Below are 57,671 nucleotides of genomic sequence, written 5' to 3'. Positions count from 1 at the left end.
ACGTCCAGCCGCAAACCATTTGATTGCCGTACATAAGCGTTGCATAAGCTGATTTTCTAATTGAATTCGGAACAGCGGTCATATTTTTATCATCGTGTGGGTGATAGTTGGCGCCAACATACAATGTCTGGGCTTTCAAAGAAACGATCAACAGGCATTGACAAAAAAACAGGAAGAAAATTTTTCTGCTCATCTATAAATCTTTAAATATAAAAACCAAAGGAAAACGATCTTAAACATTTTACCTGATAAAATTTGCATCCGGTTTAACGCACTATTGTAAAACTTTTAGCACCTGTGAATTGCCTGTTTTGAACCTGATAAAAAACAATTTAAAAGGACCCCTGTTAACTTTACAACAGAGGTCCAATTAATTTACATTTACAATTTAAATTCTATAACATGATGAAGGCTCATTGGCTGATGTTGCCTGTAGGCCATAACATTTATTTTAACTTCACTACCTTAAATGTTCCTGTAGTGTTTTTACCATCTATCTGAACTACATAAATGCCGGGTTTCAGGGACGCCCCTATTGACAACCGGTTTGACCCTGCCGGAGCCAGTATTGTTTCAACCTGTTTACCTGCGACATCGAAAATTTGAATGCGCGATACCTCGCCGGGTCTGAAACCCTGAAGATTTAAACTTGTAGTGAATGGGTTTGGATATAACAGCAGTTGGTCGGTACCGGTAGCCGGCACTGTTGCCTGCCGTGCATTACCCACTACGCCCCTCGTCCATTGCTGGTTAAAATGATTGCTTAATCTCCATTGACCTAAATCCGACGGATTGTTTGTTCGGCCCATACCATCTACATACAATCCTGTAACCCGGTTTTTGATCATAACATAATTTCCGTTGTTTATCAATTGCCATTGCTGGGTTAAACTATTGCTGCCGGTCTTTTGGCTTACCACAGCCCCATCATTTGTTCTGCCCATACCATCGAGGTATAAGCCTGTAGCACGGTTCTTTATTTTCACATAGTCCGCTGCCGGTTCAATGATCCATTGCTGTGCCAGACCGCCGTTATAACTCCATTGCCCGGCATTGGCTTCGTCATTATAGGCCCAAAGACCATCCATTCCCATGCCCGTAGCCCGGTTAGTAAATGTAACATAGGTAACAGGCGCCGCGGCTTTAACCAGCAGAATGGCCGTTGTAGAAAGCGCCGGTACCGTTATGGTCATTGAATTTGAATTTACCGCCACCGTATTTTCTTTCAGCGCATTTTGCGTATGCGATACAAAGGTCTCTGTTGAAGGCAAAGACGACAATTGTAAGGTTTTGTAATTTCCGTTGGCAACAGTAAAATTGCTTAAATTGATTGTAACCGTGCGGGAAGCAACCATATCGCGGTTTACAAGCATAACTGTCAACGAGTCGGCATTTTCGTTTACCGAAGAATAAGCCGAAACCGTATTCTCAAGGGAAGAAGTACTGGAAACACTGTATTTTTTTGAATTCCTGCTAAAGAGGTGCAGTGTTTCCCACATGCCAACAGACCAGTTCCATGGTGAAAACAATTCAACGCCATTGTTTGCAAAAGTGCCAAGATGTGAAGCATAGATAACAGATTCAAGGTTTGGGTTGCTGCCCGACATGGTACCCCATTCGCTTACACCACATGTTATGCCATGGTTGGCGCCGAAATGCTCGTTTAACCAGCCCTCAATGCGCTTGAAAATATATTGTTTCGACAATGAGGCATCCCATCCGCCGGTAATTGATTTAACGCCGTTCGAACCGGGATAACTATATGTTGTATCATAATAGATCCGGTGCCCCTGCAGTGCCGCAGCATCATCGCCATTATACCATGGATAGTTGTGAATGTCAACTACATCTACCAGTTTGGTACCGGTTGCTTTATACTCATCGCCAAGGCGTTTTATGAAATACTCAAGCCAGGGATAATACCTGCCATTGATGTATATACTTTCATTTGACCATTTGTACCAAAACCATTCAGAGGTGTTAACAGGTCCGCAAAGCCTGATACCCGGATATAAAGCTTTCGCTTTCCTTGCCAATTCTATATAACGATCAATAAATGCAGCCGCAGAAATTAACGTTGGCATAGCATAATCATGCGTGCCATTCCATATATCTACCTCGTTGTCCATACTCCAGTATAAAAACTGGTTTCTGTTCAGCCTTAAACCATTGGCACCAAACCAATGATTAAGAATTGCCACCGAAGAGTCGGCCGGCCAGGGCTGGGTGAACAAATTAATGTTTCCGTCAACCAGGGCCTTACTTCCGCCATTTGCATCGGGTGTTCCTCCACCGGCTAAATTCTGAGCAACACCAGACCAATACTGCGATTGATTATATGCCCAATCGTTGAAGTTATTATTGGTATTGGATGCTACTCTGCCCAATAATTGAAAAGCAAACATGCCCTGCATGTCAGGGTAATTGGCAGCAATGTTTTGTGCATACGCATCCCAGTCAGTGCCATACACATTATTGTACCAGTCGGGGTGAACCGTGATTTTTTTTCGCCAGTTATAACCCGTTGCATTATTACCGCCGTTCATACGCGAGAAGCGCAAACCTGCATCTTTATAAAATTGCGCAGGCTTTTCAAAAGTTTGATTTCGGCCATATATGTATGGTGAAATCAGGCGTTTGTTCTGCGTTGCATTAATTGAAACAGTTACGTTCTGCGAAAACGCTGCAAACAGTGCCATATGGCACTGCAACAGTAAAATGATCTTTTTTCTCCACCGTTTTCTTTTCATAAACGCCAATACGCGTTTTTTCCGGTTTTCATTTGGCATAAGCAGAAATTTAAAGTTTGATTAAATTAAGAAAGTAAACATCGTTTTCGCGGAGTTCGAGTTCCTTTGAAAAAGATGTTTGGTTTTTCACAGAAATAATCTCTTTGTAAACCGGCGAACCATCATTCTGCCTTTTGATCTGCTCAACCTGTTGTTTTGTAAGCTGCTGAGGTTTCCCCATCGATAAATAGGTTGTATACGCATCATTATTGCGATAACCTACTTTGTACACTTCCAATGCATACATACCATCAGGCACATTTGAAATATTGACCTTTAGTTTTCCCTTTGACTTTGACGGCAGATCCTGGATGTAATATTTCTGGTTGTGAACAGAATCACCCGGATGGGTATTGGTAAAATCCCACACCATTGCCTGGATATTGCCGGATGAATCTTTGCTTATCCATGACGCCGTATCTTTGTTTACCAGCTCAATATTTCCCAGCCGGTTCAGGAATTGGTACGCATAAAAAACGGGCTTATTAATGCCCTGCGTGCTCAACATGCCAAAACCTCCATGAAAAGGTTCGAAACGAGGGCCCGGTTCTTCAAAAATATCGGTAAACACCCAATACGACATGGAGTTGGCCGCATTACCAACCTGCTTCAATTTTTGTAAAACATATGCGGCTTCATGATAACTGTCATGTATGGGGTCAGAAGGCGTATAAGATGCACTCCACTCTGTGTAATGCAATTCTAAATCTGGCATTGGAGAGCTTGCAATCTCTTTTCTTGACTGAAGCACATCGCCGCTAAGGCTCATGGGGTTTTTATCGAGCACGGTGCCCCCCTGTCCATATTCATCGAGGAAACCCTGCTTAACACCGTAAGCATGTGTGCTGATAAAATCTATGGGAACATTATTCTTCTGGCAAAACTCAATCATTTCAGGCTCCCAGGCTGCTCCCGCAGTGCCGGGACCGCCAACCCGGTATTCCGGGTTCACACTTTTTACTGCCTGTGCCGTGTATTTATATAATTTGAAATAGTCCTGTTGTGTTCCTGTCCAAAAACCAGGAGAAAGATTAGGTTCGTTCCAGACTTCAAAATACCAGGTCTTTACTTCTTCGGCTCCATAGCGTTGTGTAAAATGCTCAGTGAGATTTTTGATGAGTGCCGCCCACTTGTCATAATCTCTTGGCGGGGTAACATTGCCCCGCCACCAAAAAATGGTCTCTTTACCACTGGCAAGCCTCCCGGGCATGAACCCCAGCTCAACAAAAGGTTTCATGCCGATGCTTTGCAAAAAATCAAACAACACATCAACATACATGTAATTGTACACAGGATTTCCCCTGCTGTCTTCTGTGTAAACAGCCATATCATCTGTTAGCAACCCATGCATGCGAATGTATTTGAAGCCGCATTCTTTTCTTACATAAGCCAATTGTTGCTGCCAATCGGCTCTTAATCCTTCATTCGCTCTTCCGGCGCCCACGCATTCTTTGAAAAAAGTATTCAGAGGCCCGGCTGGCTTGTTATAATCGACATTTATGACCCGTTCCTGAACGGAAGGCTTACTCTGTTTTAAAGCCTGTCTCTTTCCTGAAGCCTGAGCAATCAATTTCCCTGACATTAAGGGCAATGAGATCACTAATAACAAAAATCCTTTTCTCATCCGTAATTATTTTTTATTTTATTTTCCACCTGCAGTAAGCGCATCGATCGTACGTTGATCCTTTACTGTATTATTCTTTCTATCCAGAGCACCGCCGGTATCCCAGAAAAATGGTTTAACGCCATGAGCTAATGCCTCTTTGGTTACATACGTTAACCAATAATCCACCGCATCGTTGTGTGTAGCGAGATCTTTAGGAATGTTTGAAGAACCACCGCGTCTGTATGCGCCGTACTCACCCATTAAAACCGGAATGCCTTTATCTACAAACTCTTCCTTCATACGCTTAAACCATTTAAGCTGTTCAGCTTCTTCTCCCCAGTTAGGGTTACGGTCAGGCTCAATGGCAGAATGACGCGCGGCGCCCCAGTAATAAAACATTTTACCCCATGATTGATCGCCGTCCATGAGAGTAAATTGAAACGGCGTATAGTTATGTTCTTCATACATCAGCCTTTTTGAAGCCGGGTCAGTTGGAAAAGCGCTCAAGCTTATCCATTCGCTTGACCCCTGAATAACCAAACTTCTGTAGGAATTTTTGCCCCCCGTGGAGCGAACGGCATTTATGAAAGTTTGATGGTACGAAAGCAACACATTCATTTGTTCAGCATTGCTCGTGTTTGGCTCGTTTGCACTGGCAAACATCAAATGCTCATCAAAGTCACGCATTGCGGTAGCTATTTGTTCCCATAAAGCTCTCTGTTTTGCGTTGACAGAATCTTTTTTAAGCGGCGTACAATTCTGCTCGAGCCAGCCACCGTCCCAGTGAATATTGAGTAAAACATATATATCATTCCTTACACAATATCCCACAACCTCCTTAACCCTGTTGAGCCAATTGGGATCTATTTTCGCGGTTTTTGCATCTGCCAGGTGAGTCAGATTCCACGCACAGGGTAAGCGAATAGCATTAAATCCCTGCTGTTTTACAAACTTTATATAATCTTCAGTAATGACAGGGCTACCCCAACCCGTTTCACCACCCGGCGCTTCAAAGGTGTTGCCGATATTCCAACCCAACCTGAATTTTGCCGCCAGTTGCACAGCAGTGCTCATTCCTGTTGAATCAGGCGCTTTTGGTGAAATATTATAAGAGGGGTAAATAGTGGCCGGCTGAGAAACCTCCTTCTCTTTACAGCCCGTAAAGAACAGTGCTGCTGCTAAAAATCCAATCATTGTATATGCCTTTTTTAATTTCAAATTTTTTGTATCAATAGAGAACAAATTTGTTTCGTGGTAAATAGGGGCCTGCTGTGAACAGCAGGCCCGAAAATAGACCTCTGAGATGATGCAATTTTCGTTGACCACCTCCAGGTTATTGTTTGCTTATAAGAAACTCTTTAATATCCTGCTCCGCTTCGTAAAGAATCTAACTGCTGTTTATTTGCTATTGTTTCGGTTTGCCTGTTAATTACACCAGCCCACAAAAACGCCGAGAGGCCATTGGCACGGGCAGTTCTTACCATATGCCCAAAGAAATGTGCGGTGGAGGTTAATGATAAAATTGAATCTGCAGGTTGCCCTAAAAGTTGAGGATGATAAACCCCATTATCATAATAAGGAACAGCATGGTTTTCTGCACCATACTCGCCAATTAATACCGGAATGTTTTTATCTACATAATTCTTCTTTGCCCATTGCATGTTGCGTTCCATAAAGGCTTCTTCATAATCCGGATTTGAGTTATGTTCGGGATCGGTAGTTGATTTTAAGTTCGCACCCCAATAACGCCACTGTTTTCCCCAGCTTACATCACTGCGTAACAGACAAAAATTAGGTGGAGAGTACCAGTGAAATTCAAGTATCAATTTATTAGGAACGCGGTCTTTAGGTAAACCCGGTATTCCGTCCGGAGCATAATAGTTCATCAAATCAAGCGATGTGCTTGGCGCCTGGAGAATTAAAGTACGATACGCATTTTTCCCGCCGGTAGAACGAACTGCATCAATGAATACCTGGTGTAAATCGTGTAAAACAGTAGCTGATGGCAGATCTGTGGCATTTGGCTCGTTGTAACTTGCAAACATTACATGCTCATCAAAATCACGCAGCTTGGTAGCTACCTGCTCCCATATAGCTTTATGGATAGCTTTTGCAGTATCTAATTTGGCACCAGACAACCTGGGGTCATCAATACCATTACCAGAATTATCTCTGTAACCGGCAAAATCATGGTGGCGATTTATAAACACATACATACCATTATTCACACAAAATTGAATCACTTCTTTGATCCTGTTTAACCAGGCGTCATCAATTTTACCTGTTGTTCTGTTCATATGTCCCTGGTTCAAATAACCACAAGGAATTCTTATGGCATTAAAGCCTGCTTTCTTAAGTGTATCAATCAGCGATTGAGTAATAACGGGATTGCCCCACCCGGTTTCTCCACCAGGGGCTTCCATGGTATTCCAGATATTCATCCCCATTTTAATCTTTGCATTTATTTGCATAGCCGTACTGCCCATGCCGGTTGCATCGGGTGCTTCAGGCGATGTATTATACGATTGATAAATTACAGGCGCCTGAAGTACTGTAATTCGCCTGACCTGGCCGTTGGCAGCATTCAATTTTAGAAGTACTGTACGGCTGATGCCGGTGGTATTAGCCGGTGCTGTAAAAGTAATGGTTGCTTCGCCACTGCTGCCGGCTATGGGGCTGATTTGTACCCAGCCAAAACCAGTTGTATCAATACGCCAGTCACTATTACTGGTAAATGACAGCGATTTGGTTCCTCCACCTTCAGGTAGGGTGTCCGTAATATTTGAAATAGAAAGTTGTTCCGGCGAAACTTTTGTTTTTTTACAGGAAATGGTAGAAAGAAGGGTAATTAAACCTCCTGCCATCACATATATAATTTTCTTTTTCATTTATATATTTTCATGTTTTTAAAAATCTTAAATAGCAGCGGGCAAACCCACTGTTTTCAACTGCCTGCTATTTAATTTTTACAATTCTGCAATTATCAAATGCACCATAAAAACCCGTTGCTGAAGTTTTTGTACCAAAATTCTTACAGTAAATACGTAACCCTGTGTTACCGGTGCCCAATAAAGCAGCTATACTTGTAACCGGGGTACCCATTCCTTCACCCAGGGTTGTACTTTTTGCACGGAATGCAGATAAAGGAATGGTTACTGTTACCCAACCTTTGGTGGTGAAAGGCGTTGTAGACGAAACAGCCGTTTGCCATGGCTCAAAACGATATTTATAGCTACCGTCGAAGTATGTTTCAAAACAAAGGGAAATACCATTCCAGGGATTAGGAACGCTCATTTCAAATTTAATTGCCCAATTATCAACAGGATCCGAAAGATTTGACGCCGGCATCCATTGATTTGGTTTTAGATTAGTACCAGTTCCTCCCCAATTATTCCCATCACCAGCTGCCATAACACCCATATTTAAAAAGGGAAACAAGGTATTGTTCGTGCCATATACTCCATCAAATGCAGTTGTTTTTGTAAGCCAGCCGAAAGGATCATTTGCTGAATTATTAACAGCACCACCAGCTGATCCCCACCAGCCTTCCATACCATTAAAGCTCCAGCCACCTTCAAAATTCATTATAACACCATCTTGCAGATATGTTTGGGTATTGACATTGTAAGGAGTAGTAGCTGTTCCAAACGCCGTTGTAATAGATACCGGTCCGCTTTGTGTTGTTAATGCAGGTGATTTAAAACCTACAAATTTTCCATCAGCTGATGAGGCAAAAGAAGTAACGCTCGCACCGGCGTATATAAATGTTTGAATACTTTTAAGGTAAGTACCATAAACATAAACAGAATCACCAACAGCAGGATTTTCATTGGAAACGCCTGTAATAGTTGGCGTTGCTACTATTTTAAAAACAACTGTACCGCTCCTGGTAGTTGCTACTACGTCTCCGCTTGTAGGAGCCGGGTTTGGCATAACAAAACCAAGGGAGGTTCCATAGTAATCTGATCTAAAGGAAGCAATGTTAGTTCCTCCGTAAGAAAAACTTTGAACTAAAACGAGGTTTTCTCCATAAATAAAAACTGAGTCGCCCGGGTTGGCAAACACATCGGAAATTGCTGTAATTGTTGGTACAGCCGGTGTTAATTTGAAAGAGAACGTTGTGGTGCCTCCGGGTGTTGTGTACTCGATGGTATTCAGCTTATTCGTATCTATTGTTGAGAACACAATAGAAGGAATTTGCACTACAACACTGTTCGAAGAAAATAATGCATTATTATAGGACGCCGGCACACCGTTAAACGTTATTTGAAGTGCATTCTGTAAATTCTGACCGGTAATAACCACCCATTGTCCGTCGGGCACAACGCCGCTTAAAACAGAATCGCCCGGAGATGCAATATAATTACGAACCTCGGTAATTACAGGACTTCCTTCTACTGACTTTTTGCATGCAGGCATTAATAGTATCAATGCCATTGACACACAGAAAAACAGCAGTCCATAATATATTTTATATATTCTATTCATAATAGTATATTATAATGTTAATGCTTAATAATAAGGTACAGGTGGTTCTGCCAATTTGGGATTTGCTGTTAATTCGGATGCGGGTATCTGCAACGTAAATGAGCTGGCTGTTGCGGGAAGCACCTTTACAACAGGACTGTCATCAGGTGTAGCAACTCCGGCAGTAACATTGAAGAAAGCCCGGTTTTGGGCATTAACAATAGCCAACGCTTTAGCTGGTTGCCAATAGGAAAGTCTTACCAGATCTCCCCAATATTGTCCTTCAAAGGCCAACTCAATTCTTCTTTCGCTGATAAGCGTATCAAGCGTTATGGTTGAAAGAGGGTCAACACCTGCCCTGGCTCGCACTTTGTTATAATACAACAAGGCTTCCGGATCTGTTGTGGCAGTATTGTTTCCCATAATAGCTTCGGCATATATCAGATACACATCAGCTAACCTTAGCACAGCGTCATGTTCAGGTGATGACCATAAATCCATAAGAGGCGAACTGTTATCTATATCGTTACCGATAATATGTTTTTTCATACTCGAACCAGTAGCCTTGTAACCACCCTCTGCTGCATTCAATTCCGGATAGTAATCGCCGTTAATCATAAAGGTGGCTTTTCGTCTTACGGTATCTTTATTGGAATACAACACATACAAATCGTATGTAGGTTTCATAGAGGCCCATGCCCCACCTTTTTTTGGCATAATCGTATTGCTTGGAGCATAGTTATTGAGCATATTACCATTGCCATACCCAACACCAGCAGCCCATTGAAAAGCAAATAAGACTTCCGGAACATCGTTATTTTGTACTTTGAACAGGTCATAATAACTCGGAAATAATGTCTTGCCGCTACTTTTGCACACATTACCTGCATATTTTTTAGCACTGTCTAAATAAGCCTGGTTGCGTGTGCCGCCACCACCTAAACCCGCCAGGGTTAAATACACTTTGCTCAACATACCCTGTGCCGACCATGTAGTTACTCTTCCGGCAACATCAGTAACAGGTAGGTTTTGTGCTGCATAATTGAGGTCGTTAATCACAAACTTGTATACATCAGAAACGATAATGCGGTTAAGCAGGGGATTTTCTATCAACTTGCTATTATCCTCTACGATAGGCACCGCACCCCAATGTAAAGCCAAATTAAAATAAGCATATGCCCGTATAAACTTTGCTTCCGCTATTCCCGCATTTATATCTGCAGGGGATATAGTAGCGGGAGCATATTGTTGTATGCCGAGGATCGTATTGTTGCATTGGCCAATAAGATTGTATAATCCTGTCCATGCACTCTGCACATAGCCGTTAGAAGCCGAAAGGTTTACTGCAAAAAGTTCATTATTATCAGTGCCCTGATATTGACCCGTAGTTCCATTTCCACTTAAAACATCGCCAAATTGTAAAAAACCATTACTATGCCATTGCCAAACGGGCGCTCCGCCGTAAAGGTTTGCCGTAGCCAGTCTTATTTCTTTAGTGGATTGATAAAAGTTATTGGAAGCAATCTGAGATTGCGAAGGCCGGTCTAGAAAACTTTTTTTACATCCGGCTACTGCTACAAGCAATAGCAAAGGGATGAATAGTTTATTTATTGACTTCATAAAAATTAGTCGCTTTTTACTTTGTTAATTTCACATTTACACCAAAGGTGAATACCCTTGATTGAGGATAATAGCCGCCATCATAACCAGCCTGAAGTGGATTCCAGGAACCAACTTCAGGATCCATACCAGTATATTTTGTAATTACAAATGCATTCGACACATTAGCATATAACCGAAGTGAATGAATATGCGCTTTTGCCAGTATATTTTTAGGTAAAGTATATCCTACGGTAATATTTTTACAACGAATAAATGAAGCATCTTCTAAATACAAATTTGAAAAACGCCCATTCTCATTGGTATTATCATTTCTCAGGCTTACAATTGTGGTATTTGGGTTGGTAACATAAACATTGTTTACATTATTAGGGTCTCCATCAGGGTTAATTAAAGCAGTTTTAGCATAGTTTAATACCCCAACAAAATAGTTCCTGTTTTCCAAAGGGTTGGTTTGGTTAACCGGCAATTGATTAAACACTTTGTTGCCAACGTTTCCACTAAAGAATATGTTTAAATCGAAGTTTTTATAATTAAATGAATTATTGAACCCAAATTGGAATTTTGGCAGTGGTGACCCTAAGAAAGTTTGGTCTTTTGTATCAATAATACCATCGCCATTTAAGTCTTTATACATGCGGTCACCATACCATATACCGCCACCTGCATTCGCAATTGGGCGAGGTGTTCCTGATTGGTCGGCCGGCAAAGCATGGGTTTTAAAATCTTCGGCAGTAGCAAATATGCCATCATAGATATAGCCATAAAATGAGCCAATAGGTTGGCCGACTACAGTTTTTGAGTTTCCGGAAACAAGGCTGGCGTCATCGCCACCAGAACCTAAGTTCAATACTTTATTAATATTACGCGATACCGTAGCATCGGTTTTCCATGTGAAATTTTTGGTTCTGATGTTGGTAATTCCTATTCTGATATCAATTCCTTTATTGCTGATAGAGCCAACATTTACATAAGGCGCCTGCATGGCGCCTGGTGAATAACCTGTTGTTGTACCGGAATACGCAGGAAGTGGTATTTTTAATAAAAGGCCATCGGTATTACGATCATAAACATCTATTGAAAAATTTAATCTCCAGTTAAAGAAGGTTCCTTCTAATCCAATATTGGCATTTTTTGTTTTTTCCCACGTTACATAAGGATTTGCCAAATTGGATTGAAACTGTGCAGTACCGGATAAACCATTAGCAGAAGTAGAAAGCTGGGTTACATAAGTATTGCTGGGGATCCCCTGGTTATTGGTTAAGCCGTAGCCAAGGCGCAATTTTAATTCATTTACGGCTGTTACATTTACCAAAAATTGCTCGTTGCTTATTTTCCAGGCAAATGCACCAGAAGAGGTAGTAGCCCAACGGCCACTCACCGGAAATTTATCGGAACCATCCCGCCGTACATTTGCTGTAAATAAGTATTTGTCTAACCAACTGAAGTTAATACGGCTGAAATAAGATTCTGAGGAACCATCACCATAGCCACCGTTATTTTTTGCAGTAGAAGGATCGCCGCTGGAAATAGATTGCACATTATTAGAAGGAAAATCTGAACGGCTGGCGAAAACACTTGCAGATTTACTTAAATTACTCTCGTGTCCTAATAATACATTCAAATTGTTCTTACCAAAAGAATGATTATAGGTAAGATAATTTCGTACAACGGAATAAATATTTCTCCCCGAGCTATACGAAGAGGAAGTTGGGTCAGGGGTGGTGTATTTACCATAGGTAGTTTGAGGCCGGAAGCCTTCATTTGAAGAAAAATCAAAATTTCCGGAGACCTCATTTCTCAACGAAAAATCTTTGGTAAATCTTATTTCGGCATATGCGTTACCAAATAGCTGGTACCTGTAATTCATATTTTTATTAATAAGAGCCGATGCAACAGGGTTAGCCACCGGCTGAACCCATCCTGAAGTATTGGTAACGCCCCCCCAGGAACCATCATTATTTTTTACAGGAATATCAGCGGTCAAACGCAAAGCATCTGAGATCACACCCGAAGAAGAAGTACCACCTGAAACTACATTTTCAACAACATTCGCTAATTGCAGGCTTGTACCTATAGCCAACCAATCAGTTGTTTTATTATCCAAATTCAACCGCACAGAATATCGCTGAAATTTAGAGCCAAGCGCAATACCTTCCTGGTCAAAATATCCTAAGGAAAACAAGTATTTAGTTCTAACATCACCGCCGCTTATTGTAAGCGAATGATTTTGCTGGGGCGCATTGCGAAATAATTCATCCTGCCAGTTGGTACCTGTACCCAAATATTTTGGGTTGGCATACTCGGGCCTGGCATCAAAACCCCACACAGCAGCCCTTTCGTTAAGAAATGTTGCCAATTGCTGTAAATTAACAGTGGGAAGTCTTTTAGGTATCTGCTGATATCCATAATATCCCTCATACGATATTTGAGGAGGGGATACGCTGCCTCTTTTGGTAGTTATAACAATAACGCCGTTTGTGGCCTGAGAACCATAAATGGCAGTAGCAGAAGCGTCTTTTAATACATCAATTGATTCAATTTCTGAAGGGTTGATGGTATTTAAGGGATTAGAACCATTTCCGGGATCGTTTGTGGGTGGAATGATAACGCCATCTATAACAAATAATGGCGAATTAGAGCTACTTATAGAAGATATACCATGTATCTGTATAGATACGCCGCCGCCGGGTTGCCCGGAGATCTGTTGGATCGCCACTCCCGGAACCTTCCCCTGCAGGGCCTGGTCGAAAGTTGTGGGTGATGTTCTGCGAAGTTCGTCGCCGCTGATAGAAGAAATGGCGCCCGTAACGTCTTTACGCTTTGTTTTACCATAACCAATTACTACCACGTCGTCTAATTGTAAGGAAACTTCACTGAGTTTCACCTCAATGGTAGTACGTTTTCCAACGACTATTTCCTTTTTTGTATAGCCTATCATCGTAACTACCAGCACATCACCGTCTGATGCATCGATAGTAAACTTTCCGGCATCATCGGCTACAGCGATATGGTTGGCGCCTTTCAGGGAGATGGTGGCTCCCGGAACCGGGGCCGAGGTTCGTTGATTGATGATCGTACCGCTCACTTTTTGTGTTTGTGAAAAAGCAGTTTTGCTCAACAAGAGCAGGGGGAATACACCCCATAGCAGCAATAGTCGCAAGCGAATCGTTTTGGTTGAATGCATGTGTTAATATTTAATTTGACTATAATTTCACTTCTGTTTTTTTACCATCATACAATAGCTCTTTGTCATAAGTATTCATATCCAATCGCTTTGTTCTATCCTGTGTGATGAGATTAATTCGAAATGTTCTTTTTTGCAGCATGCCGTTAAACGTGCCTTTCCGGTCGCCAACAGTAACTTTTTTTGTTGCCTCGTTGTATAGTATGGGAATGATGGAAAAGGCGCCTTTTTCGTAATTGTAGTTGATGCCCTCATCTTCATACAGGTTGAATGAAGCATTTGCACCTGCATATATGTTAATAGTGATCGTATCTGCCGGTTTTTCTCCAGTGTATTGCAATTCAGGACCGAAAGGAATGATAGAACCTGCTTTTACAAATACAGGCATTCTTTCATAAGAAGCATCCGCAATAATTTTTTGGCCGCCTGCATACCATTTTCCTGAATAGAGATCATACCATCCGGCACATTCAGGTAAATACAGCGAACGGCTGCGTTGTTTGTATTCATACACAGGATTTATCAGCAGGGATGAACCGAACATATACTGATCACCGATATTCAGCACGGCTGTATCTGCAGAAAAATCCATCACTAAACCCCGCATGATCGTATAATCATTATGATAAGCTGCGCCGGCCAGCGAATAGATATAAGGTAATAACCGGTAACGCAGTTTGTCGTAATAGAGAAAACTTTGATAAGCAGGATGTGCTTCCGTTGCTATATTAAAGATCTCACGGTAAGGGAACTGTCCATGCGAGCGGAACAACGGAACAAATGCGCCAAACTGATACCAGCGGGTATTCAACTCCCGCCACTCGGCTAAACTTTCAGCATCGGGCTTTTCAAATTTTTCAGGCACAACAAATCCGCCAATATCCATCGTCCAGTAAGGCAGTCCCGACAGGGAAAAATTAATACCTGCAGTGATCTGCGTCTTCATATCCCGCCATGTAGAGCCGATATCCCCGCTCCAAATCGCTGCGGCATAGCGCTGCGAGCCGGCAAAACCGGAGCGGGTAAGCAAAAACACCCTTTTATCAGGATCGGTTGAACGTTGCCCTTCATAAATCCCTTTTGCATTTTGCAGGGGATAAGCATTGAGAAACGCTGCTGCGCTTCCCAATGCTGTAGGTGTCATCTGCAACTTTCTCTTTTGGGGATCAACATTGGAAAGAATATCCGGTTCGCTTGCGTCCATCCACCAGGCATCTATTCCTTTGTTGTATATTCTTTTGTTGATAAGATCCCAGAATCCTTTTCGTGCTTTTTCGTTGAAAGCATCATAAAAAGTAGACACATATCCTTCCCCTATCCAATCCCGCTGCCGGTCGGCTATATTTCTTTTATAAAGCCATCCGTTTTTATTGAACTCATTATAAGCTGGTATGCCTTCATAAAATTTCGGCCATACAGAGATCATGATCTGTGTGTTGTATTTTTTATGCAATACATCGATCATGCTGTCGGGAGAAGGAAAACGCGTTTCGTCGAACTCCTGGCTGCCCCATTCCGCCTGCCGCCAGTAGCTCCAGTCTAAAACAATATTATCGATGGGAATTTTCCTGGTGCGGAATTCATTGGCGGTAGCGAGGATCTCATCCTGTGTTTTGTATCGCTCACGGCTTTGCCAGAAACCCAGCGCCCATTTGGGTACAATAGGCGCCTTTCCGGTAAGTTGCCGGTAACCGGAGATCACATCATCTGTATTATTGCCATAGATGAAATAATAATCAATTTGCTGACCCGCTTCGGAAGAAAAACTAAAACAGTTCTGCTCATCATTGCTTAACGGCTGCTGCCATTTTAATGATAGATAGGACTCGCCTCCCTCGGGTGTCCATTCAATTTTGACAGGGACCTTCTCCCCTTTTTTGAAATGGAAAGGAATCAATGCAGGCGCAGGATTCCATGATTTTCTCCAGTGATCGAGCACCAGCTTTCCATTAAGCCATACTTTCAGTGAACCGCCAAAAATGAATCGGAACCGATGAAGCCCGGAAAAATAACTGGCAAGGTTTCCTTCCCAGGTAACCACCCCGGTAGCGGGCATAAACGCTGCGGGAAGTTGAATCTTTGAGTTCCCCCAAAATTCCATATTGATTGTTTCTTCAGCTCTTTCAGTGATTATTTCCTGCGGCTTTTGCTTATCATTGGCATAAGAGGCCGTAAGCCATCCCGGCTCCCCGCTTTTTGAAAAAAGCTGCAATGAAGAAAGCGAATGAAGCGGCCGAACATCACCTGCTTTTGTAAGTGAATAATTATCCCATAGTATTCCGTAATTTTTTCCTGACACGAGGAATGGGATCGCCACCTCTGTATTGTTCTGAAAGAAAGTAACCTGCTGTTCCCTGTAGTTTATGATTCCGTCCTGGTGTTGTCCCAGGCCATACCATGTATCACCAGCTGTTGACTGGAATGTTTGGGTAAGTGCGTAATAGGGTTTGCCTTCAAATACTACCGGTTGAAAAGCTCGTCCAAATGGCTTCTTTTCAGTCAATATTTTTTTACCGTTATAATCCTGAAAAGTAACGGCGCCTGTTTTCAGGTCAACAACTGCGGTTAGCTTTTTTGTTTTAAGTGTGAGGTTATCTTTAGCAGGAATAACATTCCATGAAAGATCAGCACTTTTGGTATAAACTGTAATGAGGCTTTGAGCAGGTGCTATTTCCTTTCCCGGGACCGCAATTACTCTTATTATATTATCTGATATTACTTCGAGCTTAACAGCATTGGAGGTGCCTGTGAAAGCCGGATCGGTGAAAACAACAACTCCGTCTTTGGTTTTAATATACGATGGAGGCGCTGCCAATAAGTCATTAATAGCAAAACCACATAAGTAGCTAACAAATAGCAGGAATCTTTTCATATACAGCAATCTTTGGTCTGACTGATTGCTGTAAAACTATTGCAGGAGGCATGAAAACAGGGGACCCCGATGGTGCAGATTAGGGACCAAAATGGTGCAGCGTATTGATTTGCATTAATTAAGAATTCTGGCTTTAGGGAAATCTTAATTGATATTCTACAGAAGGAGACGCACCATTCAAGGAAACAGTTACTCAGGCCAACGAGGCATGGAAAACAAGGAAATGCTACTGCCACTGACGCAATGACTGCCGAAAGCTTTGTGCTGCCGGCCATTCTCCATAGCGCTCTTAGCTTTAACCATCCTGCCCGTTCTTATTGGCAACATACTGCGAAGGGGTGACCTGAAATTCTTCTTTAAAAGCTTTGGTGAATTTCTTTGGATTAGCGTACCCCACTTCATAGGCTACTTCAGCAACTGACATTCCGCTTTTCACCAATAGCTGGGCAGCCCTTTTTAACCGGATCGAACGAACAAAATCTATTGGCGATTTGCCCGTTAAAGACACAACCTTTCTATACAGGGTAGAACGGTCCATATGCATACCACTACTTAGATCCTCTACTGAAAAACCGGGGTTATCCATGTTTTTTTCTATTACTTCCAATGCCTGTTTCAGGAATTTTTCGTCAACGGAGGTTACCGTTATCTCTGCCGGATTGACCTCTATCTGTTTCTGAAACTTTTTCTGTAACAGTTTTTGCTGCGTTAACAGGTTCCGTATCCGGGAAGCCAGAATATCAAAAGTGAAGGGTTTGGTAATATAGTCATTCACGCCTGCTTTCAATCCCTCCAGCTGTTTTTCTTCACTACCCATGGCAGTAAGCAGAATGACAGGAATATGGGCAGTCACCGTTTCGGTCTTAATTTTCCTGGCCAGCTCAACTCCATCCATTACAGGCATCATGATGTCGCTCACTACCAGATCGGGACTAAGGTGTTTTATTTTTTCCCAACCTTCTTTTCCATTAGTGGCTTCCTCAATATGATATTGCCTTTTCAGATTATCTTTTAAGTAAAAGCGCAGGTCTTCATTATCTTCTACTATTAATATCGTCTTCATCTTACCGGTCCTGGGGCTTTCTTCCAATGTTATTTGTTCCCCGCTTTCTAACTCGGTTGGGTAAGTAGTCGTTTTAGTCAAAGATTCGTAGATCTTTTTTGCAGGAAGCAATACGGTAAAACACGTACCCTTATCCGGTTCGCTTTTTACGGTTATAATGCCGTCATGTAATTTTACAAACTCTTTTGTAATGGCCAGTCCAATGCCCGTGCCCTGGTTCACCATACTTTCCGGTACGTTAGTTTGAAAGAACCGTTCAAAGATCTTTTCGTGCTGATCGGCAGGAATGCCAATACCCGTATCTTTTACTTCAATAGCAAGTGTGCCTTCGCCATCATTGTTTACGGCTGGGTTGTACACCAGGTTGAGCGCTACCATTCCGTTATCAGGGGTGTATTTGTAAGCATTGGAAAGCAGATTGAATAAGATCTTTTCTATTTTATCGCGGTCGAAATAAATTTCGAGCCTGTCAATATTTGAAGAGAAGGAGAATTGAATGCCTTTTTTTTCTGCGATATCCATAAAAGACTGGCTTATGTCTTTACTGAACGATATGATATCGCCTATGGCCGGGTACAGCTTCACTTCCTGCACCTCCATCTTCCTGAAATCGAGCAACTGGTTTACCAGGTTCAATAAGCGTTTGGCATTACGTTGAACAAGATTTAATTGCTTTTTATATTCTTCATCTGGTATTTGTTTAATCATTCTGTCTAATGGAGCAATGATCAAACTCAATGGGGTACGAAACTCATGACTAACATTGGTAAAAAATTTTGTCTTTAGTCGTTCTATAGAATGCGCTCGTTCTGCTTCCCTGCGTTGATGTTGAACCTGAAAGCGCATACGCATCCTTTCTAAGGCTATCCTGCGCCATTGCAGCAACAATGCCGCCACACACAGAGCATAAATAATATAGGCAACAGGAGTTCGCCAAAATGGCGGCTCAATATTTATTTGTAAAGTCTTTACATTACCCCAAAGGCCATCCCTCCCTAAAACTTTTACTTTGAAATTATAATGGCCTGGATTAAGGTTCGTATAAGTAGCCCTTCTCTGATTACCATCGGCATACAACCAATCTGAATTAAAGCCTTCCAGCATATAGGCGTACTTATCGTATGTACCATGACCAAAATCGAGTGACGCAAATTCAATGGAGAATACATTTTCTTTATACTTCAGGTGTATACTTTCCAGAAACGGTAAGGATTGCTGTAGCAGAACACGGTCATTGATCAACTCTCCCGGTTCAATAGTATTATTCAATATCTGGATACCGGTGAAAACAATTTTAGGTTGATTCAGCGGCTTCTGTATTTTATGCAGATCGATTATACTGAAGCCTGAAGGTCCGCCGAAGATCAACTCACCTGCCCTCGTTTTCAGAGCTGCATTATCATTGAATTCACGGTTTTGAACATTGTTCTTTTCGTCATAACGTATGATCGCAAAATCAATATGATTTCCATTCTGTTTGGCAATGGCATTACATAACCCGTTCGGTGTTGACAGCCAAAGCGTTTGATGATCGTCTTCAAGAATATTCAATATCAAATTATCGGGCAAACCATCCGCTGTAGTGACAACCTGAAATTTTTTCGCCTGGTTATTGAACAGGTTCAAACCTTCTCTGGTTCCTACCCAAATGTTTCCCTTGCTGTCTTCCAAAAGACAATTAACATTATTGCTGCTTAAACCGTTTGTATCGTTTGTATGTTGATAAAGAACGGTTGTATCCTTATTCTTTTCAATAACAGCCACCCCGTTATCTGAACCTATCCACAAATTTCCATTCCGGTCCTGCAGGATAGTTGAAATAAAACCGGATGGTAAAGGTGTCCGTTTCTTATCATTGAACGGGTAATGTTTAAACTGGTTTGTGTGTCTCTCAAAAAGATCCAGGCCTCCTCCTAAAGTACCTATCCATAAGTTATGCTCCCTGTCTTCAATGATCTCCCATACGTTATCATTTGCCAGGCTTGAAGGATCTTTATCATCATGCCTGTACTGCCTGAACTCCCTTCCATTGAAACTATTTAGACCACCAAGGAAAGTCCCTATCCAAAGGATATCGTTGTGATCGATGCACAAGCTAACAATCACATTACTACTCAGGCTGTTTGTGTTTTTGGGATCGTTCAGGTATTGTTTGAATGTATTATTCTTCCTGTCGAAATAGATCAATCCACCGCCATTGGTACCAATCCAGATATTCCCCCTTTTATCTTCAACAAAGCGGTTTACATCATCGAATGGAAGGCTCCTGGTATTCGATTCCTGGTGACGATAATGCGGAAATTGTACAACGTTACCATTAAAATAATTTACACCCTGCTTATAAGTCCCGAGCCATATAATGCCGTTGTCATCTTTATACGATGTAGTGATGGTGTTTTGACTCAGGCTCTTCTGATCTTTCGGATCGTTCATCAGATAACTGGTCCTGAAATTATTAGTTTTGTCGATCAGTGTCACTCCACCATGGTCGGTCGATACCCAAATGATACCATTGTTATCCTGCACAATTTGACTTACCAGATGGGAACTCAACTTAGAGGGATAAGAACTTTCATTAAACGCTTTGACTTCGCCATTTTTAGGTCTAAATAGAAAAGCTCCGTAGGTGTAACAAGACACCCACACATCTCCCTCGCTATCTACAAAAAGATTATTAAGATTATCTCCTTTATCCAGGTGGCGGATAGGAAAGCCTGAGAAAATAGTTTTATCAGTGTTTAAATCATACTGCTGCAATAATCCGTTTTGGCACACCAACCATAACTTTCCGTCTTTGGTTTCATTAACCGAAGTAATTTTATCCGAAGAATTTATATTTAATTTCTGCGTGAATGGCTTTGCTGTTTTTTCTGCACCTGAATACAGGTATAGATCGAAATTATCGTACAAAAACCAATATCTGCCGTTATTTCCTTTTACAATATTTTTCATTTGACCGGAAGGCAAACCGAGAGTATGTAAATAACTATAATAATCGGCTATAAATTTTTCTGTTCTCGAACTATATATACAGGCCCCCTTTCTTGTTTCCACCCACATTTTTCCATCGGGAAGCTCATACAACGAGAGAACATAATTGTCGTACAGAGAAGTGCTGTCATTATGTTGGTTACGATATACTTTACAGGAATATCCATCATAGCGGTTGAGGCCCGACATAGTACCGAACCATATAAAACCCGCAGGATCTTTTAGAATAGCATTGACCTGGTTATGTGAAAGCCCTGTATAGGCATCAAGTCTGGAAAAATTATAGCGTTCACTTTGAGCAAAAACAGAAAGCGGTAGAAGCGGCAAAACAATCAATATAAGCAAACGCATCCCAAAGAAATTTAAAGCAGGAAATTATCTAACACTATAACGCCCGGAAATCAGAGGTTCCGGTAAAACCGGGAATCAAATTAGCAAAATTTGAAGGATTTTACATTTTTCTATCAAAATTTTGTCGGGCATCTTGAACCGGCAATTGCTAAAACGTATGGGTTTCAATATGAAATCACTTTACTTTTTTTGCCTTCACCCGTTTTATTTGTTCACTACCGTTCTTACCACGCTCTTTTTCGGCTTGCGCTTTTTCTTCTTCTTTTCTTTTAGTAAGTATCGCCATGTCTTTTTTATCGAAGGAGCCTGCGGCAACGATCTGCATTCCCTCTGCGCGGAAACTTTCAATCGCCTTTTCGTTGCGGCCAAGCTGCTGTTTCAAACATAACAGCCAATGCACAGTGCCGGCCGGCCGGGCAAACAGGAATTCAAATTCAGGCAGGCCCTCCTTTAGATATATCCATTCGCTGTATTGGCGGGCATGGGTGGCAAACCCCTCGCTTTTGTTCCAGCACAACAGGGAAACTTCGTAGGCATAACAATTGATCTTATAATTCCCACAGTATTGGGATGGACGCAAATTTACATCGAGCCTGACAATTATTTCTTTCTTCACGGCATTCACGGTTGCATTAGCCCGTCCCAGTTTATTAAGCGGGTAAGTTGAATTTACTTCCATACCCTCTAATTGCTTCAGCAACAGGAACCGGTTATTCAACGGTTCTTTCCGGAACCGTTTTTGAAGGGCCTGGTAAAAGGTGGATGGTTTTAACGTTCCGCTATAGGCGCCTATGATCCTGTTCAGATCAGCAGCCAGGTTATTCAGCATACCGGTGCGTTTGTACTGCTGCTTTAATGCAGGTTCTTTTTTCTTGGAACCTTTTTGGGGCGCATTACGAAGGAGCTCGCCATGTTTACTATTTACATGCACCTTGTCATCAACTTTTCCGCTGATTTTTAGTATAGAATTTACCCTGGCCATTTTTCCCTTTTTTTAGTATATTGCAATAAGTTATACAATTTATAAAAATTATTGATCTGTTCTCCAGTCAGTGTCCTACCTACACAGGACTATCACCAGCCCCTTACAGGACCTTCACGAGACTTTCACAAGACCTTTACGAGACTTTTACGGGACTTTAACGAGACCTTTACAGGAAGGAAAGCTTAGTATAATGGCTTCTAAAGCTATATTTAATTGCCTTTAACTCCGGTTGAACTATGGGTGAAGGGTAATGGAAAACTAATGTAAGTAGCCTCTGACAGGGCTGTTTTATGGAAAAGACCGGGAGGGTTGAGGGTGCGGTTACCTGGCCTATGTGCTTACACTGAAGGAATATTTCCTGGGTAAAGACTAAACACTGTCTAAGCATTTTCTAAGTATTATCTGGCGCACAAGAGTTCCGGTAGGGTCTCCAGAGCATACCGGTACAATAACCAGGCCATCCCACTACTATATCGTTACTATAACACTACTATATTGTCTCGTTACCATAGCACTACTATAAGGCTGCTCCCATAATCCCATCCGCCAGTTGGTGAACACAGGACCGTGAACATCATCAAAGAAAAAAGACCGTCATTGCTGACAGTCTTTTTCTTTTTTCGAGGTTCCGACCAGATTCGAACTGGTGTAGGAGCTTTTGCAGAGCTCTGCCTAGCCACTCGGCCACAGAACCAGAACCTATTCGTTTCGAACGAGGTGTGCAAAAGTAGGATATTTGTCGGATATTTGAATCAACCTACCAATCCTTTTTTATGCAACGTATCCAGGAATCGGAACTGATAATCAACAAACGGGGAGCCGTTTACCACCTAGACCTGAGGCCTGAAGAACTGGCCGATACCATTATAACCGTTGGCGATCCCGACCGGGTTGCCGCCGTGAGCAAGCATTTCGACCGCATTGAACATAAATGCAATCACCGCGAATTCATCTCCCATACCGGCTATATGGGCAAAAAACGCCTGACCGTTATTTCCACCGGCATCGGGCCCGACAACATCGATATTGTGCTGAATGAACTGGATGCCCTGGTAAATATCGACCTCGCCACCCGTACCATTAAACCGGAACTCACCCCGCTGAACATCATCCGGGTAGGCACTTCCGGCGCCCTGCAGGCCGATATTCCTACCGACAGTTACGTGGTTTCTACCCATGGCCTGGGCATCGATAACCTCCTGAACTTTTACCGGTATGAGGAAAATGATGAAGAAAAGCAATTACTGCAGTCTTTCGTAACCCAAACCCAGCTCAATCACCGCATTTCACAACCTTATATCTGCGGCAGCAGCGCCCATCTTATTAAACATTTTGTCAATAACTTCCACCATGGCATTACGGTCACCTGTCCCGGGTTTTACGGACCGCAAGGCCGCATTTTGCGACTGGGATTAAGCAACCCGCAACTGATCGATCGCCTTACCCAGTTTACTTTCGGCCCCCACCGCATTACCAACTTTGAAATGGAAACCTCCGGCATATATGGGCTGGGCAAACTGCTGGGGCATCATTGCCTTTCCATCAGCGCCATCGTGGCCAACCGGGTTACCAAACAATTTTCAAAAGACAGCCAGGCGGCTATTGAGCAATTGATCAGGAAAACCCTGGATATCATAAGTTCATGGTAAGTAGCGAGTAGCTAGTGGGGGGATACAGCGAGTAGTAAGTAGCGAGTAGCTAGTAGGGGAATACAGAATAAAATGAAGGAATAGCGAATGAGAGGCTTTTTAAACACTATTAACCTTCAAACGTTATTCTTATGCTGGACCTATCGCACAAAAAGCTGGAAGTTTATAAAATTGCTTTAAAACTTGTTAATGAAATATACTACGTATCTAAATGCTTCCCAAAAGAAGAACAATATGTTATAATAAGTCAAATACGCAGGGCGGCTATCTCAGTTTGTAGTAATATTGCAGAAGGAGCAGCCAGAAGATCAAAACCGGAGAAAAAAAGATTTTATGAAGTGTCAAGGAGTTCGGCAGTTGAAATAGACACCCAATTTGAGATCGCTTTAAGCCTTGGATTCGTACAAAATGAGCAAATTCAGGCCATTAAGCAATACCTCGAATCAGTATTCAGGATCCTTTGTAAAATGATAGATAATTTAGATAAATAACCTGGTGGCTTGGCCTACTAGCCACTAGCCACTAGCCACTTACCACTAGCTATGGATATAATATTTCACAAATACCAGGGAACAGGAAACGACTTTGTTATTTTAGACAACCGCGACGAACGTTACAATGGATTGACCACAGAACAGGTTCGCTTTTTATGCAACCGCCGTTTTGGAATTGGCGCCGACGGATTGATGTTACTGAACAACGCCAATGGCTACGACTTTGAAATGAAATACTACAATGCCGATGGTCGCGAAAGCACCATGTGCGGCAATGGTGGTCGCTGCCTGGTTAAATTTGCCTACAATATCGGTTTGAAGAAAGATAAATACCTCTTTATTGCTACGGATGGTGCGCATGAGGCAGAAATTGACGATGACGGCACTGTAAGCCTTAAAATGAAAGATGTGGATGACGTGAAAGATTATCACAGCGATTTTATTGTAGATACCGGTTCGCCCCACTACATTAAACTCACGTCTGATGTGTGGAATTTTGATGTATACAAAAAAGGGAAAGACATCCGCAACAGCAATACATTCGCAAAAGAAGGCATCAATGTAAATTTTGTGGAGCAGAAAAATAACGATGAAATAATAGTGCGTACCTACGAACGCGGGGTGGAAGATGAAACCCTCTCCTGCGGCACCGGCGTTACCGCCAGCGCCCTGGTATGCTACCATAACGAACGGGGTTTCAATGATGTAACCGTTCAAACAAAAGGCGGAAAATTAACCGTTGAATTTGACCGCACCGGCGACAATACCTTCCGGAATATATGGTTGTGCGGACCCGCAGAAAAGGTATTTGAAGGCTCGGTGAGTTTATAGTTTATGGCTTGAAGTTGTCTGGATGCTGCAGGCTAAGCACATTTCGGCAGTAATCTATTTGCAGTTTTAACCCATAAATCAACCGGTTGTATGCTTATTGGCTGCTAAATTAAGCACACAACGATAAACAATAAACCAAAAACCATAAACATATCAAAATGCGGCCTTACCTTTGCGCCGCCTATGATCCAGTACTTCAAAAATATTAATTATCAAACCATAGCGATTGATAAGCCTGAAAATGGCTCCTGGGTGAACATTTTGCCTCCCCTTAAACAGGAAGAGTTCTCTGAATTATCGAACGCACTCGATATTCCGCTCGACTTCCTGACCGACTCGCTCGATATTGATGAAAGGACCCGTTTTGAAGAAGCTGATAATGTTAAGCTGGTCGTAATTAAAACACCTACAGAAAACAACTCCTTTAACGAAAGCGACGCCTACTATATCACCATCCCGATCTGTATCATTATTACCCACAACCAGATCGTTACGGTAAACTCTTTCGAAAACGGCGCTATCAAGAAATTCCTGAACACCTTTCAAAACCGGCACCCCGATAACCGGAAAATGATGGTGCTGAAGATCATTGAAAAGATCATTCAAACCTACCTGGAATCCCTGAAAGAGATCAATCAACGCAGAAATATATTTGAACAAAAACTGTATGCCGCCAGCAAGAACGAACATTTGCTGCAGTTGATGCGCATCCAGAAAAGCCTGGTGTATTTTGTTACGGCCTTACGCTCGAATGAAATGCTGTTGATGAAAATAGAACGCACCAATTTCCTGGCGTTGAACGAAGAAGAGAAAGAATTTTTGAATGACCTCATCGTTGACAACTCACAGGCGTTGGAAATGGCGAATATTTACACCAACATCTTAAGCAGTACGCTCGATGCATTTGCGAGCATCATTGCCAATAACCAGAACGAAGTGTTAAGGCGGTTATCTGTGATCACGATTGTATTATCGTTTCCCGTACTGGTGGCCAGTATTTATGGTATGAATGTGCCTATTCCCTATGCCAAATCGCCCTTTGCGTTCTACATCCCGGTATTTTTATCGCTCATCATTTCACTGGTGATCGGCTGGTTCTTTTTGAAGAAGAAGATCTTTTAAAGAAGCGACAAGGTATAGAGGCATAAAGGCAACGAGGGAAAAGAAATGCGTGAACCCCGAACTTAAGAACCACAAACAATAAACTACAAACCACAAACTGGTAATTAAGTAAATATGATTAGCGTTCGAGTGTACGGCCTTCTGGTAAACGAAAACAAACAGGTTTTAGTGAGTGATGAATTTATTCGCGGTAATTATTATACGAAATTTCCCGGCGGCGGTCTCGAATTTGGCGAAGGCACCCGCGATTGTTTAAAGAGAGAATTCAAAGAAGAAATGGACCTGAACGTAGAAGTAGGCGATCATATATATACCACCGATTATTTTCAGATGAGCGCGTTCAATCCGGCCGATCAAATTCTGTCAATATACTACTACGCGCACGCTTTGGAACCTATAAAAGTTCCCTTACGTCAAATGCCATTCGACTTCGACGAACAACAGCTGGCTGTTTATAAAGAAAGAAGCGAAACAGAAACATTTCGCTTCATTGACTGGAATGATTTTTCAGCAGCATCTGTTTCACTACCTATTGATAAAATAGTTGCTGACATGCTGAAAAACCATGTAAAGTAAGGTTGGGTCACTACAAGCATTAAAACAAATACGGTAACCGCAAAGCAGGTAATAATCCGGCGAAATAGGAATCTATCTTCTTTATTTTCTGGTTAGAAGATCGCTTCATCTTCTTTACAAAACGAACCGGCAAGGTCGCCTTCACCCCTTCTTTATCATAAATGTAAATGAAGCCGCCGGCTTTCATGCCAAACACATACCCCATTCCCTCCCCTACTGCTTCCTGGTCTTGCCTGGAAGGGCCCTGCACATAACTGATCAATTGCACCTGGTTGCTTTGCGAAAAGGTTACCCGGTTGGGATTGCGCGCATCTGCTCTATCATCGGATTGTTGCTGCTCCAGATCTCCATCAGGATGACTATGATAATATACCAGCGCTTTCTCTTTGATGAGCAATGCAGCTCCGGAAAACCACCGCGGATCTGAAGGATCACCTGTGATACAGGTTACAGTCCCATCTGGAAATACCACACCGCCATGCTCTTCATTTCCGTCTGGCCCACTCGCTGTACACCGCGACTTAATGTTATCATACATTTGCCGGATAATTCGTTTATCCAGCACAGGTATTATATTCGCCATCACCAATGAATCGTTAACAGCGCCATTACGCAACCGCCGCGCTACTTTTCTTGCCGCAGGGCGCGAAATGGCTATTACGGTAGCAGGATTATAATCAGCACTCACTTGTATAGTTGAATCATCCAGCGGAACATCGTGAAAGATCTGGTTGAATGATTTCCTGGTCTTTATAATATAACTGGCTGGTTGGGTCGCCTGTACATGCCGGTACAATAATTTACCACGTTCATTATAATAGTAAGCAGTATCGTGTTGATTGCAATATGCAAAAACGATATCTGGATATAGGATCGAAAAAGAGAGTAAACAGAAAATAATGGGCTTGCCGGGGATAATGAAAGAAAGATACTTTTTCATAATGATAAGGTTTACAATGAAAAAATAAATACTATGCATACCACTCATTATTCGAGTGTAATCAATGAAGGGTATGTATGAAAAAAAAGTAACTCCTGGTAGTGCGGCAAATCCTGGCTAAGCTAACGGTTGTGCAGTTGTATAAATAACGGGCTGCAATATTATGTTGTCTAAACTGTTCAACCAAATTTACAGCTTACAGAAAACACTTATGTGAAATAAAGCTTTCTTCATTTATTTATAAGGATTCGTTAACCATTTCATAACTAACAAGATTAGTACAAACAGGCAGCACCGTTAGTAATTAACAAAATATTTATTCTTTATTGCTATCATAATCACTTTAATAGAAAAGAATAATGACTTCTCCCCTGGCAACCCACTGCCCCATTCCTGCGTAGTAAGTAATTGATTGTGACAAATTCCCGTATTTTAACCTTTTTTAAAACAGCACCGTATACGTGATAGCAATTCTTACAAAAACGTTGGCCATTTTATCGGGCAGGGAGAAAAAACAGTGGGCCTGGCTCACCGCCTTCTCTTTACTGATCAGCATTGCCGATATTGGTTCCCTGGCCCTATTGCTTTACATCATACACTTTTATACCCAAACGGTTGATCCCACTACTGCCATCTCACCCATATTGGGAGAACCGATGGCGCAGTGGTTATTCAATCGTTCGTCTCTTGTTCTTATCACGTTGTTTTTTATAGTGTTCGCTTTGAAGAACCTGGCGGCTTATCTTATTCATGCACGGCAGATCAAATTTGTACACCAGGTAGCTTCCCGCATTTCGCGCAATAATATGCTGCAATACCTGGAAGGAAATTATGCCGATTATATTCATACCGACTCATCGGTATTCTCCCGCAGGATCAGCCTGCAACCTTTAGAGTTTTGTCAGCATGTACTGACGCCTATGCAACAGGTATTTACAGAAGTAGTGTTGATCATATTGACCATTATCGCCATACTCGTATTCAATGCTCAACTGTTCTTGTTATTATTGATCATTTTGTTACCACCGGTTATTTTAGCCGGATGGTTTACCAGAAGAAAATTGCACACGGCCCGCAACTATATTAAAAGCAGCAGTATCACTATGTGGCAAAACCTGCAGGAATCCATCGCCGGTTTTGTGGAAAGCAATATGTATGATAAGAATGATTTTTTTACCGAACGGTATGCCACTGCACAACAAACGCACAATAAACATCTATCGAGCCTGCAATCAATTCAGGCATTACCTGCGCGACTCGCAGAAGTATTTGCCGTGTTTGGTTTACTGGTGCTGATCGCTATCAGCAATGGTCAATATGCCACGCAGATCGTTACACTCGGCGCTTTTATGGCTGCTGCGTATAAGATCATTCCTGGTATTGCCCGCATTTTGAACAGCACCGGACAGATCCGCACCTATTCATTTACTATTCATGAACTGGTGCAACAAGGCAAAACAGTTGAACCACAACCAACGAACAACACAGCACCCATTCATTCCATAACGCTTGAACAGGTTGGTTTTACTTATGATCATACACCGGTATTGAAAAATTTTTCCTGTCAACTGCAACCCGGAGATTTTATTGGAATAGATGGTCATTCGGGTAAAGGCAAAACCACTTTATTAAATATTTTATTGGGATTTATAACACCGCAAACAGGTGAGGTGTGCATCAATCACCAACCTACCACCAGCCAGCAGCGGAAACAATACTGGGATCAAATAGCTTATGTAAAGCAGCAGCCTTTCTTTATTAACGAGACCCTGCTGGCGAACATTACCCTCAACGACACATCATACAACATGCAACGCCTGCAAAAAGCGCTTGACATCGCCGGTATTTCTGAATGGTTACCGGCTTTACCAGCCGGGCTCAATACCCGGCTTACGGAACATGGGAAGAATATCAGCGGCGGTCAGCGGCAACGCATTGCATTGGCGCGGGCATTGTATAAAGAAGCCAACCTGATCATTTTGGATGAACCCTTTAGTGAGCTGGATGAAAAGGCCGAGGAAATATTATTTCATCATTTGCAACAACTGGTGGCTGCCGGTAAAATCGTTATACTGATCACCCACAGTAAAAAAAGTATACAGGTATGTAATAAGATAATTTCGCTGTAGGGATTAAACAGCAAAAAGTTTATCAAAAAAAGGAGTGTGCCTTTTCTCAACAGCTTCAATCAATTGATAAAACCGTAAAACCTCAATATGCAAGTTTAATTCTGGATATATCTTATAAAATGATCCAAATGGTGTTTTCCTATACCCTTTTCCTTCATTATAAGCTTCTAATCTTTCAGGAATTGCATCAACAATAACAAAACCAAATTTTGGCGTTTCTTTTCTTACCATTACATGGCTTCCTCTATAATTTTTCTTATTATCACCATAAAGGAACTCATCAAAATATTTTTCAATTAAATGTGAGTATTCCCATCGATAATCTGATTTATTCTTTTGGTGGGCAATTTCGCCCGGACGTTTAAACTCAAAAATAACCATAGAAGAAATTTCGCCAGAAAGTTCAGGGGCGAAACAAATTGGATTATTAAACATGGGAGGGGAATCAGCTAACAACAAGTCAGGCTCTTTTCTGCTTTTATTCTCTGAAAAAGCCGTGATGGGCATGTCCGATGCGATAAACGTATAGGTTGCAAACCTTTCATCTAACAACCATAAATTATGTGATTCATAATTTATTTCTCTGCCTGTAACACCACGAGGAAAAATCAGGTTGTGAATATCTTCTTCAAGCCTGTATTTCCCATGTTGATCTGCTTCTAAAAACCGCTTAAACAAATCTATTATAGCTTTACGCTGGATCATGTATTCTGATAAACTATCTGAATCGTAAGCCGCCTTTTCGATCAACTCATTCTTTATTATCTCTATACTGTCTTTATTAATTTCACTCTTATCTATAAATCCTTGAATTTTCTGATCAATTTTTCTCTTTTCATTAAAAGCGATTTTGTAAAGAGCCTCTTCTTTTTTGTCATCTGGTAAATTGGGTGGGATGCTATTTAAAAAATCTTCTCTATTCAAAAACCTCCTGTATCTGGGTGCATTTATCTGAATATAGTTCTTTAACTCTTTAATATTCCTATCTTGGGTTGCCTTCACGAATTCATCATACTCAGAAACAAGCAATTTGGCAATATTCTCTTCTATTTGATCAAAAGAGATCAAGCCATCGTTATTTAAAAAACCATTTTCGTTCTCCTGCGGTATAGAAAATCCATTTCGGGAATTATAAACCTTTTTATTCAAGTATTCAGAAACAACGTAAACATCCAAATAATAAGGCCGGCCGTTATCTATAATAGGATAACTGAAGATGCTATTTACTTTTGATATATTTTTTCCAATTCCAACTACTCGGGAATTAGCACAATAGTGTATATAATGATTTTTCCTATTGTGGACCTTTGCTGTTTTAATTATATAACAATCAAATATGTTTTTACCAATAGAGAATTGTCGCTCTCTTTCTTTTGAAACTTGTTGATAAAGGTCATTGACAATTGTTGATTCTTCGCTTTCAATTTCAATAATTTTGATAATTGGCAAATCATTACATAAAAAATAAATAAGACAATGTTCCATAATAGATTCTGCAATCTCATTTATGGATAAAGCCGTATAATCTTTTATTGACTGGTTATGGCATCCTGCTAACTGAACAGTTGTTTGTCTCATAGGCTCATCTGAATCCTGCTCTTTTAAAACCGTCACTTCATTAATTGGATCCAACATTAATTCGCGAAACCGCCATTTGTTTTTTTGCTTATAATTACTTGTAATTCTAATTTCATTAAATGCAGCTAAAATCGTAAACCTGCCTATACCTTTACAACCAAAATCCTTCTTATTCTTATGCGTATAGGCTGTTCTATACGATTTTAAATTCTCATCTGTAAACCCTTCGCCGTTGTCAATAACCTTTATTGAACTAATAGTCTTGTTTCCAGAAAAATTTAGGACACTTGAACTTTCACCACGATAAATTTGTATTGTTATCATTCGGTCCTGCCTCATCATATCCTTTGTTTGCTTGAGGCTGATTATTGCATTAACAATAGTCTCAAAAAGAGGAAGCAAAGCATCACTGGGTTTTAAATCTATTTCGCTCACAATATTTTGAACTGGCAAGTCCATAGCTTAATGATTTAAATGGTAGTTTAAACTGTCGACCTGATTTTTCAATCTATACTTTTATTGGGAAAAATTTATTCTTTTCTTAATGAAGTAAATAACTAAAGATACTAAAAAACATAGAATAAAAATACTACAAAATTTAGCTCAAAGCAAAGATAAGTATTTCTTCAGGAGAATGTTTCTTGATTTCCATCAATTTAAGCAGTTTGTTTCCCCTTTTCCAACCCTTTCTACCGGTTTAACGTATATAGGAGGAAACCAAAAATCTACACTCAAAAATCCGAACCTCAAGATTAAAACTCTAAACGAATGATTACAATTCAAATTCCTTAAACACCATCAGGTACCGGCAGCAACCCTGCAGGTAATTTAACCGTACCAGCTATGGTGCCAGGCTGGTGATATATAAGCCATTCGGGTTTACACCAGCTAACCATTTGCAACTGTTATTTAACAAACAAAACATTTCTCTATTGTGCAATTACCTGCCAACCGAAAATTGGACAAGTACATTGGCTACTGCCTGATTGTAATATTATTACCCGTCACCCGGCTGCTGGGCATTGTAATGCGCCGGAACCATCGTCTGCAACAACCACCTAAACACTTGCTGTTTATTAAATTATTAGGGCTAGGTAGTCTTGTCGTGGCCACGGAATCCATCCAGGCCATGCGACAAAAATTTCCCGGCACGCGATTCATTCTCCTCACAGATTCCAACATTGCGGGCGGTATTGAACCGTTCCATGTCTTTGATGAAATATGGCCGGTTGAAACCAACAGTTTGTCCATCACCATCAGCTCCTCTTTAAAATATATTGTAAAATCGTGGCAGTTGAAAAAATTATGGGTGGTTGACCTGGAAGTATATTCAAAGCTCACTACGGTATATGCGTTAATGACCATGGCCAGAAATCGCTTTGGCTTTCACCTAAAGCCGGTTTTTTTTAGAAAATTCCTCAACACCCATAATATTCCGTTCAAACAAACTATTTGCCTGGAAGACAATTACGCGCAGATGGCGCAGGTGATAACCAGAACAGAAACGCTTCCCGCACCAGAACAAATCATTCCGGTTCGAACAAATGAGTGGTATAAGCCTTACATCATATTAAACAATACCTGCAGCAGCCTGGCGCTGGTGCGCAAACTACCCAACGAAACCTTTGCAGCCGTCTGCAACTGGATATTATCCCAAACGCATTTTCGCATAGCATTTCCTGGTACAACGAACGACAAAACCGGCATCGATCAGTTCATCGATCAACACCTGCCGGCGTATAAGCAAAATGGAAAGATAGTGAACATTGCCGGCGCGCTTGATTTTGAAGCCTATTATCGTTTCATTGCCGATAAAGGCGCCTGTATGGTGACCATCGACAGCGGGCCCTTACATATTGCCCGCAAACTTGGCCTGCCTACTGTTTCTATATGGGGGCCAACCAATCCGGCCAGCTATATCAAAATACCAGCCGCACAGGAAAAACGACATCTGTATCTTTACAATAAAGCGGCCTGCTCACCCTGCGTACATCACCATGAGCAACTCCCCTGCGGCGGTAATAATGTATGTATGAAAGACATTCAGGCGGAAAGGATTATTGAGAAGATCAGTGCGTTGTTGGGGTATTTGGAGCACGCTGCTACAACCCCACCCGCCGCAACGTATAAAACGCAAATCCCCGGTTCTTATCAGAAAGATAAATGATCTCGCTTCCGTTTATGAGCATTGCCTGCTTTTTGCGATCTGGCGTTGAAGTAAGTCGCTTCCCCTTGTAATACACCTGGTTGTTTTGTATACGCACTTCATTGGTTGTACTTTGCTGCACGATGTAGTTGGAAACTGTTGCATGGCTGCCTTTGTTATCCCAATAATAATACACCAGCCTGTTATTCTCAATGGCATAAGCATATACCAACGGTAGTTTTTCTTTCAATAAGTACGTACTGTTATCTGCTTTGGGAAATAGCTTGCCGGCATCTGCCAGCAATAACACTACAAAAAATGCAATGAATGGCTTGAGTAATAGACGCGGGCCCGATGCCCTGATCAGCAAAAAGAACAAAAACAGCATTAAATACAAACGCGGGAACTGCAGCAACAACGGCCAACCAAACAATACCTGCACCGGTATAGCACTGATCAAAAACACCAGGGCCATACTTATATAAATATAAACCGGCTTTATATTGCTGTCGACCATTGCTAACAAGGGTACCAGTAACAAGATTAAAGAATACGAACTACCATTTGGCGATAATAGCAAACTCGCAGCGATCCAGCAGGCAAATGCCAGGAAATCACTTGTCTTTTTATGCAGGGTAACGCTCACACACCCCGCCAGTATAGCCGCTTTAAACAACACCATGCAAATGACAAATAACGGCGTACTATTAAAAAGCACCTGCGGGTTCTGCACTTCATCGTACACAAACACATTCTTCAACAGCATAAAAGCCGACTGGAACAGGTAAGTATAACTATCATTCAGTTCGCCGCTGTTCGCGCGGGGAAAAATAGTTAACACATAATATTGCCAGGACGCAAAGCCATTCAAAATAACAGAAACAACACCCAACAACAAACAGGCTGCCGTACAATATGCAACCTGCTTATACTGTTTCTTCGCCACCAGGTAAAACAATATCACCAGCGGGAACAATTTGAATACAATAGCCACCGCCCACAACAAAGCAGCCAACACCGGCTTTTTCTTTTCGTATGCCATGTACCCTTCCAGCAACAACGCAAACAACAACAAGTAGGTTTGTCCAAAGAAGATATTATTTCTCAGCGGTACTAAAAACAGTATGGGTATTAACCATACCACCCATGTTGGCAATGAAAAATATTTGATAGCGCGTGATACGGTAAACATAAACAGCGCTGCAGAAAATACATTGAATACAATTTTGGCTACCGTCACGGGGAATATTAAAAAGGGAGCCAACACAATGGATGTAAATGGTGGAAAAGGTGCGTATGAAACAAATATACCTGCATGCCCTTTTTGTGCGATCAATGCATTCAGTGAATACGTATCATACACATGTTGGTAGTTCCCGTGCAACAGCTCCCAACTGCCAAAATAATAACCGGCAAAATCTGAGTACGGCGCACCGGCCGCCCTGTATATAAAATAACCCAGCAAAGCCGCCAGGAAAAAGAGGGGGTAATATGGGGTATTTCGAACATGCATACAATGAAGATCAATACGGAGAATGAATGTTTTAGGTTGCTGCAATGGAGCAGTTACCGGTTTCCGGTTACCAGGGAATACAAAGGTGAACTACCTTACGGGGTTTTATCCCGTCCCCCGGCTACCCGATCCCCGCATCCGCTATTACAAAGGCCTGGCATTACAACGCCGGCATCAGTTATGAATCGCTATTATGGCGCCGCCTGCACGACACCAACAGAAGCACACTGGTTTCGGTTGAAAACCAGGGAGGCTTCGTTCAAACCTTTGAATACCTGTATGGGCAAAACATGGTTTCGAAAAAATACCTGCAAAAGGCAAAAAGCCATGCCTATCTGAATATCGGTCAAGCCTTTAAACAACAACGCAACCTGCCCGCCGCACGGCATCACTATTGGCAGTCGTTAAAATACAATTTGTTACAGCCCTTCTGTTACTGGCAACTACTGAAAACTTTAAGAGCTTAAATAAGCAACTCAACCTGCTTATTATCCGTATGATCTCAAAGGTCTCACAGTCACCGGCAGAAGGCGATAAGGGAATTAGCCCGGTTCACCCCTTTCCTTTGACAATTGAGCATCGTCAACCCAGTTCACATATGAACAAAGTATTATTATTCAATCCGCGTAGCGCTAAAACAAAGCCCAGGATCCCGAATTCAATTCTTTCCATAGCTGCCGCTATTGAAGGCCAGTACGAGTATGCGATTGTAGACGGCAACCTGGAAACCGATCCATGGCAAAAAATAAACAGCTATCTGGCAACCGGTGAGTTTGGCTATTTTGGTTGTACCTGTATGCCGGGGCCACAACTACGGCAGGCCATACCCATTTCAAAACAAATACGCATGCTCTACCCCGCAGTGCGCATTATCTGGGGCGGTTATTTTCCATCGAACCAACCCAAAGTGGTACTGACCTCTGGTTTTGTTGACGTTATAGTGAATGGACCGGGTGAGAAATGTTTCCCGTCTTTACTGGAGGCGTTGAACACCGGTCAGTCGTTCACCACTATTCCCAACCTGATCTACAAAGGCGAACAGGGCATTATAAAAACCGGTAAAGATGAGTTGTACGACCAGGATGCGCTGCCCCGTTTGCCATATGACACACTCAATACATTTTACCCGTTGCGCCGTTACCTCGGCAAAACTTATCTCGGCACCCGCACCATCGCTTATCACAGCAGTATGGGCTGTCCGTTCAAGTGTTCTTTTTGCGCGGTTGTTCCCATTTACAATGCCCGCTGGCGTGGCAAAAGCGCGCAGTTGATCTATGAAGACATTAAATACCTGAAAGAAAAACACGGTGGTAACGCCATAGAATTTCACGACAACAACTTTTTTGTATCGGAGAAAAGAACGGTTGAGTTCTCAAAACTTATTCAACCCGAAAACATGGTGTGGTGGGGCGAAGGAAGAATTGATACGATCGATAAATATTCAGATCAATCACTGGAATTGATGCGTGCATCGGGTTGTAAGATGATCTTTTTTGGGGCAGAAACCGGTAACGATGATATTCTGAAAAAGATGGACAAAGGCGGTACGCAAACCGGTGCGCAGATCAGGGCTTTTGCCGCTCGTATGGCGAAGTTCGATATCATTCCCGAATACTCTTTTGTGTTAGGCACCCCAGGTGATACGCCTGAACAAGTGATGAAACAAATTGACCAGGATATCGCTTTCATTAAAGAGATCAAAAGCATTAACCCAAAAACAGAGATCATTATTTACCTGTACAGCCCGGTGCCCACAGAAGGATCAGATTTATATAAGCGCGTGCTGGAAAGCGGTTTCCATTTTCCTGAGAAACTGGAAGACTGGATCAGTCCGCACTGGGAGAATTTCGACTTGCGCAAGAACCCGTTAACGCCGTGGTTAACGCCTGAAATGGTTGACAAGATAAAAGATTTTGAAACAGTACTGAACAGTTACTACCCTACTGTTTCAGACATCAGGCTTTCCAGCTTTAAACGCAGCGTCATGCGCAGCGTGTCGGCCATTCGCTACAAAACCGGTTTGTACTGGAAGCCGTATGAATTAAAAGTATTGCAATTGTTATGGAAATACCGGCAACCTGAAATTGAAGGATTCTGAGCGAAGTCGAAGAATATTGTCAAAGTCCTGAGCGAAGTCGAAGGACCGAAGGATTTGTACGAATCGAACCTTATATCTTAAAAGCAATTTGAAACAAACAGTCAAATATATAACCACCCGTTTATACAAACCGCTGCTGGTAAAATACCTGTCGGCGACGCGGATGTATACCCACAAAGGTATTCGTTTGGTGATACCACCTGCGGTGTTTCACCCGGGCTTTTTCTTTAGCACGCGCTTGTTGTTGCGGTATATCGCAACACTACCGCTAAAGAACCGATCATTTTTAGAACTGGGCGCCGGGAGTGGACTGATCGCTTTGTATGCAGCCCGCGAAGGTGCGCAGGTAACCGCAAGCGATATCAATTCGGTGGCCATTCATTCGCTGGAAATGAACAGCCATAGCAACCAGCTTTCTATTACCGTTATAAAATCAGACCTGTTCACTAATATTCCGCAGCAGACATTTGATCTCATTGCCATCAACCCGCCGTATTATAAAAAGCAACCGAAAACGCCGGCCGAGTATGCCTGGTATTGCGGGGAACAGGGCGAATATTTTCAACAACTGTTCAGCAGTCTTAAACCATATATGCATCCGCAATCGATGGTACTGATGGTGCTGTGCGATGGGTGCGACCTGGAAATGATAAGGTCAATGGCCAGAAGCTGTGGGTTTAGGTTGAATTGCGTGTTTGAGAAGAAGAATTGGGTAGAAGTGAATTATATTTTCAGAATTGACAAGTTAACGGGTTGACAAGTTGTTCAGTTATTGAGTTATTGAGGGTAGAAAATTATTATTCGTCAGGAAGGTAAGGTTTTTCACAGCCTGCCCCGATGAAGTAGGGGTTTGCCGTTTCACATTTCACGACAATGATCATAAACAAACTATATCATACATACCAACGCTATCGCACGTTACAAACCGATGTCATTACGGCGTTGCCGATAGTGATCCTGATGCCGCATAGCGCCTGTAACTGCCGTTGCGTGATGTGTGATATCTGGAAGGACAACAAAAACCTTAAACAACTTACAGAAAACGATATCACCGGTTTATTGAACGTCTTTAGAAAATTCGGTACGCGGGTAGTGGTGATGTCGGGTGGCGAAGCATTGCTGAATGCCAACTTCTTCCGGTTCTGTGAAATATTGAAACAGGAAGGTATAGCGGTTACATTATTATCAACCGGTATTGCGCTCGAGAAAAAAGCCGGGCAGTTGTTGCAATGGGTGAACGATATTATTGTTTCCCTGGATGGCGATGAGGCCCTGCATGATGAGATTAGACAGATCCCCGGCGCCTTTCAAAAATTAAAACAAGGGGTAGAACACATTAAATCGCTGAACCCGAATTTTCGCATCACGGCCCGCACCGTGATACACCGGCTGAACTTTCAACACTGGATCCCGATCGTGAACAGCGCCATGGAAATGGGGCTCGATCAGATCAGTTTTTTACCGGCCGATGTAAGCAGCCAGGCCTTCAACCGCGCAACCGTGTGGACCGGCGACCGGCAACAGGAAGTGCTGGTGCACGAGGAAGAACTTCCAGCATTGCAATCTGCCGTACACGAACTGATACAGTATCATAGAACAGCTATTGACCAACGATTCATTGCCGAACCGGCCGATAAGCTGCAAAAGATCTATGCTTACTACGCGGCTTTTTATGGCCGGAACCCTTTTCCATACAAGAAATGTAATGCGCCCTGGGTATCAACGGTGATAGAAGCAGATGGTACGGTACGGCCCTGTTTCTTTCATGAACCTATAGGTAATATTCGTCAGCAAAACCTCGATGCCATCGTAAACAGCGCCTCGGCGATCGCATTCAGAAAGAACCTGGATATGGATACGAATGCCACATGCGTAAAATGCGTATGTTATTTGAATTTGGGACCGAAAACCAGTTTGTAGGAAGTTGACAAGTTGGTACAGGTGATAGAGTTGATAAAGGGTGGTAATGCCAATTCATAATGGCCGCGCAGATGCTTGCCGATTCACGTTTGCCGATTCACGATTCACGATTCACGATTGCCGACATACTAACAGTAATAAAATGAGCAACAAAATACTATTCTCACATTCCTACTTTCTACAATTCGACCCCAAACAATGGGCTACCGGGCAACCTTACCCTCCGCTGGCCACATTGTATGCTGCCGCCCTAATGCAGGCTAATGGTTATTCCGTTTCCCTGTTCGATACCATGTTCGCTCATAATGCACACGATCTTCAAAACACGTTGAACGAACAAACCCCGCGCTACTTTGTGCTGTACGACGATGGTTTTAACTACCTCACTAAAATGTGTTTAACGAATATGCGCGAGGCCGCTTTTGCCATGATGAAACTGGCCAAAGCAAAAGGCTGCACCGTTATCGTATCCAGCTCAGACAGCACCGATCATTTTAAAGAATACCTTACCGAAGGGGCCGACTTTGTTATTATGGGCGAAGCTGAACTGACATTGCTTGAACTCGTTAAAGCCATGGATAATAAAGAAAATAATTTTCAGCATATTACCGGACTGGCATTCATACACAACAACCAGGTTACAACCACACCACGCCGCGCGGTGATGAAAGACCTCGATGCACTGCCATTGCCCGCCTGGGACCTGATTGATATTACACCTTACCGTTCCATGTGGTTAAAAAGCAGCGGTTATTTTTCGCTGAACGTAGCCACTACAAGAGGCTGCCCGTTCAAATGCAACTGGTGCGCAAAACCTATTTATGGCAATCGCTATAATGCCCGCTCACCGGAAAAAGTAGTGGAAGAATTAAAACTGTTAAAAGAGAAATTCCGGTTCGATCATATCTGGTTCTGTGACGACATCTTCGGCCTGAAACCCGGCTGGGTAAACGCGTTTGCCAATATCGTGGAGAAAGAACAATTACAATTCAGGTTCAAGATCCAGGCCCGCGCCGATCTGTTATTACAGGAGAACACCATCAAAGACCTGGCGCGCGCCGGTTGTCATAACATCTGGATGGGTGCGGAAAGCGGTTCGCAAAAAGTACTCGATGCTATGGACAAAGGCACTACCGTTGAACAAATATACCAGGCCACTACCCTGCTGAAAAAGCATGGCATCAATCCTTCCTTCTTTATACAGTTTGGTTATCCCGGCGAAACAAAGGAAGACATTGCGAAAACCATCCGTATGATCAGGGACCTGTTGCCATATGAGATGGGCATCTCCGTTTCCTATCCATTACCCGGCACACCGTTTTTCGAACGCGTAAAAAATGATCTAAAAGAAAAAGCAAACTGGACAGATTCGGATGAGTTACAATTAATGTTTCAAAACACCTATCAACCGGCTTTCTATAAACAATTACATCGCTATGTGCACAAAAGTTATCGAAAGCACCAGGCATTGGCGCAAATAAAAAAAATATGCACTCAGCCTACCACCATCACCTGGAAAAAGTTAAAAAAAGCCGCTGCTGTTGCATACTATATTCCGGCGGCTTTCCTGGCCAGACAAAAACTGCACACACTCGAAAAAACGGTATAAAAAGAAGCATCTGCTATTATGAATGAACACAAGTATATGAACTATGAACAACAGGCCGCTGCTGCTTTTAGTAAACAATCGGCCATATTCGATGATCTGTATTCCGGCAATACCATAGTTCAGTATAAAAGAAAAAGAGTTCGGCAACATGTTCAGCAATACCTTGCCCCTGGCAGTTCGATCCTTGAATTGAATGCCGGCACCGGCGAAGATGCGGTATATTTTGCCCAACAGGGATACCGGGTGCATGCAACAGATATTGCCGCCGGTATGCAGCAGGCATTAAAAAATAAGATCGAATTGCATGGATTACAGCAATTTGTAAGTAGTGAAATTTGCTCATTCACCGAATTAAACAAGCTGCAGCATAAAGGCCCTTATGACATGATCTTTTCCAATTTCGCAGGTCTTAATTGTACAGATCAGTTAAATAATGTGTTGTTAACCTTTGCGCCCTTATTAAAACCGGATGGCATAGTGACGCTGGTCATTTTACCTAAATTTTGCTTATGGGAAACGCTGCTGGCTTTTAAAGGAAAAACCAAAACAGCCTTCAGACGGTTTTTCAGTAACAAAGGCGCAAGCGCTCATATTGAAGGACATTATTTCAAATGTTGGTATTATAATCCCTCTTACATAAAACGAGTTTTGCATAACACCTTTGAAGTATTGAGCATAGAAGGCTTATGCACCATAGTGCCGCCTTCCTATATAGAACTTTTTCCAGAGAAGCATCCGGCCGCCTGGCAATGGCTGCAAAAAAAAGAAGATCAATGGAAACAAGCCTGGCCCTGGAAGTATATAGGCGATTATTACATAATTACCCTGAAAAAGAAGTAAGAACTGATGATGCCGGATCAATGACCAGATCCACTTTTTGTTTATACATATCTAAAATCCTTTTCTGCAAATAAGAAGGATCAGGTTTTGAAAAATGTTTACCGCTCCGTAAACTCATCCGTTCGCCTTTCATATTTAAGCGGCCCTGTTGTTCTTTCTGTAACCAGCGCCGTGTAGTTAATTTCATAAGGTAGTTGTCTAATATATTACCCAGGCGGTTATTAAGCATCCATTCTGCCGCCTTCTTATACCAGGGATGACGGATCATGATGAGCGAACTTTTTGGAAAATTGTTATTGGGTAAATAACAGGCTGTCCAGTTATTCGTTTTAAAAAATGCATCCATTGTGCCATTACCGCAAACCGGTATCAGCGTAGTGATTTCTATGGCTGTAAAAATATTTTGTTCCTCAATACGCAACGCCGCTTCATCAATAAAGTAATTCATACAAAACCAATGCTGGTGACCCGTGATAAATGTCAGTTTCTTAAACAGATGCATCAGGGTTCTGGCAATCCACAGTCGATTGGCACTGGTAATAATAAAGAAGTCAATATCAGTATCCTGGTCGGCAAAGTTCTTTGATAACGATCCGGAAATACCGATACCCCGCACAAAGGGGAATTGGTATAAAAAGCCGCCCACCTTATAACCTACCGTTAACAAAAGTTCGGCATTATGATTGCCTGTAGTTCTTCTGGTACGCAAGGCATGATCTTGCTGCAACGAATAAAAGTTTCCCAACCGGAAAATTCGTTTTTCGGCAACCAATCGTTGCAATGCCGGCGCCACGTCATCCAGCCCCATCTGCTGATCGAGAAAAGAGATAATTTCCTCCTGTGTAAGCGGATAATTAAAGATATCAAAATAGGCTAATGCTTTAATGATACTTTGTTCGGGTTGTACAGGCATTCAGTAAGTATTGTTTATTAAAAGCAACTAAATAAATGTATTGACCGTATACATGTATTAAGAATACTATGATTCATGAAAAAAGGTTGCCTTTGTTAAAAAGGACCGTCCTACGCAGATATGTTGATAACAAAAGGGGCTATTTCGTTTGTAAACGAATACTGGACGTATTGTTTGCAACGGTAATTATTATAGCCATTTTGAGCTGGTTAATACCAGTGCTGGCGCTATTAATAAAGCTCACGTCAAAAGGGCCTGTATTCTTTCTGCAAAAGCGAACCGGTCGTGGGGGAAAATCATTTACCTGTTACAAACTACGTACATTAGTTCATAACCCGATGGCCCATACTAAGCGCACGATCTTATATGAGGAACCAGTAACATCGCTGGGGCGGTTCCTACGGCAATCGAACCTGGATGAACTGCCCCAGTTTTTTAATGTGCTGGCCGGCCACATGAGCATTGTTGGTCCGCGCCCACATATGCATGCCGATTGCAATGCCTTTGCAGAACTTATTCCGGGGTATAAATTCCGCAACCTGGTAAAACCGGGCATTACGGGATTGGCCCAGGTTAAAGGGTATCACGGGAAGATCGTAAGCCGTGAATGTATATATAAAAGGTATGAATGGGATGCCTGGTATGTTCGGCACGCCAACTTCGGGCTGGATGTAGGTATTATATTTAACACTGCCTGGCAAAGGGTATTATTCCTGGCTGGCAAGAAGGATGCACTGGGGAAAACCAATGGGCAATTGGCAATTGGTAATTCTCCCGGTCGTGAACCGGCGCTCGTAAAATCCCGACCCGTTGCGACAAGCAGTGAATCGGCAACGGCTAAAGCGAGCTGAGTTGTGAATCGGCAATCGGCAAAATCGTGAAACGTGAAAAAAACCGCAAGCGGGAATGAAATGCGAATCTGCCTGCGCTAATGCTTAGGCGGGCCAATTTACAATTTGCAATAAACAATAGGCATTACGGCCTCATCGGGGCAAACTCGGGAACTGGCCACCGGTAACCGGTTGCTGGTAACCAGTAACTGAATAATTTTCACCCATTTATAGTAATTTTACACACAATTACGGGATTCCCGGGCATCAATTCAGTTTAAGACCGGCTATTTTTGCCATTTTTTTGGTTTTACCTTTACCTGTTTGCCTGATAATCCCTACCTTTGCAAACTCTTTAAAAGGGTAGTTCATGAACAGCCGACGGAATTACGATATAGCTTTTGTAGGATTGAAACCGGGCACTCATGAGTTTGACTATACCATCGACGATAAGTTCTTTGTAGAATACCAGGAGCAGGACTTCCGGAATTGCACAGCCCACGTAAAACTGGCGCTGGAAAAGCAAAACGGGTTTATGCTACTGAAGTTTGAAGTGGGTGGCAAACTGGAGGTAACCTGTGATCGCTGCGGCAATAACCTGCCGCTGGAATTGTGGGATGAGTTCAACATCGTTGTAAAAATGGTGGAAGAACCTGATGTAATGAATGAACAGGAAGAAGATCCCGACGTTTATTACATTTCAAAAGGCGAAAGCCATTTGCACATTGCCGACTGGATCTACGAGTTCATTAACCTCAGCATTCCGATGCAACGGATGTGTAGTGATGATGAAATGGGCGGACCGCACTGTAATAAAGAAGTGCTGGAAATGCTCAAAAAACTAGAGGAACAGAAACCGGCCAACAACCCCTTGTGGAAGGGGTTGGAAAAATTTAAAGACCTGGAAGACAGTTGATTTTTTTATTTGACGTATAAATTCTGAGTGTATGCCTAATCCAAAACGGAGACATTCCCAACAAAGGGGTGCCAAAAGAAGAACACACTATAAGGCTGAAAAAGTAACCTTAAGCAAGGACAGCACTACGGGTGAAACGCATGTTCGCCATCGCGCTCACGTAAGTGAAGGTAAGTTATATTATAAAGGAAAAGTAGTTTCTGAAAAGGCTTAATTGAATAAGCCCGATTTTTAACCTCCTTTATTATTATATAATAAGCCTCGTTGCCGGAAATGACTATCTGTTTAGACATGATGGGCGGAGACTTCGCACCACTGGAAGCAGTGAAGGGAGTCCGCGATTACCTGACAGAAGCTGACAATCCGGCTCTGTTGTTTTTAGTGGGTGATGAAGCGCAGATCAATCCATTGCTGCAGCAATATCAAATACCGGCCGATAAGGTAAAGGTATTTCACGCCCCCCAGGTAATTGATTATAATGAATCTCCTACCAAAGCACTGAAAGAAAAGCAGCAATCATCCATTGCTGTTGGCTTTCACTTGCTGGCATCGGGTAAAGCAGGCGCATTTATCAGCGCAGGCAATACCGGAGCCATGTTGGTGGGTGCTATGTATAGTATCAAACCTATTGAAGGCGTTCAGCGGCCTACCATCTCTACCATTATTCCCAAAGACAACGGAACCACCGGTTTGTTGCTCGATGTTGGCCTGAATGCCGACTGCAAACCCGAGCACCTGAACCAGTTTGCCCTGTTGGGTTCACTGTATGCCAAGCACATCCTTGGTATTGCACAACCCCGTGTTGCCTTGTTAAATATTGGGGAAGAAGAAGGTAAAGGCAATCTGCTCGCCCAGGCCGCCTACCCGATCCTGAAAGAAAATGACCAGATCAACTTTACAGGGAATGTGGAAGGCCGGGATATTCTGCTCGATAAAGCCGATGTAATGGTGTGCGACGGATTTACGGGTAACGTGATCCTGAAAATGGCCGAGTCGCTGTACGAGATCACCCACCGTAAAGGGATGAAACACGAGTACCTCGACCAATTTAATTTTGAATTGTATGGCGGAACCCCGGTATTAGGCGTTGCCAAACCGGTGATCATTGGTCATGGTATTTCCCATGCCAAAGCGTTCAGCAATATGATCCATCTGGCGCAGAAAATGATCGCCACCGACCTGATGGAAAAAATGAAAGCCAGTTTCGAGTCGAAATAATTTGTTTTCTTTTAGAATATTAAACGCCGCCCCGACCTTCAGGTTGGGGCGGCGTTTTGGCTTAATGGAAAAATGGTTTATCATGGCTGTATTTGCTTGCAGCTTATAGCTTAAAGCTTGCAGCTGAATTTTTCATACCTTCCGGCCTGAAGCCTGTTTTTCCATGAATGAGATCATTGGTTACCTGCGAAACTATATCCAGTCTGTCAACCGCACCGTATTTCTGCTCACAACCCTCCTTGTAGCCATTGCCATTACCTGTAATTATACCCTTGGCATAGAACCCGCCATTTTTGCCCTTCGCTCCTGGCCATTACGAATTGCCGGCTTCTTTTTGCTGTTCGGCTTTGTTTTTTCAGCCGCCTGGCTGCTGCAATTCCTGCTGGCCAGCGAAACTATTCCCGATAACCGTTTCTTCTTTATGTTGCTGCTGGCGGCCCCGGCCATATTCGCCATTAAAATAACCTTCGACGAGGCCGCCGGTTATTTTACCCAACACCTCCCCTTCCCCTGGAACCGCTACTGGTATAAGGTGCTCGACTGGCCACTAAAACTATTGGTGGTGTTTACCCTGGTCACTGTCATTTGGCAATGGGGCCGCTTTGGGAAACCGGTTGCCGGCCTGCAGGCGAAAGGGTTCAGCGTTCAACCCTACCTGCTGCTGCTGTTGGGCATGGTGCCGCTGATCGCTTTTGCGGCCACCCAAAACGATTTCCTGCATACGTATCCCAAAGTGCAGCGCATTGATATAATTGATCAATACGTGCAGCATGCCTTTCCCTGGAAACTGCTCTATGAGCTCTCCTATGGGATCGACTTTGTGACGATCGAGCTTTTCTTTCGCGGATTTTTGATATTAACTTTTGCCCGCTTTGCCGGCAAACAAGCCATTTTACCGGTGGCGGCCTTCTACTGTTCCATTCATTTTGGAAAGCCCTTATTTGAATGCATTACCTCCTATTTCGGCGGCATCATCCTGGGAGCAGTAGTGTATAATACCCGTAGTATCTGGGGAGGATTAATAGTTCACTTAGGTATTGCCTGGCTCATGGAGCTGGCGGGTTACCTGGGGCATATATACAAAGAGATATAAGCTAAGCTGCTGATTTACAGTAAATACAGGTTATTCTGCTTAATGTAAGCACAAAAGGGATATTCCCGGGCAATAGCATTTAAACGTGCTACTGTTTCTTCACTGGGGGGAACCGGAAGAGCATTTTCGAGAAGAAGCGTTTCCGTTGTGCGTGTGTTTTCTAGAGAAAAGGACGAAGTGCTGTTGTTTGTAGTTGCCAATTTGAAAGTTTTCTTTTTCATGCGCCAAAATTTACAAGTGATTTACAAGTGATGATTAAAAAATAATTAAACAGGCTTTCACTTGGATACGTGTACACTACGTAAAAAAAATCAGACTGGGTCGTTCATACGGCTAGAAAAAGAATCAGAATCAGATCGTTATCGTTAATTCTATGGCAAGCGAACTAAAAGGAAGAAAGTTATATGAGAAGCGATCTATTCAAAGATAATTCAAAATGTCAAAAAACCTCAGCTTTTAACAAAAAAAATCAGCAGTCCTGCCAGGAAAAACAGGAGACTAGTGAAAAATACTTACGGTGATCGGTAAATGCAATTATATCTGCGTTTTTGTAATGGGTTTCACAAAGGGTCGTTCGATTTCTGTTTGTAATAAACACAAAAAGGATATTCCTGACCAATGCTATTCAATTGTTTGATCTTTTCTTCACTCGGCGGTGGAACAGCAGCCGATAATGACTCAGCATGCTTACTGGCTTTTCTTTTGTTAAACTGGCGAATAAATTTTTTAGTAATAGTCGGTAACTCTACAGTAGGCGAATAACTGTTCACCGATGATTTTTTCATACGTTAACTTTTTATATTGTTACAGAATGGTCTTAATAAAATATGTACCTGCTACAAGCTCCGCCTTAAAAGATGTTACCAACAAAACATCATAAATATTAAAAAGTTCATTGAGTACAGACCAGGAAAGTAAATTAGAGGAGACTTAACATTTCGATATAAAATTCCATTATCCGGTTGTAAAAACGCTGTTTAGAAAGTTATCAAAAAATTAAATCATTTTTTAATATCATCCAAATAAATTATGCATGAACACCCTAAAAAAATACACCGGATGATTATTGATCATCCGGTGTACATTAAATTTTTTATAAATAACGTTGTTCTTACTTTAACATTAATCAGCAGCCTGTAACACATCAACGCCAATGGCGGTTGTGCCTGTACCGCCTTTCATTCCCTTCAGGTAAATAGTATAAGCATTCGCCGCATTCAGGTATACTGAACTTACCGAAGCGATCACAGAATCGGACCCCGCCTTCTTCACATATATATTATAAGTGTTCGGTGAAGCAGGAGAAAACTCATTATAAAAACTGCCAAAAACATTGTCGGCATAGCTGCGGCCCGATAAAATCAGGTTATTATCAAAATAAACATCTACCGGATCTATATCAGGGCTCATGTGAAAGAACCGGTAATATGATTTATCGGTAGTTAAAACCCTGTAATCATCAAGTATACGCACCGCCTTTACATGGGTTGGGTCTTCGTTATATAACAACAGTGTGTAATACTTTAATGAGTCATAAAGAGCGGTTCCCAGGCTGGCCACCACACTATCTGCACCTGACTTTTTAAAACTGATGGCAAACGCTTTAGGATCTACCGGGGAATAGGCTGCAGAAACTGTACCTGGATTGATGGCTGACGAGGCCTGCACATTATCGAAAAAAACCTGAATTGCCGGGGCCCGTGGCGCCAGATGCATAAGTGAAAGATATGCTTTGGGAGTAGTTGTGGAATTCTGCGCTTCCTTCAAACAACCACTTAACAACACAGTTAAAAAAGATAGTGCTCCCAAAAACAAAAAAGCATTTTTTCGTACTTGCACAGTTTTCATTTTTTAGTTAACAATTTTTTGATTGTCGTAGTTTTCAATACGTTTAGTCGTAGATCATCAAAACTTTCCCGCACTCAGACGGCAAATTTATCAATTAGTTTACCTGGGAACGATGATTTTCTGGCTTTTATGACAAAAGACCAGTCACTTCCGTTGCACTTTAAGCATATATTAACCTGATTACAAAGCAAAAAGAGCCTTTCGGCCCTTTTTCTTACCTAAAATTAGTTCATTTTATTATCCGTTCCGCCGCCATCCGCCACGACCCTGGCCGCGATCCCCTCTATCCCCCCGGTCACTGCCCTGTTGGGCCTGCGGTTGTTGCTGTTGCTGGGGCTGTGAGCGGAATCCGCCAAAACCGCCCGACCTGCCGCCGGATTCCTGGCGCCGTTCAATTTGAGGTTGTTGCTGCTGTCTTTCCCGCATCACCCGCTCCTGTTGCTGACGCCTTTCTTCAAACTGTCGCCGGTTATCGGCCTCGGCATTTCGTTGTTGCATCATCCGTTCCTGTTGCTGACGTCTTGCTTCAAACTGCCGGCGGTTATCAGCATCAGCGTTTCGTTGTTGCATAACCCGCTCCTGTTGCTGACGCCCTGCTTCAAACTGCCGGCGGTTATCGGCCTCGGCGTTCCGTTGTTGCATCATCCGTTCCTGTTGCTGGCGTCTTGCTTCAAACTGCCGGCGGTTATCGGCTTCAGCATTTGGTTGTTGCATCATCCGTTCCTGTTGCTGGCGTCTTGCTTCAAACTGCCGGCGGTTATCAGCTTCAGCGTTTCGTTGTTGCATAACCCGCTCCTGTTGCTGACGCCTTTCGTCAAACTGCCGGCGATTATTATTTGCATCTGCATTCCTATCGCGCATCATTCGTTCCTGCTGCTGACGCCTATCTTCAAAACCTCCCCGGTTATTATTGGCATCTGCACTTCTTCCCCGCATCATCCGTTCCTGCTGCTGACGCCTTTCTTCAAAACCCCGTATATTATTACCATTCCGGTCATTATCGTTATTGAACCGCCGGTTGCCATTACGGCTGTTATCGGCTATCGCACTACGTTGGTCGCGGTTAAACCGTTGCACCCGGTCAGGAGCATAGCGATCGTTATCGCGGTTTACGCGCGGACGGTAAACGGCCACTTCATTATTATTCCTGAACCCTGCCCCACCCGGTCTGGAGGCATCACGAACCGAAGCAGAACGAATTGGCAACCGGCTATACCGTTCAACATCGCGGCGGCCCGGACCAGTCATATATACATTTCGCTCGTGACGATAATTATTAATGATGGTGGTATTATTGATAATAGTGGTATTACGCTGAACGCCTACGCAATAGTCATATACGCGTGGCGAAGCAATGTATTGGCGGTCAACAAAACACCAGTAGTTAGCCGGTGGATTATACCGGCCGAAAGAAAGATTTACACTTATGCTGAACTGGGGTCCCAACGGAGCCCATCCATAGTAAGAGCCGCCACTGCGCCAGCAAACCCAGGCGGGCGACCATTCATACCCCGGCATCCAGAGCCAGCCATAATAATCATCATAGAACCAGCGCCCATAGTGGAATGGCGCCCAACCCCAGGAGTAGTTCGATACCCACATCCATCCATAATCGTCTGTAAAAACCCAGTGCCCGTTGGTGTTGTAAGGCCTGAAGCCGGGCCCTACATCAGGGCGCCAGACATAGCCGTATTCCGGGTAATCGACCCAGTATCCATATGGCTCCAGTTCGTCGTAAAACGTCTGGTACGAAACCTGCACCGATAGCTGGGCAGTAGCTTTATGTTGCGCACCGCCAACCAGTAATAACAAGAGTACTACGGTAGTGCTGATTGTTGCGAATCGTTTCATTTAGGTGTGTTTTAGAATACACAATAATCTTCTTATCAAGGTAAATCGATTATTATGCCATCAAACAGCCATTTACACCTTTTAATAATACTTTATGTGAAGGAAGGACTAAAACTGTGTTTTAACGAAACGCGTATGCAACTATTTAGAAAGAGCCAGTAACAAGTAGTAAGTAGTGAGTGGGGAAGCCAATATGCAATTGGCAATAGACAATAAACAAAGCCGCAATCAATTTGCAATGGCCAATATGCAATAGAAAATATTGAGCCAGGCTCAAAAAAAATCGTCCGCCAACTGGCAGACGATTACTCTATAGGATAATAATATTTTAAGCTGCCGATTATTTATAGCTGAAACTCTGGTTCATGGCTTTATACAGCGAAGCAGGTTTCATGGCAGGTACAATGATACGTTGAATGGTGTACAAAGGATCCTGCTCGTCGCGTTTTGCATAGAGCTGGAACGCAGCGATCATGCCTCTCTTTTTCAACTCAGGGATCGCTTCATGATTCCACAAACCAAACGGATACGCAAAGTATTTGATGGGCTTACCGGTAATAGCTTCCAGTTGTTTGGTAGGCTTTTCAATTTGCGTTACCCAGTCTTGCCCCTGGAATTTCTTTACATTGTGATGGTCCCAGGTATGTGAACCTATGGTGTGGCCTTTATCTGACAGGTCTTTAATTTGCTCTTTGGTCATGTATCGGGGCCGGCCAATGGATACGGTCATTACAAAGAACACGCCTTTGAAATTGTATTTATCCATGATGGGCCTGGCAACGGTATATTGGTCCAGGTCGGTATCGTCGAAGGTGAGCATCACCGGTTTTGACGGTAAAGGCGTTCCTTCGTTCAGATAAGCATACAGTTGATCGGGTAAAATGGTATGGTAACCGCTATCGGCCAGCATTTTCATTTGTTCCTCAAAGGAAGCCGGGGGAACAATATATGCCTGGGCTGTTTTTGAATCAGTGGGCTTCCAGTCGCGGATCTGGTGATAGCACAAGATCGGCACTTCCGGACGCGCTAATATAGTTTTGGGATCAGCTACTTTGACCTTGTCGATGTTGGGCATTGCTGCCGCGTCGGTATTGGCGGATTTTTCGTCACCGGGCTTTGGCGACTCAGGCGTGGAGCTTTCTTTTACATCGGCTGCTTTAGCAGAAGGAGAATGGCAGTTAGCTGCCATAAAGCAGAAGAAAGCAATTACCAGTATTGCTATAAATTCAGGCTTCGAACGGAATGTGTGTGTTTTCATAGAACGCCGCAAACTTACGTAAAATAGGCATTGCATAAACGAACAAAACCGATGATTTGTTGCAAAATGTACTATACTATAAGCATTTTTTTTGCACATTTTGTTTATTACCCTAAGCTTTGCAGTTTTTACGATCAGGCGATACGAATTAACTCATAGTCAAACTCAGAAATTACTATTAGAGTCAAGGAATGAAAAATGAAGAATGAGAAATGAGGAATGAGAAAGGTAAGGCAAGCATTCACCACTGACCATTCACCATTATGACCCAACTCAAAGATTATTACAAAATACTGCAATTACCCACTACCGCTTCCCAGCAGGAGATCAAAAGGGCGTTTCGCAAACTGGCCCAGCAATATCACCCTGATAAAAATGGCGGCAGTGCAACCGCTACAGCCCATTTTCGCGAAATACAGGAAGCATACAAAGTATTGAACGATCCCAAACAACGCGAAGCATACCATTACCAACGATGGTATGTGCGCAGTACCGGCAAACCGTTCAACAATGCACCGCTGACGTCAGCCAGTATTTTACAGGAATGCCGCATCCTGCAACAGTATGTTACTTCCATGAACCTGTTTCACATTCGCTTTGATGCCGTTAGCCTGCACATCAGGGAATTGCTAACCGCCAATGCCATTGGCATTTTGCATGAACGCAATGATGCGGCCATTAACCGGGAGATCATTCAAAGTGTATTGGTATCTGCCCATCCGCTTCCCAAAAAATTCTTTATACCTATTATTGAACTGTTGCTGCAATTAGCCGATGATGACGCCACCGCACAAGCCACCATTGAACAAGCACTGCTGGAAAAAAAGCAACGGCATGTATGGGACAAATATAAATGGGTGTTGATGCTGGTTATTACCGCACTTATGTGTTGGTTGATGTACCGGTATGGGAAGTAATACTATCTTTATTCAAACTTTGGTGATCCATGAAATTATCTGCGGCTAAACCATTTGGGGGAATAGCTGTTTATAAAATAGAACAAGGCAAAATTTCACTGTACATTTTATAGATTAAATTATGGCACGTACACCTTCTGTAATGACACCGCTGGGGAAAAAAGCGCCCGATTTTACACTGCCCGATACTGTGAGCGGTAAGGAATTATCGCTGCAGGCGCTGAAAGGCGCTACAGCCACTGTTATTATGTTTATCTGCAATCATTGTCCGTTTGTGAAACATATAAACCAGCAGCTGGTGAACCTGGCAAACGATTATCAAAACAAAGGCATCAGCTTTATTGCCATCAGCTCTAATGATGTGGCCGGTTACCCTGAAGATGGCCCGGAACAAATGAAGCTGGTTGCAACGCAATTGAATTATCCCTTCCCCTATTTATACGATGCTACCCAAGAGGCCGCCAAAGCATACCAGGCCGCCTGCACGCCCGACTTCTTTATTTACGACGCCAACCTTTCGCTGGCCTATCGCGGTCAACTGGATGATTCGCGCCCGGGCAACGAAAAACCGGTTACGGGTGGCGATATACGTAATGCTTTGGACCATTTGGTAGAGGGCAAACCCGTACCAGTTGATCAAAAACCGAGTATAGGTTGCAATATTAAATGGCGGGAAAGTTAAAGGGAAATGAAGAATGAGAAACAGAGAAATGAGAAATGAAAAAGTAAATACCGGCGCTAGTCAGGTGGCAGAATAAACCGCGGAAATATCATAGGTATTCGTTGTTTATATGCCACATACTTTTCACCAAATAGAGCGATAAGTTTTTTTTCTTCCAGCCTGGCGCCCAATAACGTGTATAATGTAATAACGATGCAGGCCAGCCCGTTACTCAAATAAGGGAATAGGAGGAAAAGCGACCAGAGAAATAACAGCGTACCAAAATACAACGGGTGGCGAACATACCGGTGTAACCCGTCCTGCTTCAACACAGGCAGCAGTTGTTGTTTATAAAAAACACAGATGCCGCTGAGTGAGAAAAAATATTTTCTGATCACTATTAACATTATGGCCAAACCAATCAGCGCCGGCAGCCAAAATAATACTTTTGCCCAACCTGGCAAGGTGAACAACAACCGGCTTGGCATGGTGAATTGAAATACCAGTATACCCATGAGGGTAATGGCAGCGAACAGAGAGTAAATAATGTGATAGTATTTATATTTTCTACCCAGCACCCGCTGCATAAACCGCTTGCACCAACCGGCGGCAAGCATACTATGCAAAACACCGAACAGCACCCACAACAGCACAAGAATAATATGATCAGTAATAAACATGCAATTCCCCCTCCCGCATCCATGTAAATAACACGATTCACACAATACTTGTTTATTACTGATCACATATACTTTCAGCTTATTTCAAATTCCATAATGGCATCGAGAATGCCAGGGCAATAAAGTAAGATTTGGCTTTATCATCGCTATATATCTTGCTTAAGCCAAAATTATAGATCAACCGTAACATCATGGCATTTTGCAGCATAATACCAGCGGTAAGGCCAATTCCAAAATTGATACGTTTGGCCCCGTCATCACCAAATTCAATATCCTCTTTTTCATCATCTGATTTAAAGGTACCGCCCAACGCATAACCCAGATTGGGAGATATGCCCAGAACAAAATTCAAAGCAGTAGCTTTTATCATATACAAAAAAGTGACCGCAAAATTGAGATAGGTGAACCGGGCGGAAAAATCGCCACCACTATAATCTACACCATAAGACCTGAACATCACTGACAATTCGGGCATAATGATCAATTGCGCTAACGTGTACATCAAAAAAACGCCAAAGCCGCCGCCTATTTTTGATTTATAATCGTATCCCGGAAAATCGTCTGTGTTGCTAAGTCCATTCATGAGTACATATAAAATAAATCCCACCCGTACCATTTGATCGTTTGTCAGCTTCGCATAGGTATTACTGAGTTCATTGTCATTCAACTCGCGTAATCTTTTTTCAACGAGGGCCCGGGCTTCGTCAACCGAAAGGTCTTTTGCATCTGTAGCAGATGCCTGCATTTTTTGTAACAGGGGAGATTTTTTTTCAAGGGTCTTTAGAAAGAAAGCAAAATCGCTTTCCTGGTTAAGGGAAGGCATGTGAAAATTTTGAGCAGATAAAACAACCGGCATGAACAAACCTGCCAACAGCAAGCAATGCGTTAATTTCATAACATGTTAGTTTTGGGGGGTGAACAAATAATATGGCAAAAAGTTACTATGTTTTTATATATGAACAATTTTAATGTGTTAAAAGCACTCAATCCGTGCGTAAACTTTTAAATATCTTTGCTACATGCATTATGTATCCGTAGAAGCACTCGGCAAGTCGTTTGGTGTAAAACCGTTATTTGAGGACATTTCTTTTCATGTTGAAGAAGGGGATAAAATTGCGCTGGTAGCCCGCAACGGAAGCGGCAAAAGTACCCTGCTGCGGATCCTCGCCGGTAAGGAAACGGCCGATAGCGGCACCTCCTGGATCAATAAAGAAGTGACCGTAGCACTTTTTGAGCAAGACCCCGTGTTTGACGAAAGAGGCTCCGTTCTGGATAACATTTTTTATCATAATCACCCGGTTATCAATGCCATCAGGGAATATGAGGCCATCAGCGAGGAAGGCAATCCCGAAAAACTGGGCGCGGCCATTGTAAAAATGGATGAACTGGGCGCCTGGGATTTCGATTCCAAAGTAAAACAGATCCTGGGCAAGCTGAATATTCATCACCTGAACCAACCGGTAAATACCCTTTCGGGCGGTCAGCGCAAACGCGTGGCGCTGGCCAAAACGCTTATCGATATCGGCTTTGAACACAAACATGTGCTGCTGATCATGGACGAGCCGACCAACCACCTGGATATTGAAATGGTGGAATGGCTCGAAAACTACCTCGACCAACAAAACGTAACCTTGTTGCTGGTTACCCACGACCGCTACTTTTTAGATTCGGTGTGTGAAGAGATCTGGGAACTGGATGGCAGCGAACTGTTCGTTTACAAAGGAGATTATGAAAATTATATAGAAAAGAAAGCGGCCCGCCAGGAAAGCGACGCAGCCAGCATTGAAAAGGCCCGCAATACGTATCGTAAGGAACTGGAGTGGATGCGCAAGCAACCCAAGGCCCGCACCACTAAAAGCAAAAGCCGCCAGGATAATTTTTATAAAATAGAAGCCAAAGCCAAACAGCGCCTTGAAGAGTCGCAGTTGGAACTGCAAATGAAGATGAACCGGTTAGGCGGTAAAGTGATAGAACTGAAAAAAGTGTACAAAAGCTACGGCGAAAAACCGATCCTGAAAGGTTTTGATTACACGTTTAAAAAAGGCGAACGCATTGGCGTAGTGGGTAAGAATGGCGTAGGCAAATCTACCTTCCTTAATATGCTGCAAGGCCTTGAACCGGCCGACAGCGGCAAGATCAATATTGGCGAAACCGTGGTGTTTGGCAATTACTCGCAACAAGGATTGGTGATGAAAGAAGATATGCGGGTGATTGAATTTGTAAAAAGCATGGCCGAAAGTTTTCCCCTGGCCGGCGGCGGTTCATTAAGCGCTGCCCAGTTCTTGCAATTGTTCTTATTTCCTCCCGAACAACAATACACGTACATCTCCAAACTCAGTGGAGGTGAAAAAAGGCGGTTGCATTTATTATCTATCCTGTTCCGCAATCCCAACTTCCTGATCCTCGATGAGCCTACCAATGACCTCGACCTTCCTACCCTGGGCGTTCTGGAAAATTTCCTGAGCGACTATCCCGGTTGCTTACTGATCGTTTCGCACGACCGGTATTTTATGGACCGCCTGGTTGACCACCTGTTCGTATTTGAAGGCGAAGGCATTATTCGCGATTTTCCGGGCAACTATTCGCAATACCGGATATGGTTAAAGGAAAAAGAAGAGGAGAAAAACGAGGAAGCAAAAGCCGCAAAAGTGGAAATAAAAGCTACGGCACCCAAAGAAGAAAAAAGGAAGTTGTCGTACAAAGAAAAGCGGGAATTTGAACAACTGCAACAGGATATTGCCAACCTCGAAAAAGAAAAGCATACCATTACCGAACAAATGAACAGTGGCTCACTTCCCTTCGATCAGTTGCAGCAATTATCAGTACGCATTAACGAGATCACCAATTTGCTGGATGAAAAGGAACTAAGGTGGCTGGAGTTAAGTGAGTTTGAAGGGTAAAAAAGCTTCAAGCCGCAAGCTATAAGCTGCAAGCAAATACAGAATACAGTTCCCTGGTATAAGATGGTTGCCGTGACGGCTTACAGCGGTTTTCACCATTGACCATTCACGTTCACCATTCACCCATCAATATTTCCAAATCCTCCCCAACTCATTTATTTTTGAGCTCAAACAAAAATTACACTATGAGAAGGATGTTCCTGGTTATGGCTATGGCGGCTACCACGGCGGCTTCGGCGCAAAAAATAGCCGACCCCAAGCCATTTGCCAACACAATAACAGCAGACGATCTAAAGAAGCATTTGTACATTGTGGCAGGACCAGGTATGGAAGGCCGCGAAACTGCTACAGAAGGACAACGTAAAGCAGCCGCTTATATAGAAAGTCAGTTTAAATCGCTGGGGTTGCTGCCCGGTAATAAAGACAATTTTCAGGCAGGCTTCCCTATTTACCAGGACACCTTACTTAACGCTGCGGTAGAAGTGAACGGACGGCGATTTGAATTGAATACCGATTTCGCAGTGAACCTGAACATGGCCCATTCCAGCACTATTTATTGTGGTGAAGTGGTGTTTTCCGGTTATGGCATCAGCGATAGCACCCGCAACGATTATAAGAACATAAATGCACAAGGCAAAATTGTATTGATACTGCAAGGTTCCCCTCCTTCCTCATCAGGTGGCAACACCGCCGGCAATCGTTCCCGGTTCAGCCCATTTACAGCCATGGAAGCGGCACAAAAGAATGGCGCCGCGGCCATCTTAATGGTACAAAACAATTTCCCCCGCCGGAGTGCTCCTATTAAGGGTTCACCTTACCTGAATGGGTTCAGAAAAACCGTGTTCCCCAATACGTATTATATTTCTGAAGAAGTTGCCAAAGCCATTATGGGTGCAGATTACGATGGCGCAAAAGAAGCCATGAAGAACGGAAACCCACAACCTAAAACCTACGAAGCGGATGTAAAGCTGGAATTTAAAAAGAACATGAATGAGTTAACCAGCACCAACGTAATTGGCTTTTTGGAAGGCAGCGATAAAAAAGATGAATTTGTTTTTATAACTGCGCACTATGATCACCTCGGCAAACGCGGAGATTCAGTAATTTTTTATGGCGCCGATGATGATGGATCAGGCACCGTAAGCGTGTTGGAATTGGCCGAAGCATTTGTAAAAGCCAAAGCGGCCGGTAAAGGTCCCCGCCGGTCGAT

At 42.8% G+C, this 57,671-nt stretch carries 44 protein-coding genes and 1 tRNA gene (2 of these 45 cut by a window edge); 22 read left to right on the top strand and 23 right to left on the bottom strand.

Annotated features, from left to right (window positions below; translation table 11 throughout):
- The 12 genes from FAM09_RS09655 to FAM09_RS09600 form a co-directional block, all read right to left on the bottom strand.
- A protein-coding gene (locus FAM09_RS09655) for a beta-galactosidase small subunit-related protein (protein ID WP_208025521.1) crosses the window boundary here: on the bottom strand, positions 1–193 show its beginning. It extends 596 nt beyond the left edge of the window; only the first 193 of its 789 coding nucleotides appear in the window; the start codon lies at positions 191–193; its stop codon lies off the left edge, out of view.
- Between the two features lie 253 nt (positions 194–446).
- Positions 447–2,750, bottom strand: coding sequence for a glycoside hydrolase family 44 protein (locus FAM09_RS09650; protein ID WP_136576889.1), 2,304 nt, complete (start codon positions 2,748–2,750; stop codon positions 447–449).
- Between the two features lie 49 nt (positions 2,751–2,799).
- A complete protein-coding gene (locus tag FAM09_RS09645) occupies positions 2,800–4,413 on the bottom strand; it encodes a GH39 family glycosyl hydrolase (protein ID WP_243751638.1) in 1,614 nt (537 codons plus the stop codon).
- 18 nt (positions 4,414–4,431) lie between these two features.
- Positions 4,432–5,589, bottom strand: coding sequence for a glycoside hydrolase family 5 protein (locus FAM09_RS09640; RefSeq protein ID WP_208025520.1), 1,158 nt, complete (start codon positions 5,587–5,589; stop codon positions 4,432–4,434).
- A 164-nt stretch (positions 5,590–5,753) separates the two neighbouring features.
- Positions 5,754–7,283: a cellulase family glycosylhydrolase gene (locus FAM09_RS09635; RefSeq protein ID WP_136576888.1), complete on the bottom strand. Its 1,530-nt coding sequence runs from the start codon at positions 7,281–7,283 to the stop codon at positions 5,754–5,756.
- Positions 7,284–7,350: 67 nt separating this feature from the next.
- Positions 7,351–8,883 carry a glycan-binding surface protein gene (locus tag FAM09_RS09630; RefSeq protein ID WP_136576887.1) on the bottom strand — a complete coding sequence of 511 codons (1,533 nt, stop codon included), beginning with the start codon at positions 8,881–8,883 and terminating at the stop codon, positions 7,351–7,353.
- Positions 8,884–8,907: 24 nt separating this feature from the next.
- Positions 8,908–10,482 carry a RagB/SusD family nutrient uptake outer membrane protein gene (locus tag FAM09_RS09625; RefSeq protein ID WP_136576886.1) on the bottom strand — a complete coding sequence of 525 codons (1,575 nt, stop codon included), beginning with the start codon at positions 10,480–10,482 and terminating at the stop codon, positions 8,908–8,910.
- A 16-nt stretch (positions 10,483–10,498) separates the two neighbouring features.
- Complete coding sequence (locus tag FAM09_RS09620) at positions 10,499–13,669, bottom strand: SusC/RagA family TonB-linked outer membrane protein (protein WP_136576885.1); 3,171 nt, start codon at positions 13,667–13,669, stop codon at positions 10,499–10,501.
- Positions 13,670–13,688: 19 nt separating this feature from the next.
- On the bottom strand, positions 13,689–16,541 hold the full coding sequence (locus FAM09_RS09615) for a TIM-barrel domain-containing protein (protein WP_136576884.1): 2,853 nt from the start codon (positions 16,539–16,541) through the stop codon (positions 13,689–13,691).
- A 295-nt stretch (positions 16,542–16,836) separates the two neighbouring features.
- Positions 16,837–20,946, bottom strand: coding sequence for a hybrid sensor histidine kinase/response regulator transcription factor (locus FAM09_RS09610; RefSeq protein ID WP_136576883.1), 4,110 nt, complete (start codon positions 20,944–20,946; stop codon positions 16,837–16,839).
- Positions 20,947–21,121: 175 nt separating this feature from the next.
- A complete protein-coding gene (locus FAM09_RS09605) occupies positions 21,122–21,928 on the bottom strand; it encodes a hypothetical protein (protein ID WP_136576882.1) in 807 nt (268 codons plus the stop codon).
- A gap of 626 nt (positions 21,929–22,554) precedes the next feature.
- Positions 22,555–22,625, bottom strand: a tRNA-Cys gene (locus FAM09_RS09600).
- 79 nt (positions 22,626–22,704) lie between these two features.
- Here FAM09_RS09600 and FAM09_RS09595 point away from each other — a divergent pair.
- From FAM09_RS09595 to FAM09_RS09575, 5 genes are all read left to right on the top strand, one after another.
- Positions 22,705–23,580: a nucleoside phosphorylase gene (locus FAM09_RS09595; protein WP_136576881.1), complete on the top strand. Its 876-nt coding sequence runs from the start codon at positions 22,705–22,707 to the stop codon at positions 23,578–23,580.
- Between the two features lie 131 nt (positions 23,581–23,711).
- Complete coding sequence (locus tag FAM09_RS09590) at positions 23,712–24,071, top strand: four helix bundle protein (RefSeq protein WP_136576880.1); 360 nt, start codon at positions 23,712–23,714, stop codon at positions 24,069–24,071.
- A 51-nt stretch (positions 24,072–24,122) separates the two neighbouring features.
- Positions 24,123–24,905 carry a diaminopimelate epimerase gene (dapF, locus tag FAM09_RS09585; RefSeq protein WP_136576879.1) on the top strand — a complete coding sequence of 261 codons (783 nt, stop codon included), beginning with the start codon at positions 24,123–24,125 and terminating at the stop codon, positions 24,903–24,905.
- Between the two features lie 183 nt (positions 24,906–25,088).
- The gene (locus FAM09_RS09580; RefSeq protein ID WP_136576878.1) at positions 25,089–26,027 is read left to right on the top strand and encodes a magnesium transporter CorA family protein; all 939 of its coding nucleotides are present in this window, start codon (positions 25,089–25,091) and stop codon (positions 26,025–26,027) included.
- Between the two features lie 114 nt (positions 26,028–26,141).
- The gene (locus FAM09_RS09575) at positions 26,142–26,603 is read left to right on the top strand and encodes an NUDIX domain-containing protein (RefSeq protein WP_136576877.1); all 462 of its coding nucleotides are present in this window, start codon (positions 26,142–26,144) and stop codon (positions 26,601–26,603) included.
- Positions 26,604–26,622: 19 nt separating this feature from the next.
- Here FAM09_RS09575 and FAM09_RS09570 read toward each other — a convergent pair whose 3' ends face one another.
- Complete coding sequence (locus tag FAM09_RS09570; protein WP_136576876.1) at positions 26,623–27,543, bottom strand: hypothetical protein; 921 nt, start codon at positions 27,541–27,543, stop codon at positions 26,623–26,625.
- A 461-nt stretch (positions 27,544–28,004) separates the two neighbouring features.
- Between FAM09_RS09570 and FAM09_RS09565 the strand changes: the two genes are divergently transcribed.
- Positions 28,005–29,672, top strand: coding sequence for an ATP-binding cassette domain-containing protein (locus tag FAM09_RS09565; RefSeq protein WP_136576875.1), 1,668 nt, complete (start codon positions 28,005–28,007; stop codon positions 29,670–29,672).
- A gap of 3 nt (positions 29,673–29,675) precedes the next feature.
- Here FAM09_RS09565 and FAM09_RS09560 read toward each other — a convergent pair whose 3' ends face one another.
- Positions 29,676–31,709 (bottom strand): ATP-binding protein, encoded by a 2,034-nt coding sequence (locus FAM09_RS09560; protein WP_136576874.1) that lies wholly within the window; start codon positions 31,707–31,709, stop codon positions 29,676–29,678.
- Positions 31,710–32,379: 670 nt separating this feature from the next.
- Here FAM09_RS09560 and FAM09_RS09555 point away from each other — a divergent pair.
- Positions 32,380–33,417 (top strand): glycosyltransferase family 9 protein, encoded by a 1,038-nt coding sequence (locus tag FAM09_RS09555; protein WP_166437077.1) that lies wholly within the window; start codon positions 32,380–32,382, stop codon positions 33,415–33,417.
- Here FAM09_RS09555 and FAM09_RS09550 read toward each other — a convergent pair.
- A complete protein-coding gene (locus FAM09_RS09550; RefSeq protein ID WP_136576872.1) occupies positions 33,353–34,909 on the bottom strand; it encodes a glycosyltransferase family 87 protein in 1,557 nt (518 codons plus the stop codon). The genes FAM09_RS09555 and FAM09_RS09550 overlap by 65 nt on opposite strands.
- A 22-nt stretch (positions 34,910–34,931) precedes the next feature.
- Between FAM09_RS09550 and FAM09_RS30660 the strand changes: the two genes are divergently transcribed.
- From FAM09_RS30660 to FAM09_RS09525, 6 genes are all read left to right on the top strand, one after another.
- Entirely contained in the window at positions 34,932–35,093 is a 162-nt protein-coding gene (locus FAM09_RS30660) for a hypothetical protein (RefSeq protein ID WP_153825446.1), read from the top strand.
- Between the two features lie 414 nt (positions 35,094–35,507).
- Entirely contained in the window at positions 35,508–37,007 is a 1,500-nt protein-coding gene (locus FAM09_RS09545; protein ID WP_136576871.1) for a B12-binding domain-containing radical SAM protein, read from the top strand.
- Positions 37,008–37,095: 88 nt separating this feature from the next.
- Positions 37,096–37,764: a methyltransferase gene (locus FAM09_RS09540; protein WP_136576870.1), complete on the top strand. Its 669-nt coding sequence runs from the start codon at positions 37,096–37,098 to the stop codon at positions 37,762–37,764.
- Between the two features lie 116 nt (positions 37,765–37,880).
- On the top strand, positions 37,881–38,927 hold the full coding sequence (locus FAM09_RS09535) for a radical SAM protein (protein WP_136576869.1): 1,047 nt from the start codon (positions 37,881–37,883) through the stop codon (positions 38,925–38,927).
- A 142-nt stretch (positions 38,928–39,069) separates the two neighbouring features.
- Positions 39,070–40,536: a B12-binding domain-containing radical SAM protein gene (locus tag FAM09_RS09530; RefSeq protein ID WP_136576868.1), complete on the top strand. Its 1,467-nt coding sequence runs from the start codon at positions 39,070–39,072 to the stop codon at positions 40,534–40,536.
- Between the two features lie 18 nt (positions 40,537–40,554).
- Complete coding sequence (locus FAM09_RS09525) at positions 40,555–41,376, top strand: class I SAM-dependent methyltransferase (RefSeq protein ID WP_136576867.1); 822 nt, start codon at positions 40,555–40,557, stop codon at positions 41,374–41,376.
- Here the strand turns inward: FAM09_RS09525 and FAM09_RS09520 are convergent.
- Positions 41,357–42,289, bottom strand: a complete 933-nt coding sequence (locus tag FAM09_RS09520; protein WP_136576866.1) for a hypothetical protein — start codon at positions 42,287–42,289, stop codon at positions 41,357–41,359. The two genes, FAM09_RS09525 and FAM09_RS09520, sit on opposite strands and share 20 nt — an antisense overlap.
- A 68-nt stretch (positions 42,290–42,357) precedes the next feature.
- On the opposite strand from FAM09_RS09520, the gene FAM09_RS09515 reads away from it, so the two are divergent.
- The 5 genes from FAM09_RS09515 (at position 42,358) to FAM09_RS09495 (ending at position 46,346) form a co-directional block, all read left to right on the top strand.
- On the top strand, positions 42,358–43,140 hold the full coding sequence (locus FAM09_RS09515; RefSeq protein ID WP_136576865.1) for a sugar transferase: 783 nt from the start codon (positions 42,358–42,360) through the stop codon (positions 43,138–43,140).
- 349 nt (positions 43,141–43,489) lie between these two features.
- The gene (locus FAM09_RS09510) at positions 43,490–44,035 is read left to right on the top strand and encodes a YceD family protein (protein ID WP_136576864.1); all 546 of its coding nucleotides are present in this window, start codon (positions 43,490–43,492) and stop codon (positions 44,033–44,035) included.
- 31 nt (positions 44,036–44,066) lie between these two features.
- Entirely contained in the window at positions 44,067–44,249 is a 183-nt protein-coding gene (gene rpmF / locus FAM09_RS09505) for a 50S ribosomal protein L32 (protein WP_081163913.1), read from the top strand.
- A 59-nt stretch (positions 44,250–44,308) separates the two neighbouring features.
- The gene (gene plsX, locus FAM09_RS09500; protein ID WP_136576863.1) at positions 44,309–45,253 is read left to right on the top strand and encodes a phosphate acyltransferase PlsX; all 945 of its coding nucleotides are present in this window, start codon (positions 44,309–44,311) and stop codon (positions 45,251–45,253) included.
- A 163-nt stretch (positions 45,254–45,416) separates the two neighbouring features.
- Complete coding sequence (locus tag FAM09_RS09495) at positions 45,417–46,346, top strand: CPBP family intramembrane glutamic endopeptidase (RefSeq protein WP_136576862.1); 930 nt, start codon at positions 45,417–45,419, stop codon at positions 46,344–46,346.
- Between the two features lie 14 nt (positions 46,347–46,360).
- On the opposite strand, the gene FAM09_RS09490 is transcribed toward FAM09_RS09495, so the two are convergent.
- From FAM09_RS09490 to FAM09_RS09470, 5 genes are all read right to left on the bottom strand, one after another.
- The gene (locus FAM09_RS09490; RefSeq protein WP_136576861.1) at positions 46,361–46,567 is read right to left on the bottom strand and encodes a hypothetical protein; all 207 of its coding nucleotides are present in this window, start codon (positions 46,565–46,567) and stop codon (positions 46,361–46,363) included.
- Positions 46,568–46,906: 339 nt separating this feature from the next.
- The gene (locus FAM09_RS09485) at positions 46,907–47,131 is read right to left on the bottom strand and encodes a hypothetical protein (RefSeq protein ID WP_136576860.1); all 225 of its coding nucleotides are present in this window, start codon (positions 47,129–47,131) and stop codon (positions 46,907–46,909) included.
- A gap of 337 nt (positions 47,132–47,468) precedes the next feature.
- A complete protein-coding gene (locus FAM09_RS09480; RefSeq protein WP_136576859.1) occupies positions 47,469–48,194 on the bottom strand; it encodes a DUF4397 domain-containing protein in 726 nt (241 codons plus the stop codon).
- Between the two features lie 237 nt (positions 48,195–48,431).
- A complete protein-coding gene (locus FAM09_RS09475) occupies positions 48,432–50,045 on the bottom strand; it encodes a DUF6600 domain-containing protein (RefSeq protein WP_136576858.1) in 1,614 nt (537 codons plus the stop codon).
- Positions 50,046–50,385: 340 nt separating this feature from the next.
- Positions 50,386–51,303 carry a polysaccharide deacetylase family protein gene (locus FAM09_RS09470; RefSeq protein ID WP_243751637.1) on the bottom strand — a complete coding sequence of 306 codons (918 nt, stop codon included), beginning with the start codon at positions 51,301–51,303 and terminating at the stop codon, positions 50,386–50,388.
- 263 nt (positions 51,304–51,566) lie between these two features.
- Here FAM09_RS09470 and FAM09_RS09465 point away from each other — a divergent pair, with 263 nt between their 5' ends.
- Positions 51,567–52,220, top strand: coding sequence for a J domain-containing protein (locus tag FAM09_RS09465; protein WP_136576856.1), 654 nt, complete (start codon positions 51,567–51,569; stop codon positions 52,218–52,220).
- A 121-nt stretch (positions 52,221–52,341) separates the two neighbouring features.
- Entirely contained in the window at positions 52,342–52,902 is a 561-nt protein-coding gene (locus FAM09_RS09460) for a thioredoxin family protein (protein ID WP_136576855.1), read from the top strand.
- Positions 52,903–52,958: 56 nt separating this feature from the next.
- On the opposite strand, the gene FAM09_RS09455 is transcribed toward FAM09_RS09460, so the two are convergent.
- Entirely contained in the window at positions 52,959–53,561 is a 603-nt protein-coding gene (locus tag FAM09_RS09455; protein ID WP_136576854.1) for a methyltransferase family protein, read from the bottom strand.
- Positions 53,562–53,640: 79 nt separating this feature from the next.
- Complete coding sequence (locus FAM09_RS09450; protein ID WP_136576853.1) at positions 53,641–54,456, bottom strand: outer membrane beta-barrel protein; 816 nt, start codon at positions 54,454–54,456, stop codon at positions 53,641–53,643.
- Positions 54,457–54,580: 124 nt separating this feature from the next.
- Between FAM09_RS09450 and FAM09_RS09445 the strand changes: the two genes are divergently transcribed.
- Positions 54,581–56,461: an ABC-F family ATP-binding cassette domain-containing protein gene (locus FAM09_RS09445; RefSeq protein WP_136576852.1), complete on the top strand. Its 1,881-nt coding sequence runs from the start codon at positions 54,581–54,583 to the stop codon at positions 56,459–56,461.
- 185 nt (positions 56,462–56,646) lie between these two features.
- Positions 56,647–57,671: the 5' portion of a M28 family peptidase gene (locus FAM09_RS09440; RefSeq protein WP_136576851.1), read on the top strand. 502 nt of this gene lie beyond the right edge of the window; the window shows 1,025 of its 1,527 coding nt (coding positions 1–1,025); it begins with the start codon at positions 56,647–56,649; its stop codon lies beyond the right edge, outside the window.

Origin of the sequence: Niastella caeni, from assembly GCF_004834005.1 — a bacterium.
Taxonomy (GTDB): domain Bacteria; phylum Bacteroidota; class Bacteroidia; order Chitinophagales; family Chitinophagaceae; genus Niastella; species Niastella caeni.
Note: the sequence above shows the minus strand (reverse complement) of the source record. Positions and strands in the feature narration are given on the sequence as shown.

Bases quoted from the DNA above. Each gene is read 5' to 3' on its own strand.
- FAM09_RS09475 (WP_136576858.1), bottom strand. From the start codon at position 50,045: ATGAAACGATTCGCAACAATCAGCACTACCGTAGTACTCTTGTTATTA.
- FAM09_RS09605 (WP_136576882.1), bottom strand. From the start codon at position 21,928: ATGGCCAGGGTAAATTCTATACTAAAAATCAGCGGAAAAGTTGATGAC.
- FAM09_RS09625 (WP_136576886.1), bottom strand. From the start codon at position 10,482: ATGAAGTCAATAAATAAACTATTCATCCCTTTGCTATTGCTTGTAGCA.
- FAM09_RS09460 (WP_136576855.1), top strand. From the start codon at position 52,342: ATGGCACGTACACCTTCTGTAATGACACCGCTGGGGAAAAAAGCGCCC.
- FAM09_RS09630 (WP_136576887.1), bottom strand. From the start codon at position 8,883: ATGAATAGAATATATAAAATATATTATGGACTGCTGTTTTTCTGTGTG.
- FAM09_RS09455 (WP_136576854.1), bottom strand. From the start codon at position 53,561: ATGTTTATTACTGATCATATTATTCTTGTGCTGTTGTGGGTGCTGTTC.
- FAM09_RS09525 (WP_136576867.1), top strand. From the start codon at position 40,555: ATGAATGAACACAAGTATATGAACTATGAACAACAGGCCGCTGCTGCT.
- FAM09_RS09445 (WP_136576852.1), top strand. From the start codon at position 54,581: ATGCATTATGTATCCGTAGAAGCACTCGGCAAGTCGTTTGGTGTAAAA.
- FAM09_RS09470 (WP_243751637.1), bottom strand. From the start codon at position 51,303: ATGAAAACACACACATTCCGTTCGAAGCCTGAATTTATAGCAATACTG.
- FAM09_RS09550 (WP_136576872.1), bottom strand. From the start codon at position 34,909: ATGCATGTTCGAAATACCCCATATTACCCCCTCTTTTTCCTGGCGGCT.
- FAM09_RS09610 (WP_136576883.1), bottom strand. From the start codon at position 20,946: ATGCGTTTGCTTATATTGATTGTTTTGCCGCTTCTACCGCTTTCTGTT.
- FAM09_RS09450 (WP_136576853.1), bottom strand. From the start codon at position 54,456: ATGAAATTAACGCATTGCTTGCTGTTGGCAGGTTTGTTCATGCCGGTT.
- FAM09_RS09580 (WP_136576878.1), top strand. From the start codon at position 25,089: ATGATCCAGTACTTCAAAAATATTAATTATCAAACCATAGCGATTGAT.
- FAM09_RS09495 (WP_136576862.1), top strand. From the start codon at position 45,417: ATGAATGAGATCATTGGTTACCTGCGAAACTATATCCAGTCTGTCAAC.
- FAM09_RS09465 (WP_136576856.1), top strand. From the start codon at position 51,567: ATGACCCAACTCAAAGATTATTACAAAATACTGCAATTACCCACTACC.
- FAM09_RS09530 (WP_136576868.1), top strand. From the start codon at position 39,070: ATGAGCAACAAAATACTATTCTCACATTCCTACTTTCTACAATTCGAC.
- FAM09_RS30660 (WP_153825446.1), top strand. From the start codon at position 34,932: ATGAATGTTTTAGGTTGCTGCAATGGAGCAGTTACCGGTTTCCGGTTA.
- FAM09_RS09560 (WP_136576874.1), bottom strand. From the start codon at position 31,709: ATGGACTTGCCAGTTCAAAATATTGTGAGCGAAATAGATTTAAAACCC.
- FAM09_RS09520 (WP_136576866.1), bottom strand. From the start codon at position 42,289: ATGCCTGTACAACCCGAACAAAGTATCATTAAAGCATTAGCCTATTTT.
- FAM09_RS09645 (WP_243751638.1), bottom strand. From the start codon at position 4,413: ATGAGAAAAGGATTTTTGTTATTAGTGATCTCATTGCCCTTAATGTCA.
- dapF (WP_136576879.1), top strand. From the start codon at position 24,123: ATGGATATAATATTTCACAAATACCAGGGAACAGGAAACGACTTTGTT.
- FAM09_RS09515 (WP_136576865.1), top strand. From the start codon at position 42,358: ATGATTCATGAAAAAAGGTTGCCTTTGTTAAAAAGGACCGTCCTACGC.
- FAM09_RS09650 (WP_136576889.1), bottom strand. From the start codon at position 2,750: ATGAAAAGAAAACGGTGGAGAAAAAAGATCATTTTACTGTTGCAGTGC.
- plsX (WP_136576863.1), top strand. From the start codon at position 44,309: ATGACTATCTGTTTAGACATGATGGGCGGAGACTTCGCACCACTGGAA.
- FAM09_RS09640 (WP_208025520.1), bottom strand. From the start codon at position 5,589: ATGATTGGATTTTTAGCAGCAGCACTGTTCTTTACGGGCTGTAAAGAG.
- FAM09_RS09555 (WP_166437077.1), top strand. From the start codon at position 32,380: ATGCGACAAAAATTTCCCGGCACGCGATTCATTCTCCTCACAGATTCC.
- FAM09_RS09510 (WP_136576864.1), top strand. From the start codon at position 43,490: ATGAACAGCCGACGGAATTACGATATAGCTTTTGTAGGATTGAAACCG.
- FAM09_RS09480 (WP_136576859.1), bottom strand. From the start codon at position 48,194: ATGAAAACTGTGCAAGTACGAAAAAATGCTTTTTTGTTTTTGGGAGCA.
- FAM09_RS09485 (WP_136576860.1), bottom strand. From the start codon at position 47,131: ATGAAAAAATCATCGGTGAACAGTTATTCGCCTACTGTAGAGTTACCG.
- FAM09_RS09490 (WP_136576861.1), bottom strand. From the start codon at position 46,567: ATGAAAAAGAAAACTTTCAAATTGGCAACTACAAACAACAGCACTTCG.
- FAM09_RS09570 (WP_136576876.1), bottom strand. From the start codon at position 27,543: ATGAAAAAGTATCTTTCTTTCATTATCCCCGGCAAGCCCATTATTTTC.
- FAM09_RS09575 (WP_136576877.1), top strand. From the start codon at position 26,142: ATGATTAGCGTTCGAGTGTACGGCCTTCTGGTAAACGAAAACAAACAG.
- FAM09_RS09620 (WP_136576885.1), bottom strand. From the start codon at position 13,669: ATGCATTCAACCAAAACGATTCGCTTGCGACTATTGCTGCTATGGGGT.
- FAM09_RS09535 (WP_136576869.1), top strand. From the start codon at position 37,881: ATGATCATAAACAAACTATATCATACATACCAACGCTATCGCACGTTA.
- rpmF (WP_081163913.1), top strand. From the start codon at position 44,067: ATGCCTAATCCAAAACGGAGACATTCCCAACAAAGGGGTGCCAAAAGA.
- FAM09_RS09635 (WP_136576888.1), bottom strand. From the start codon at position 7,283: ATGAAAAAGAAAATTATATATGTGATGGCAGGAGGTTTAATTACCCTT.
- FAM09_RS09545 (WP_136576871.1), top strand. From the start codon at position 35,508: ATGAACAAAGTATTATTATTCAATCCGCGTAGCGCTAAAACAAAGCCC.
- FAM09_RS09595 (WP_136576881.1), top strand. From the start codon at position 22,705: ATGCAACGTATCCAGGAATCGGAACTGATAATCAACAAACGGGGAGCC.
- FAM09_RS09590 (WP_136576880.1), top strand. From the start codon at position 23,712: ATGCTGGACCTATCGCACAAAAAGCTGGAAGTTTATAAAATTGCTTTA.
- FAM09_RS09615 (WP_136576884.1), bottom strand. From the start codon at position 16,541: ATGAAAAGATTCCTGCTATTTGTTAGCTACTTATGTGGTTTTGCTATT.